At 65.6% G+C, this 56,262-nt stretch carries 58 protein-coding genes and 1 riboswitch; of the genes, 31 read left to right on the plus strand and 27 right to left on the minus strand.

Features of this window, described 5'->3' with window-relative positions:
* Positions 1–1,611 (plus strand): HNH endonuclease signature motif containing protein (locus FOS14_RS24840; protein WP_185981865.1); only part of this gene is annotated, 1,611 nt, incomplete at its 5' end.
* Here the strand turns inward: FOS14_RS24840 and FOS14_RS20490 are convergent.
* Together FOS14_RS20490 and pta are read right to left on the minus strand one after the other, a co-directional pair.
* Positions 1,608–2,807 (minus strand): acetate kinase, encoded by a 1,200-nt coding sequence (locus FOS14_RS20490; RefSeq protein ID WP_143772690.1) that lies wholly within the window; start codon positions 2,805–2,807, stop codon positions 1,608–1,610. The genes FOS14_RS24840 and FOS14_RS20490 overlap by 4 nt on opposite strands.
* Before the next feature lie 14 nt (positions 2,808–2,821).
* A complete protein-coding gene (pta, locus tag FOS14_RS20495; RefSeq protein WP_143772691.1) occupies positions 2,822–4,975 on the minus strand; it encodes a phosphate acetyltransferase in 2,154 nt (717 codons plus the stop codon).
* An 86-nt stretch (positions 4,976–5,061) separates the two neighbouring features.
* On the opposite strand from pta, the gene FOS14_RS20500 reads away from it, so the two are divergent.
* Positions 5,062–5,571 (plus strand): nitroreductase/quinone reductase family protein, encoded by a 510-nt coding sequence (locus FOS14_RS20500; protein ID WP_143772692.1) that lies wholly within the window; start codon positions 5,062–5,064, stop codon positions 5,569–5,571.
* A 3-nt stretch (positions 5,572–5,574) separates the two neighbouring features.
* Here FOS14_RS20500 and fgd read toward each other — a convergent pair whose 3' ends face one another.
* Positions 5,575–6,582, minus strand: a complete 1,008-nt coding sequence (gene fgd, locus FOS14_RS20505; RefSeq protein ID WP_143772693.1) for a glucose-6-phosphate dehydrogenase (coenzyme-F420) — start codon at positions 6,580–6,582, stop codon at positions 5,575–5,577.
* Between the two features lie 148 nt (positions 6,583–6,730).
* Here fgd and FOS14_RS20510 point away from each other — a divergent pair, with 148 nt between their 5' ends.
* Positions 6,731–7,498: a sulfite exporter TauE/SafE family protein gene (locus FOS14_RS20510; protein WP_143772694.1), complete on the plus strand. Its 768-nt coding sequence runs from the start codon at positions 6,731–6,733 to the stop codon at positions 7,496–7,498.
* Positions 7,499–7,558: 60 nt separating this feature from the next.
* Positions 7,559–8,320, plus strand: coding sequence for an HAD-IIA family hydrolase (locus FOS14_RS20515; protein ID WP_185981873.1), 762 nt, complete (start codon positions 7,559–7,561; stop codon positions 8,318–8,320).
* Between the two features lie 93 nt (positions 8,321–8,413).
* Here the strand turns inward: FOS14_RS20515 and FOS14_RS20520 are convergent, their stop codons facing one another.
* From FOS14_RS20520 to FOS14_RS20530, 3 genes are all read right to left on the minus strand, one after another.
* The gene (locus FOS14_RS20520) at positions 8,414–9,634 is read right to left on the minus strand and encodes an O-succinylhomoserine sulfhydrylase (RefSeq protein ID WP_143772696.1); all 1,221 of its coding nucleotides are present in this window, start codon (positions 9,632–9,634) and stop codon (positions 8,414–8,416) included.
* The gene (locus FOS14_RS20525) at positions 9,631–10,041 is read right to left on the minus strand and encodes a rhodanese-like domain-containing protein (protein WP_143772697.1); all 411 of its coding nucleotides are present in this window, start codon (positions 10,039–10,041) and stop codon (positions 9,631–9,633) included. Before FOS14_RS20525 ends, FOS14_RS20520 begins: the two co-directional genes overlap by 4 nt.
* Before the next feature lie 44 nt (positions 10,042–10,085).
* Positions 10,086–10,202, minus strand: a riboswitch (SAM riboswitch).
* A 76-nt stretch (positions 10,203–10,278) separates the two neighbouring features.
* Positions 10,279–10,704: a hypothetical protein gene (locus FOS14_RS20530; protein WP_143772698.1), complete on the minus strand. Its 426-nt coding sequence runs from the start codon at positions 10,702–10,704 to the stop codon at positions 10,279–10,281.
* Positions 10,705–10,873: 169 nt separating this feature from the next.
* Here FOS14_RS20530 and FOS14_RS20535 point away from each other — a divergent pair, with 169 nt between their 5' ends.
* Genes FOS14_RS20535 through FOS14_RS20545 form a run of 3 tightly spaced genes read left to right on the plus strand, consistent with a single transcriptional unit; the run spans position 10,874 to position 14,163 of the window.
* Positions 10,874–12,247 (plus strand): FAD-dependent oxidoreductase, encoded by a 1,374-nt coding sequence (locus FOS14_RS20535; RefSeq protein WP_143772699.1) that lies wholly within the window; start codon positions 10,874–10,876, stop codon positions 12,245–12,247.
* Between the two features lie 43 nt (positions 12,248–12,290).
* Complete coding sequence (locus FOS14_RS20540) at positions 12,291–13,055, plus strand: amidohydrolase family protein (RefSeq protein ID WP_143772700.1); 765 nt, start codon at positions 12,291–12,293, stop codon at positions 13,053–13,055.
* A 19-nt stretch (positions 13,056–13,074) separates the two neighbouring features.
* Positions 13,075–14,163, plus strand: coding sequence for a CaiB/BaiF CoA-transferase family protein (locus tag FOS14_RS20545; protein WP_143772701.1), 1,089 nt, complete (start codon positions 13,075–13,077; stop codon positions 14,161–14,163).
* Between the two features lie 76 nt (positions 14,164–14,239).
* On the opposite strand, the gene FOS14_RS20550 is transcribed toward FOS14_RS20545, so the two are convergent.
* Positions 14,240–16,036, minus strand: coding sequence for an FAD-dependent oxidoreductase (locus FOS14_RS20550; protein WP_143772702.1), 1,797 nt, complete (start codon positions 16,034–16,036; stop codon positions 14,240–14,242).
* The gene (locus tag FOS14_RS20555; RefSeq protein ID WP_143772703.1) at positions 16,036–17,130 is read right to left on the minus strand and encodes a hypothetical protein; all 1,095 of its coding nucleotides are present in this window, start codon (positions 17,128–17,130) and stop codon (positions 16,036–16,038) included. Before FOS14_RS20555 ends, FOS14_RS20550 begins: the two co-directional genes overlap by 1 nt.
* A gap of 117 nt (positions 17,131–17,247) precedes the next feature.
* Here FOS14_RS20555 and FOS14_RS20560 point away from each other — a divergent pair, with 117 nt between their 5' ends.
* From FOS14_RS20560 to FOS14_RS20575, 4 genes are all read left to right on the plus strand, one after another.
* Positions 17,248–19,092, plus strand: a complete 1,845-nt coding sequence (locus FOS14_RS20560) for a bifunctional diguanylate cyclase/phosphodiesterase (RefSeq protein ID WP_143772704.1) — start codon at positions 17,248–17,250, stop codon at positions 19,090–19,092.
* A gap of 42 nt (positions 19,093–19,134) precedes the next feature.
* Entirely contained in the window at positions 19,135–19,683 is a 549-nt protein-coding gene (locus FOS14_RS20565; RefSeq protein ID WP_143772705.1) for a methylated-DNA--[protein]-cysteine S-methyltransferase, read from the plus strand.
* A 103-nt stretch (positions 19,684–19,786) separates the two neighbouring features.
* Positions 19,787–21,151 (plus strand): hypothetical protein, encoded by a 1,365-nt coding sequence (locus FOS14_RS20570; protein WP_370512275.1) that lies wholly within the window; start codon positions 19,787–19,789, stop codon positions 21,149–21,151.
* Between the two features lie 69 nt (positions 21,152–21,220).
* Complete coding sequence (locus FOS14_RS20575) at positions 21,221–22,117, plus strand: Abi-alpha family protein (RefSeq protein WP_143772706.1); 897 nt, start codon at positions 21,221–21,223, stop codon at positions 22,115–22,117.
* A 59-nt stretch (positions 22,118–22,176) separates the two neighbouring features.
* Here the strand turns inward: FOS14_RS20575 and FOS14_RS20580 are convergent, their stop codons facing one another.
* Genes FOS14_RS20580 through FOS14_RS20590 form a run of 3 tightly spaced genes read right to left on the minus strand, consistent with a single transcriptional unit; the run spans position 22,177 to position 25,994 of the window.
* The gene (locus FOS14_RS20580) at positions 22,177–23,502 is read right to left on the minus strand and encodes a cytochrome P450 (protein WP_255450487.1); all 1,326 of its coding nucleotides are present in this window, start codon (positions 23,500–23,502) and stop codon (positions 22,177–22,179) included.
* A 1-nt stretch (position 23,503) separates the two neighbouring features.
* Positions 23,504–25,306, minus strand: coding sequence for a peroxidase family protein (locus tag FOS14_RS20585; RefSeq protein WP_143772707.1), 1,803 nt, complete (start codon positions 25,304–25,306; stop codon positions 23,504–23,506).
* A gap of 55 nt (positions 25,307–25,361) precedes the next feature.
* Positions 25,362–25,994 (minus strand): hypothetical protein, encoded by a 633-nt coding sequence (locus FOS14_RS20590; RefSeq protein ID WP_143772708.1) that lies wholly within the window; start codon positions 25,992–25,994, stop codon positions 25,362–25,364.
* Positions 25,995–26,159: 165 nt separating this feature from the next.
* Between FOS14_RS20590 and FOS14_RS20595 the strand changes: the two genes are divergently transcribed.
* Complete coding sequence (locus FOS14_RS20595; protein ID WP_255450488.1) at positions 26,160–27,350, plus strand: CdaR family transcriptional regulator; 1,191 nt, start codon at positions 26,160–26,162, stop codon at positions 27,348–27,350.
* A gap of 19 nt (positions 27,351–27,369) precedes the next feature.
* Here FOS14_RS20595 and FOS14_RS20600 read toward each other — a convergent pair whose 3' ends face one another.
* The 3 genes from FOS14_RS20600 to FOS14_RS20610 all read right to left on the minus strand — a co-directional run bounded on the left by FOS14_RS20600 (position 27,370) and on the right by FOS14_RS20610 (position 29,920).
* Complete coding sequence (locus tag FOS14_RS20600; protein WP_143772709.1) at positions 27,370–27,888, minus strand: hypothetical protein; 519 nt, start codon at positions 27,886–27,888, stop codon at positions 27,370–27,372.
* A 159-nt stretch (positions 27,889–28,047) separates the two neighbouring features.
* Positions 28,048–29,337, minus strand: coding sequence for an adenylosuccinate synthase (locus FOS14_RS20605; protein ID WP_143772710.1), 1,290 nt, complete (start codon positions 29,335–29,337; stop codon positions 28,048–28,050).
* A 124-nt stretch (positions 29,338–29,461) separates the two neighbouring features.
* A complete protein-coding gene (locus tag FOS14_RS20610) occupies positions 29,462–29,920 on the minus strand; it encodes a hypothetical protein (RefSeq protein WP_143772711.1) in 459 nt (152 codons plus the stop codon).
* A gap of 311 nt (positions 29,921–30,231) precedes the next feature.
* Here FOS14_RS20610 and FOS14_RS20615 point away from each other — a divergent pair, with 311 nt between their 5' ends.
* The 4 genes from FOS14_RS20615 (at position 30,232) to FOS14_RS20630 (ending at position 32,393) form a co-directional block, all read left to right on the plus strand.
* Positions 30,232–30,894, plus strand: coding sequence for a hypothetical protein (locus FOS14_RS20615; RefSeq protein WP_255450489.1), 663 nt, complete (start codon positions 30,232–30,234; stop codon positions 30,892–30,894).
* Complete coding sequence (locus FOS14_RS20620) at positions 30,876–31,637, plus strand: site-2 protease family protein (protein ID WP_143772712.1); 762 nt, start codon at positions 30,876–30,878, stop codon at positions 31,635–31,637. The genes FOS14_RS20615 and FOS14_RS20620 overlap by 19 nt, the downstream gene beginning before the upstream one ends.
* A 91-nt stretch (positions 31,638–31,728) precedes the next feature.
* Entirely contained in the window at positions 31,729–31,950 is a 222-nt protein-coding gene (locus tag FOS14_RS20625; protein WP_143772713.1) for a hypothetical protein, read from the plus strand.
* Between the two features lie 38 nt (positions 31,951–31,988).
* Entirely contained in the window at positions 31,989–32,393 is a 405-nt protein-coding gene (locus FOS14_RS20630) for a MarR family winged helix-turn-helix transcriptional regulator (protein WP_143772714.1), read from the plus strand.
* Here the strand turns inward: FOS14_RS20630 and FOS14_RS20635 are convergent, their stop codons facing one another.
* Together FOS14_RS20635 and FOS14_RS20640 are read right to left on the minus strand one after the other, a co-directional pair.
* Complete coding sequence (locus FOS14_RS20635) at positions 32,394–33,542, minus strand: aromatic acid exporter family protein (RefSeq protein ID WP_143772796.1); 1,149 nt, start codon at positions 33,540–33,542, stop codon at positions 32,394–32,396. It lies immediately after the preceding gene.
* Position 33,543: 1 nt separating this feature from the next.
* A complete protein-coding gene (locus FOS14_RS20640; protein ID WP_143772715.1) occupies positions 33,544–33,963 on the minus strand; it encodes a DUF3151 domain-containing protein in 420 nt (139 codons plus the stop codon).
* 83 nt (positions 33,964–34,046) lie between these two features.
* Between FOS14_RS20640 and FOS14_RS20645 the strand changes: the two genes are divergently transcribed.
* Positions 34,047–34,583 carry a hypothetical protein gene (locus FOS14_RS20645; protein ID WP_143772716.1) on the plus strand — a complete coding sequence of 179 codons (537 nt, stop codon included), beginning with the start codon at positions 34,047–34,049 and terminating at the stop codon, positions 34,581–34,583.
* On the opposite strand, the gene FOS14_RS20650 is transcribed toward FOS14_RS20645, so the two are convergent.
* From FOS14_RS20650 to FOS14_RS20665, 4 genes are all read right to left on the minus strand, one after another.
* Complete coding sequence (locus FOS14_RS20650; RefSeq protein WP_143772717.1) at positions 34,550–34,870, minus strand: hypothetical protein; 321 nt, start codon at positions 34,868–34,870, stop codon at positions 34,550–34,552. The genes FOS14_RS20645 and FOS14_RS20650 overlap by 34 nt on opposite strands.
* A 224-nt stretch (positions 34,871–35,094) precedes the next feature.
* A complete protein-coding gene (gene fbaA / locus FOS14_RS20655; protein ID WP_143772718.1) occupies positions 35,095–36,135 on the minus strand; it encodes a class II fructose-bisphosphate aldolase in 1,041 nt (346 codons plus the stop codon).
* Between the two features lie 92 nt (positions 36,136–36,227).
* A complete protein-coding gene (locus FOS14_RS20660; protein ID WP_143772719.1) occupies positions 36,228–36,863 on the minus strand; it encodes a class F sortase in 636 nt (211 codons plus the stop codon).
* The gene (locus tag FOS14_RS20665) at positions 36,856–37,971 is read right to left on the minus strand and encodes a hypothetical protein (RefSeq protein WP_143772720.1); all 1,116 of its coding nucleotides are present in this window, start codon (positions 37,969–37,971) and stop codon (positions 36,856–36,858) included. Before FOS14_RS20665 ends, FOS14_RS20660 begins: the two co-directional genes overlap by 8 nt.
* Before the next feature lie 250 nt (positions 37,972–38,221).
* On the opposite strand from FOS14_RS20665, the gene FOS14_RS20670 reads away from it, so the two are divergent.
* Positions 38,222–38,908 carry a VTT domain-containing protein gene (locus FOS14_RS20670; protein ID WP_143772797.1) on the plus strand — a complete coding sequence of 229 codons (687 nt, stop codon included), beginning with the start codon at positions 38,222–38,224 and terminating at the stop codon, positions 38,906–38,908.
* A 21-nt stretch (positions 38,909–38,929) separates the two neighbouring features.
* Positions 38,930–39,658 carry a DedA family protein gene (locus tag FOS14_RS20675; protein WP_143772721.1) on the plus strand — a complete coding sequence of 243 codons (729 nt, stop codon included), beginning with the start codon at positions 38,930–38,932 and terminating at the stop codon, positions 39,656–39,658.
* On the opposite strand, the gene FOS14_RS20680 is transcribed toward FOS14_RS20675, so the two are convergent.
* A complete protein-coding gene (locus FOS14_RS20680) occupies positions 39,596–40,288 on the minus strand; it encodes a hypothetical protein (protein ID WP_255450491.1) in 693 nt (230 codons plus the stop codon). The two genes, FOS14_RS20675 and FOS14_RS20680, sit on opposite strands and share 63 nt — an antisense overlap.
* 76 nt (positions 40,289–40,364) lie before the next feature.
* Here FOS14_RS20680 and FOS14_RS20685 point away from each other — a divergent pair, with 76 nt between their 5' ends.
* The 3 genes from FOS14_RS20685 to FOS14_RS20695 are packed head-to-tail and all read left to right on the plus strand — an operon-like array spanning position 40,365 to position 41,796.
* Positions 40,365–40,859 carry a DUF3558 family protein gene (locus tag FOS14_RS20685; protein WP_185981866.1) on the plus strand — a complete coding sequence of 165 codons (495 nt, stop codon included), beginning with the start codon at positions 40,365–40,367 and terminating at the stop codon, positions 40,857–40,859.
* Positions 40,856–41,341 carry a DUF3558 family protein gene (locus tag FOS14_RS20690; RefSeq protein WP_185981867.1) on the plus strand — a complete coding sequence of 162 codons (486 nt, stop codon included), beginning with the start codon at positions 40,856–40,858 and terminating at the stop codon, positions 41,339–41,341. The genes FOS14_RS20685 and FOS14_RS20690 overlap by 4 nt, the downstream gene beginning before the upstream one ends.
* Positions 41,338–41,796 carry a DUF2599 domain-containing protein gene (locus FOS14_RS20695; RefSeq protein WP_255450492.1) on the plus strand — a complete coding sequence of 153 codons (459 nt, stop codon included), beginning with the start codon at positions 41,338–41,340 and terminating at the stop codon, positions 41,794–41,796. The genes FOS14_RS20690 and FOS14_RS20695 overlap by 4 nt, the downstream gene beginning before the upstream one ends.
* A gap of 89 nt (positions 41,797–41,885) precedes the next feature.
* Here FOS14_RS20695 and FOS14_RS20700 read toward each other — a convergent pair whose 3' ends face one another.
* The gene (locus FOS14_RS20700) at positions 41,886–42,794 is read right to left on the minus strand and encodes a cytochrome c oxidase assembly protein (protein WP_143772724.1); all 909 of its coding nucleotides are present in this window, start codon (positions 42,792–42,794) and stop codon (positions 41,886–41,888) included.
* 170 nt (positions 42,795–42,964) lie between these two features.
* Between FOS14_RS20700 and FOS14_RS20705 the strand changes: the two genes are divergently transcribed.
* From FOS14_RS20705 to FOS14_RS20715, 3 genes are all read left to right on the plus strand, one after another.
* Positions 42,965–44,281 carry a DUF1800 family protein gene (locus tag FOS14_RS20705; protein WP_143772725.1) on the plus strand — a complete coding sequence of 439 codons (1,317 nt, stop codon included), beginning with the start codon at positions 42,965–42,967 and terminating at the stop codon, positions 44,279–44,281.
* Between the two features lie 11 nt (positions 44,282–44,292).
* The gene (locus FOS14_RS20710; RefSeq protein ID WP_143772726.1) at positions 44,293–45,489 is read left to right on the plus strand and encodes a DUF1501 domain-containing protein; all 1,197 of its coding nucleotides are present in this window, start codon (positions 44,293–44,295) and stop codon (positions 45,487–45,489) included.
* A 211-nt stretch (positions 45,490–45,700) separates the two neighbouring features.
* A complete protein-coding gene (locus FOS14_RS20715) occupies positions 45,701–46,654 on the plus strand; it encodes a hypothetical protein (RefSeq protein WP_143772727.1) in 954 nt (317 codons plus the stop codon).
* A gap of 66 nt (positions 46,655–46,720) precedes the next feature.
* Here FOS14_RS20715 and FOS14_RS20720 read toward each other — a convergent pair whose 3' ends face one another.
* The 3 genes from FOS14_RS20720 to FOS14_RS20730 are packed head-to-tail and all read right to left on the minus strand — an operon-like array spanning position 46,721 to position 49,282.
* Positions 46,721–47,824: a glycoside hydrolase family 76 protein gene (locus FOS14_RS20720; RefSeq protein WP_143772728.1), complete on the minus strand. Its 1,104-nt coding sequence runs from the start codon at positions 47,822–47,824 to the stop codon at positions 46,721–46,723.
* A gap of 13 nt (positions 47,825–47,837) precedes the next feature.
* Entirely contained in the window at positions 47,838–48,500 is a 663-nt protein-coding gene (locus tag FOS14_RS20725; RefSeq protein ID WP_143772729.1) for a TrmH family RNA methyltransferase, read from the minus strand.
* Complete coding sequence (locus FOS14_RS20730) at positions 48,497–49,282, minus strand: SDR family oxidoreductase (protein ID WP_143772730.1); 786 nt, start codon at positions 49,280–49,282, stop codon at positions 48,497–48,499. Before FOS14_RS20730 ends, FOS14_RS20725 begins: the two co-directional genes overlap by 4 nt.
* A 55-nt stretch (positions 49,283–49,337) precedes the next feature.
* Here FOS14_RS20730 and FOS14_RS20735 point away from each other — a divergent pair, with 55 nt between their 5' ends.
* Positions 49,338–50,588, plus strand: coding sequence for a M23 family metallopeptidase (locus tag FOS14_RS20735; protein WP_143772731.1), 1,251 nt, complete (start codon positions 49,338–49,340; stop codon positions 50,586–50,588).
* A 46-nt stretch (positions 50,589–50,634) separates the two neighbouring features.
* A complete protein-coding gene (locus tag FOS14_RS20740) occupies positions 50,635–51,081 on the plus strand; it encodes a hypothetical protein (RefSeq protein WP_143772732.1) in 447 nt (148 codons plus the stop codon).
* A 30-nt stretch (positions 51,082–51,111) separates the two neighbouring features.
* On the opposite strand, the gene FOS14_RS20745 is transcribed toward FOS14_RS20740, so the two are convergent.
* A complete protein-coding gene (locus FOS14_RS20745; protein ID WP_143772733.1) occupies positions 51,112–51,837 on the minus strand; it encodes a lysoplasmalogenase in 726 nt (241 codons plus the stop codon).
* The gene (locus FOS14_RS20750) at positions 51,827–52,465 is read right to left on the minus strand and encodes a TetR/AcrR family transcriptional regulator (RefSeq protein WP_143772735.1); all 639 of its coding nucleotides are present in this window, start codon (positions 52,463–52,465) and stop codon (positions 51,827–51,829) included. Before FOS14_RS20750 ends, FOS14_RS20745 begins: the two co-directional genes overlap by 11 nt.
* A gap of 97 nt (positions 52,466–52,562) precedes the next feature.
* Here FOS14_RS20750 and FOS14_RS20755 point away from each other — a divergent pair, with 97 nt between their 5' ends.
* The 4 genes from FOS14_RS20755 to FOS14_RS20770 all read left to right on the plus strand — a co-directional run bounded on the left by FOS14_RS20755 (position 52,563) and on the right by FOS14_RS20770 (position 56,125).
* Positions 52,563–53,993, plus strand: a complete 1,431-nt coding sequence (locus tag FOS14_RS20755) for a cytochrome P450 (protein WP_143772737.1) — start codon at positions 52,563–52,565, stop codon at positions 53,991–53,993.
* Positions 53,990–54,181, plus strand: coding sequence for a ferredoxin (locus FOS14_RS20760; RefSeq protein ID WP_143772739.1), 192 nt, complete (start codon positions 53,990–53,992; stop codon positions 54,179–54,181). The genes FOS14_RS20755 and FOS14_RS20760 overlap by 4 nt, the downstream gene beginning before the upstream one ends.
* Positions 54,182–54,321: 140 nt before the next feature.
* Entirely contained in the window at positions 54,322–54,789 is a 468-nt protein-coding gene (locus FOS14_RS20765; RefSeq protein WP_255450493.1) for a MarR family winged helix-turn-helix transcriptional regulator, read from the plus strand.
* A 76-nt stretch (positions 54,790–54,865) separates the two neighbouring features.
* Positions 54,866–56,125: an MFS transporter gene (locus FOS14_RS20770; protein ID WP_143772743.1), complete on the plus strand. Its 1,260-nt coding sequence runs from the start codon at positions 54,866–54,868 to the stop codon at positions 56,123–56,125.
* Positions 56,126–56,262: the final 137 nt, after the last annotated feature.

Here is a 56,262-nt window from a genome sequence, read left to right on the forward strand (position 1 = left end):
GCCGCCGCCCGCACCCTGTCGCCGGGGCCGTTGGGCAGCGAGATCGACGCCATCTTGATGCGCACCGCCCCCGACGAATACGCCGAACTGCGCGCCGACACGAAGATGTTCCGCAAGATCAGCAAACGCGCCCTCGGTGACATGGCCCGGTTGCAGGTGGATCTGGAACCCGACGAAGCCGAAGCCGCCTGGCAGCGGGTGTGCGAGGTCGCCGACACCGTGTGCCGGTATGACCGCCGCGCCCGCCAATACCGCCTCGCCGACGCGTTCACCGCCATCATGCACGGCGAAACCGCCCTCGAGTGCACCTGCGGACGCGACGACTGCGCGGTGGCCGGCCAACCCGTACCGAGCCTGCGACGTAAACCCCTGGTGCAGATCAGCATCGACGTGGCCACCCTGCTCGGGTTGCTGTCCAACCCCGCCTACCTACACGGGCACGGACCCATCGACGCCGAGTTGGCCCGCCAACTCGCCAGCGACGGCACCTGGCAGGCCATGCTCACCCAGGCCTACGACCTCGCCACCCAACTCGGCCTCATCACCACCGACACCGACGACACCGACACCGACGAGGACACAAACGCCGGCGCCGGGGAGGATCTCGAAGACGCTGCAGCACACTCCCGTTCGGATGACGAGGCGGACGCTGCGAACACCGAGGACCCACTCGCAGCGGCCGAGATCACAGACCAGGCCGCCGCGGCGGCCGGCACCAGCGAAGACGCCGACAACGATCGTGACGATTCCCAAGACGCCGCCCAGCACTCGGATTCGGGTGCGGAGCCGGGCTCGTCGAGGGCGGACGACCCGCTCGCCGCGACGGAGCTCGAGGCCGACGCCGGGCAAAGCGGTGCCGAGCAAGACGGTTCGGTCGACGCACCCGAGCGCCCGGCACCCGAGGACGCGGTCACCGACTCGGCGCCGCCCGACTCCGCCGACACCGACCTGCCCGATCACCCACCGACACCGTCGGCCCAGTTGGCCGCGGCGATCAACCGGTTGGCCGGCAGCATCTTCCACGCCCGCGGCACCCGCCACCGCGCCGGCTGGCTGCCCGAACCCGGCACCGTCACCGCGTTCACCACCCCCGCCGCGCCGGTGCTGGGCACCGCCGGGCTCACCGAGCTCATCACCCGCGCCCTGGCCGACAACCCCCACCTGCTCACCACCGCACCCGGCACCGGCGGCGGGCCACCACCCCCACGCGCGTTGATCTACCGGCCCGACGCCGACACCGCCGCCATCGTGCGCGCCCGCGACCGGCACTGCCGCTTCCCCGGCTGCCGCCGAGCCGCCGCGGCCTGCCAACTCGACCACGTCGAGCCCTTCCGCCACGACAACCCGCTGGCCGGTGGACTGACCACCGTGACCAACCTGCAAGCACTATGCCTGCAGCACCACATGCTCAAAACCATGAAACTCTGGCACGCCCGCATGCTGCCCGGCGCCGTCATCGCCTGGACCAACAGCTACGGCGACACCTACCTCACCCTGCCCGCCGGAGCCGGAATCACCGCTCCGCCACAACAACTCACCCCCACCATCGGCAACGGACCACTCAAACAGAAACCCCCACCCGAACCCGACGACGAACCACCACCGTTCTAGTCGGCGGCGATACATGCAATCGACGCACGGGCGATTGCGAGTTCCTCGTTGGTTGGCACGACGAGAACCTTTACCCTGGCGTCGTCGATCGAAATGACCCGTGCGGCACGGCTTTGCGAGTTGTTTCGGTCTTGGTCTATTGCGATCCCGAAACTCTCGAGGCCTGCGAGCGCGTCCGCCCGTACCGTCGGGCTGTTCTCTCCCACACCGGCAGTGAACGTAATGGCATCGACGCCGCCCAACTCGATCATGTAGGCACCGATATAGCGTCGCAACCGATGCACATACACGTCGTAGGCCAATTGTGCTGCGGAGTCCCCGGATTCGATCATCCGGCGCACCTCGCGGAAATCGTTGTCGCCGCACAAGCCCTTCAGACCCGACCGCCGATTCAGCAACTGGTCGATCTGATCGACGTCCATATCGGCGCTACGGCGCAAATGCATGATGATGCCCGGATCGATGTCCCCGCAACGGGTTCCCATCACCAGCCCCTCCAGCGGAGTCATACCCATGCTGGTGTCGATGGCGCGGCCGTACCGCACAGCCGACGCCGAGGCGCCATTGCCAAGGTGCAGCACAATCTGTTTGAGCTGGTCGAGCGGCCGACCCAGCACCTGCGCTACCTGACCAGAGACGTACTCGTGCGATGTGCCGTGGAATCCGTAGCGGCGAATGCCGTGTTCGCGAGCAACTTCCGAGTCGATCGCGTATGTGGCCGCGGCGTCGGGAAGCCCATGAAAGAACGCGGTGTCGAACACCGCCACGTGCGGCACCTGCGGCAGAAGCTCTCGCGCACTCTCGATCCCGATGATATTGGCGGGATTGTGCAGCGGCGCAAGCGCAGAAAGGCGGTCGATCTCCTTCATCACTTCGTCGGTGATGAGCGTCGGTCGATAGAAGACCTCACCGCCATGGACCACCCGGTGACCCACCGCGGCAATACTCGAACCGCTCAACGACATTCCGGTGCGCTCGAGCATGTCGAAAGCAAGTCGCAAACCGGCGGCATGGTCGGCGATCTTCACCTGCAGCTTGATCGGCTCGCCATCGACCGACCGATGCACCACATCACCGGTCTCCTCGCCGATGCGCTCCACCAATCCGGACGCGAGCGCCGTTCCGCTGTCCACATCGACCAGTTGGTATTTCAGCGACGAAGAACCGGAGTTGATGACGAGAACGCGGTCACTCATTCGAACACGCTCAGTCATTCGCCCTCACTCGCCCCAGTCGTATTACCCGTCGCTTCGCTCGCCCCGGCCGTTTCCCCCGTCGCTTCGCTCGCCCCGGCTTGAATCGCCGTAATCGCCACCGTGTTCACGATATCCGCAATCAACGCGCCCCTCGACAGATCATTGACCGGCTTGCGCAAACCCTGCAGCACCGGCCCCACCGCGACGGCACCGGCGCTGCGCTGCACAGCCTTGTAGGTGTTGTTGCCCGTATTCAGATCCGGGAAAATGAACACCGTTGCCCGCCCAGCCACCTCGGAACCGGGCAGCTTGGACTGCGCAACAGTCGGCTCGATGGCCGCGTCATACTGAATCGGACCTTCCACCAACAGGTCCGGCCGTCGCTCCCGGACCAACTTGGTGGCCGCGCGAACTTTGTCCACGTCGGCGCCCGAACCCGAATCGCCAGTGGAATAGGACAACATCGCGATCCGCGGCTCGATCTCGAACTGCGCCGCGGTCTGCGCAGACGAAATGGCAATGTCGGCAAGCTGTTCCGCCGTCGGATCCGGCACTACCGCGCAGTCGCCGTAGGCGAGCACGCGATCCGCCAGACACATTAGGAAGACGCTGGACACCGTCGATACGCCCGGCTGGGTCTTGATGATCTCGAACGCGGGCCGAATCGTGTGCGCGGTGGTGTGCGCCGCTCCGGAGACCATGCCGTCGGCAATTCCGCACTGCACCATCATCGTTCCGAAATAGGAGATGTCGGTGACGATCTCGCGCGCCCGGTCGACCGTCATGCCCTTATGCTTGCGGAGCCGCGCATATTCCTCGGCGAACTGGTCGATGTAGCGGGAGTCTTTCGGGTTCAACACGGTCGCGCGGCTGAGGTCCACCCCAAGCTCCGCCGCCCGACCGCGGACAAAAGACTCATCGCCAAGGATCGTGAGGTCGGCAATGCGTCGCTGCAGTACCCGACCGGCAGCGCGCAGAATACGGTCGTCGTCGCCCTCGGGAAGAACGATGTGTCGCTTGGCCTTTCGAGCCCTGTCAATGAGCTGATATTCGAACATCTGCGGCGTCACCACCGACGGAATCGGCACGTCGATGAGCTTCAACAGCTCGGCCGCGTCCACCCGCTGTTCCATCAGGCTCAACGCTGTGTCGACCTTGCGCGGCGAGCCGACCGCAACCCGACCGCGCGTGCGCGCGGCGGCGCTCGCCGTGTCGAAGGTGCCCAGGTCCGTGGTGAGAATCGGCAGCCGTGGCTTCAGCCCGGCAACGAGTTTCGCTATCGATGGGTGCGGCCGCATACCGCCATTCATGACGATCCCGGCCAGCGACGGAAAACCTTCCGCCTCATGAGCATTTACCAACCCCAGCAGCACATCCGTACGGTCACCCGGCGCAATGACCACCGCGCCGTCGCTGATGCGCTCCAAGATGTGCTCAGCGGTCATGCCGCCGACCATCACCCGCATTACCTCGCGCTGCAGCAGTTCCGGATCCCCGCTGTACAACTCGCCGCCGATCGCAACCCGCAATTCCTCCATGGTGGGCGCCATTAGCAGCGGTACCTCCGGCAGCGTCCAACTCGGCACTCCGACGACCGCGAGCGCATCCGACACCGCATCCAATTGGCCGGGGTCGCACCGGTTCGCCACCACACCGACGAGGTGCGCGTGCTCGATCTCGAGTTCCTGCTGACACACGCGGACAAGCTGCAGCACCTCGTCCGGCGTACGACCCGCGCCGCGCACCGTCAGCAACACCGGCGCGCCGAGGTTCACAGCAATACGCGCGTTGAAATGCAGTTCGCTCGGGCTGGCGACGTCGGTGTAGTCGCTACCGACGATCAGCACGGCGTCGCACTGCTCGGCCACCGCGTGGTACCGCATCACGATCTCGCTCAGCGCCGCCTCGGGATCGTCGTGCACCTGCTGGTAGGTAACGCCAAGGGCCTGCTCGTAGCTGACATCGGCGCTGGTGTGCTCGAGCAGCAATTCCAGGATGTAGTCATGCTTGTCCGCCGAACGCGCAATCGGCCGGAACACCCCCGCCCGCGCGGTGGTGGCACACAGCATCTGCAATACGCCGAGAGCGACGGTGGACTTACCGGTGTCGCCCTCGGGCGAGGCGATATAGACGCTGGAGGTACGCGAAGCCCCATTTCCGGTCGACATGGTGGCCAACATTAGACGGCGACTCCGCGGCGCTCAGCTTTGCGGTGTTTCGACCTACATGCGCGATCGCGGCGCATACTCGACCGGTGACCGATTCGCCATTTCCCGACGTCCGCTGGGGTTCGGAATCCAGCAAGCTACGCAAGCCCGCTACGGCTTTCGCCGGCACCAAGTTCGGTTCGTGGACCATCCGCACACTCACCCCACTGGATCGCCGGCTGCTGCGGCGCTCGCGCGGCAGGTACACGATGCTCGGGCCGATCGGCGCGCCGACCATGCTGCTGACGACGACAGGCCGCAAATCGGGGCAGCCAAGAACCACACCGCTGCTCTACGTCCGCGACGGCAACCGACTGATCGTGGTCGGCAGCAATTTCGGTCAGGATCAGCACCCCGCGTGGACGTCGAACCTGCTGGCTGACCCGAATGCGATCGTGACGATCGGCGGCAAGGACGTCGCCGTGACCGCGACGCAGCTGGCTGGTGACGAAAAGGCCGCGGCCTACAAAGCGTTCATCGACATGGTGTCGGTGTACGACACCTATCGAAACCGAACCGATCGCGACATCCGCGTGTTCGCCCTGAGCCCCGCGTAGCGCTTAGATCGCGCGCAACCGGGGTGCCAGGTCGCGCTCGAACAGGTCGAGGAATCGGCGCTGGTCATGACCAGGCGCGTGGAACACCAGATGGTTGAGACCGGCCTCGACGTACGGCTGGATGCGGGTGACCACGTCGTCCGGGTCGGAGCCGACAATCCAGCGCTTGGCCACCTGTTCGATCGGCAGCGCATCGGCCGCGGCTTCCATCTCGATCGGATCATCGATGTCGTGCTTCTGCTCGGCCGTCAGCGACAGTGGCGCCCAGAACCGGGTGTTCTCCAACGCGAGTTCGGGATCGGTGTCGTAGGAAATCTTGATCTCGATCATCTTGTCGATATCGGACAGGCTTCGGCCGGCTTTCTCGCAACCTTCGGCGACCGCCGGCATCAGCTTCTCGGTGTAGAGGTCCATCCCCTTGCCGGACGTGCAGATGAAGCCGTCACCCGCACGGCCGGCATAGCGCGCCACAACAGGTCCGCCGGCGGCGATGTAGATCGGGATGCCCCCTTCGGGAACGTCGTAGATGGACGCCCCTTTGGTTCGGTAATACTCGCCTTCGAAGTCGACCCGGTCGCCGGTCCAGAGTTCGCGCATCAACTGCACCGATTCCCGCAGGCGGGCAAAGCGCTCCTTGAACTCCGGCCACTCACCGGCATATCCAGTCGCGATCTCGTTCAGCGCCTCGCCGGTGCCTACACCGAGCATCACCCGGCCCGGGTAGAGGCAGCCCATCGTGGCAAAGGCCTGCGCCACCACCGCCGGGTTATACCGAAAGGTCGGCGTCATCACCGAGGTGCCGAGCAGAATCCGTTCGGTACGTTCGCCGACCGCCGTCATCCAGGCCAATGAAAACGGCGCGTGCCCACCTTGATGCCGCCATGGTTGAAAGTGGTCGCTGACGGTCGCGCTATCCATGCCGTGCTGCTCGGCCAGCACCGCAAGCTCCACCAGCTCCCGCGGGCCGAACTGCTCAGCCGAGGCTTTGTATCCGAGCTTCAGATCTGCCACGTCGCCTCCTGTGTTTTTGCGGGGCACCCGCACCCGGTCGGCGCCATTCGCGCCCGACCCCGGTCGCTCATGTCGCCTCCTGTGCTCTTGCGTCCGAGCGTAGTCACCGATCGCCTTTGCCCGCATTCCCACCACGTACTCTCGCCGGGTGACCCTGTGGCAAGCCATCGCGATCTTCGCCGCTGGCATCGGTGCCGGCGCGATCAACGCCCTCGTCGGCAGCGGCACCCTGATCACCTTTCCCACGCTGGTGGCCTTCGGCTTTCCGCCCGTGACCGCGACGATGTCGAACGCTGTCGGCCTGGTCGCGGGCGGCGTTTCCGGAACGTGGGGGTACCGGCGGGAACTCAGCGGTCAGGCACATCGGTTGCGGTGGCAGATACCGGCATCGCTTACCGGCGCGGTCCTCGGATCGTGGTTGCTGCTACATCTGCCCGCGAAGGTGTTCGAATCCGTCGTTCCGGTGCTGCTCGTGCTCGCGCTGGTTCTCGTTGTGCTGCAACCGCGCATCCAGCGATGGACGGCAGCGCGCGCCGATCATGAGACGGGTTTGCACCCCGGGCGTTTGGCGCTGCTGACTATTGGCACCTTCCTGGTCGGCGTGTACGGCGGGTATTTCACAGCCGCACAAGGCATTCTGCTGATGGGCGTGATGGGCGCAATCCTGCCCGAGAGCATGCAGCGCATGAACGCGGCCAAGAACCTGTTGTCGTTGATCGTGAATATTGTTGCCGCAGTTGCCTATACAATTTTCCGATTCGGTCAGATTAGCTGGGAATCGGCCGGTCTCATTGCTCTCGGGTCGCTGATTGGCGGCGTGCTCGGCGCAAAATTCGGTCGCAAGTTGTCCCCGACGGCACTACGCGGGGTGATTGTCGTGGTCGGCCTAATCGGACTGTGGCGGCTACTTGCCTGACGAAACCGGTGGGCAACCGGCAAGATGGGACGCGTGAGCGACGACAAGCTTTCCTATCTCATGGACATGGATGGTGTGCTCGTGCATGAGGAGCACCTGATTCCAGGTGTCGACGTGTTCCTGCAAGAGCTACGCGACAACGACATTCCGTTCCTCGTCCTCACCAACAACTCGATCCGGACACCGCGTGACCTGCACGCGCGGCTGAGCCGAACCGGTCTCGACATTCCGGAGACCTCGATCTGGACGTCCGCGCTGGCGACCGCCACCTTCCTGGGCAACCAGCGACCGGGCGGCAGCGCGTACGTCGTCGGCGAATCCGGGCTGACCACCGCGCTGCACGATATCGGTTACGTCCTCACCGACAGCGATCCCGACTACGTCGTGCTCGGCGAAACGCGCACCTACTCCTTCGAGGCGATCACCACAGCCATCCGACTCGTCGAGCGCGGTTCCCGATTCATCGCCACCAATCCGGACGCCACCGGACCGTCGCGGGACGGGTTGCTGCCCGCCACCGGATCCGTCGCGGCGCTGATCACCCGGGCGACCGGGCGCGAACCGTATTACGTGGGCAAGCCGAATCCGCTGATGATGCGTTCGGCGCTGCGGGCGATCGGCGCCCACTCGGAGAACACCCTCATGATCGGCGACCGGATGGACACCGATGTGGTGTCCGGACTCGAGGCCGGCCTGCGAACCATCCTGGTACTCAGTGGAATTTCGACCAAGGAAACCGTCGAGCTGTATCCGTATCGGCCGACCCTCGTGCTGGAATCCGTCGCCGACCTGATCGGGAAGACGACGGACCCGTTCGCATAGCGAAGACCATTGCACTGAGTGTCCATCCTCGCCACCTGGAGTGCACGATCGCGCGTCAGACCACCCAAGAGTGGACAACCAGTGCAGTGCTCGCTACTTCAGCGCCTGATCCAGATCCTCGAGCAGATCCTCGACATCCTCGAGGCCGACGGAAACGCGCACAACGGCGTCCGTGATCCCGATGGCCGCACGGCCTTCCGGGCCCATGGCGCGGTGCGTCGTGGTAGCGGGATGAGTGATCAGCGTCTTGGCGTCACCGAGGTTGTTCGAGATGTCGATGATGCGGAGCGCGTCGAGCACCTCGAAGGCCCGCTTCTTGCCCTCGCCCTCGGCGGCATTCAACTCGAAGGTGATCACGGTGCCGCCGCCGCTCATCTGCCGCCGTGCCAGTTCGTACTGCGGATGTGACTGCAGATACGGGTATTTCACCCAGCTGACCGCCGAATGGCCTTCGAGGAACTCGGCGATCCGCAAAGCCGACCGCACGCTGTGCTCAACACGCAGCGGCATGGTCTCGATGCCTTTGAGCAGCGTCCACGCATTGAACGGGCTCAGCGCCGGACCGGTATGGCGCATAAGGGTTTTCACCGGACCTTCGATGTACTCCTGCTCACCGAGGATCGCGCCGCCGAGCACCCGGCCCTGGCCGTCGATGTGCTTGGTGCCCGAGTACACCACCACATCGGCGCCGAGGTCGAAGCTGCGCTGTAGTAGCGGAGTGGCAAAGACGTTGTCCAGCACGACTTTTGCACCAGCGGCGTGGGCCAGTTCGCAGACTCTCGGCACGTCGACGAGGGTCTGCATGGGGTTCGAAGGCGTCTCGAAGAACACAGCTTTTGTCTCGACAGAGAGCGCCTGCTCCCACTGGTCCAGATCATCGCCGTCGACGAAAACGGTCTCGACACCCCACCGCGGCAGAATCTCGTTGCACACAACGAAACACGAGCCGAACAGGCTGCGCGCGGCCACCAATCGATCCCCGGCGCCCAGCAGCGCGCCGAGTGCGGTAAACACCGCGGACATGCCGCTCGCGGTCGCGAAACAGGCTTCCGCGCCATCGAGCAACCGCATGCGGTCCTCGAACATCGCCACCGTGGGGTTGCCGTAGCGGGAGTAGACGAAGTGGTCCACTTCACCGGTGAAGGCCGCCTCGGCAGCGCCTGCGCTCTCGTAGACGAAACCCGAAGTCAGGTACAGGGCCTCGGAAGTCTCCTCGAAGCCGGAGCGGCTCACACCGCCGCGCACGCTCAAAGTCGCGGGCCGGACGTTCTCTGGCAGCGGCCGGTCGAAGGCGCCGCCCGTTATCCGGCTCATGACTGCCGCCAGGGCAACCCGATGGCCCGCCAACCGGAACCGCCGCGATGGCCGTGCTCGTCGATCGGGCCTTCGAAACCCTCGAGCACGTTGTACGCCGGCTCGATGCCCGCCGCTGTCGCCGCCTTGGCCGCGCCGATCGACCGCTGGCCGGACCGGCACAGAAACACCACAGGCCCCGAGTCGACGCCCGCCTCGCGAAGCTGATCGACGAAGTTGTCGTTGCGGGTGCCGCCCGGATAGGTCACCCACTCGATGAGGTAGGTCGGGCGTCCGGTCGTCGACGTGTCGGGCACACCGACATAACGCCATTCCGCTTCGGTACGCACGTCCACGAGGACGGCGCCCGGCTCGGTACACAGCAGATCCCAGGCCTGCTGCGGAGTGATATCGCCTGCATAGGTCACGGTTCGAACAGCCTCTCTGGAGATGGACTCACCGGCCTGCAGGGAGTCCGCACTTGCCGCGTCCGGGTCGGTCGCGCGGCCAGGTCGTCACCCGGAGCACCCCACCGCGGAGGAGGGTTGCCGGCCAGCAAGCCGGGGCTTTGACACTGGCACTCATGACCTCTGCTGAGAATTACCGGCAGCGGCGGCGTTTTGTCAACTCACTTCCGGCTCACACGACCCCAAAGCGGACTGTGATTAGTCGCACACCAACCATTTGCCGTTCTGGCGGACCAACGACCAGTTGGCGCGCTGCTCCTTCTTGCCCTCCGGCGTGAACACCACGTCCGCCTTGGCGCGGTCGCCGGTGATCTTGATGTTCTCCACCGCGCCGAGATCGACCTTGGTGTCGATACCCTTCAACGGCGAGCGAGCCGTGTCGAATCCCGAGCACACCGCCGAGCGTTTCTGCTGGTCAGTGCCCGCATTTCGGAATCCGACGAAGTTGGTGACGGCCGTTCGGACGCGGTCGGCGTCGGTGATGTTCTCAGCCGCCGGTGAGATCAGCTCCGCCAGCACGACGCCGAGCACGATCACCACGATGACCGCTGCGGCAGCGAGGAATGGCCAAATGCTGCGATCGTCATGAGAGTTGTCGATCGGCGTCACGTCGGAGTCGGACATAAGCGCAGATCATTCCTGCCCGCCTCCGCGGGCGGCAAACCCGGGTCCGGGCCGCGATAGACTGGCCCTTTCCTGGTGGTACGCCCGCCGCCAGTCAGCATGGCTGACGACGCGCACGAGGCCCCGCCCCGGACCGTTTGCCCCCGTATCGAAAAGGTAATCGTCGAAGATGACTGAGCAGACTCGCGCTGACCGCCCGCTCCGCGTTGCCATCATTGGCGCCGGCCCCGCCGGTATCTACGCCGCCGACGCGTTGATGAAGTCGGACTGCGAAGTCAGCATCGACCTGTTCGAGCGCATGCCGGCACCGTTCGGTCTGATCCGCTACGGCGTCGCGCCCGACCACCCGCGCATCAAGGGCATCATCACCGCCCTGCACAAGGTGCTCGACAAGGACCACGTGCGGCTGCTCGGCAACATCGATTACGGCACCGACATCACCCTCGACGACCTTCGCCACTTCTACGACGCGGTGATCTTCTCCACCGGCGCCAACGCCGACCGCGCGCTCGAAATCCCCGGCATCGACCTCGACGGTTCGTTCGGCGCGGCCGACTTCGTGTCCTGGTACGACGGCCACCCCGATGTGCCGCGCACCTGGCCGTTGGACGCGGAGAAGGTCGCCGTGCTCGGCGTCGGCAACGTGGCCCTCGACGTCGCCCGCGTGCTGGCCAAGACCGGCGACGAACTGCTGCCCACGGAAATTCCCGCCAACGTGTACGAGGGCCTGAAGGCCAACAAGGCCGTCGAGGTGCACGTGTTCGGCCGCCGCGGACCGGCGCAGGCCAAGTTCACCCCACTCGAGCTGCGGGAGCTCGACCACTCGCCCAACATCGAAGTGATCGTCGACCCGGAAGACATCGACTACGACGAGGCGTCCGAGGTTGCCCGGCGCGAATCGAAGATCGTCGACATGGTGGCGAACACCCTGCAGGACTGGGCAATTCGTGACGTCGGCGACCGCCCGCACAAGCTGTACCTGCACTTCTTCGAGTCGCCCACCGAGATCCTCGGCTCCGACGGCAAGGTCGTGGGCCTGCGCACGGAGCGCACCGAACTCGATGGCACCGGCAACGTGCGCGGCACCGGCAAGACCCGGGACTGGGAAGTTCAGGCCGTCTATCGCGCCGTCGGCTACCTGTCCCAGAACATCACCGCGCTGCCGTTCGACGACCAGGCCGGCACCGTGCCGAACGAGGCCGGTCGCGTTGTCGACGAGCATGGCAAGCACATCGAAGCCACGTATGTCACCGGCTGGATCAAGCGCGGCCCGGTCGGCCTGATCGGCCACACGAAGGGCGACGCCAACGAGACGGTGGCCTGCCTGCTTGACGACGCACCGAACTTCGCCGGCGCCGCCGAACCGAGCGAGGACGCGGTCATCGCGTTCCTCGAGGGCAAGGGCATCCCCTTCACCACCTGGGACGGCTGGTACCGCCTGGACGCACACGAGCGTTCCCTCGGCGAGCCGGAGGGCCGCGAGCGCATCAAGGTGGTCGAGCGGGAGGACATGCTGCGCGCGAGCGAGCCGCACAAGGTCTGAAACTCAAGGTGTAACCACCACCCGCTGCGGCATGCTGATAGGCATGTTCGACGCCCTGGTGCACATCATCGATCCACGCTTCGAGCTGGTGGAGAACGAGGGGTTTCTTCCCGACTACTTCACCATCGCCGACTGTCGCGCGCGGATGGCCGGCTTCCACGTCACCGGCGGTGCGGTGGTTGCCGGGTCGTACCAGGGAACCAACCCGGCCTGTATCGCCGCCGCGCTGGATGAGCTCGGTCCGGGCTGGGTAGGTGTTGCGCAGCTCGATCCGGACGCCTCCGACGACGACATCGCCGAGATGGATCGAATGGGCGTGCGGGCGGTCCGCTTCAACCTCAAGCGCGGAGCGAGCGACATCGCGCTGCTCACTCATCAAGCGTTGCGTGCCAACGAGATTGCGGGCTGGCACGCCGAACTGTATGTCGACGGCTCGATGCTGGCCTCATTGGAGCCGGTGCTGGCCAAACTGCCAGCGGTGAGCATCGACCACCTCGGACTGTCCTCGGAGGCCGTGCCGTACTTGCTGGACCTGGTCGACCGCGGTGCCCGAGTGAAGACCACCGGCTTTGGCCGCCTCGATCCAGAGTTCGACGTCGTCGACACCATGCGGCGGCTGTATGCCGTCAATCCCGAAGCGCTGATGTTCGGCTCGGACCTGCCCGGCACGCGCGCCGAGCGACCCTTCGAGCCCGGCGACATCGACCTGATCGCTGGGGCCGTCGGCGACGACCTGCCGCTCGTGCTGGAGTCCAACGCGCGCAGCTACTACCGGGTAGCAGCGCCCGCGCCGCAACCAAAGCTGTAGTACCCGTTATCGTGACGCTGTGTCCAACGAAGCTCACCCCAAACAAGGCCCGCTGACCGGTGTTCGCGTAATCGAACTCGCCGGCATCGGCCCGGGCCCACACGCTGCTCTCCTGCTCGCCGATCTGGGTGCCGACGTGGTGCGCGTGCAGCGACCAGGGCTGATCGCCCCGCACGACCAGCAGTTGCGAAACCGTACGATCGTCGAGGCAAACCTCAAGGACCCGGCGGACATCGAAAAGATCTTGGGGCTGATCGAGAAGGCCGACGTGCTGATCGAGGGCTTCCGGCCAGGCGTCACCGAGCGGATGGGCCTGGGCCCGGACGTCGCGCTCGCGCGCAATCCGCGGCTGGTGTACGGCCGGATGACCGGGTGGGGCCAGTCCGGCCCGTTTGCCGACCGAGCCGGACACGACATCAACTACATCTCGCTCACCGGCGTGCTGCACGCGATCGGCCGCAAGGGTGAGCGGCCGGTGCCGCCGCTGAACATGGTCGGCGACTTCGGCGGCGGCTCGATGTTTTTGGTCTTCGGCATTCTCGCCGCGCTGGTGGAACGACAGAGCTCCGGCAAGGGTCAGGTGATCGACGCGGCGATGGTCGACGGCGCACTTGCGTTGTCGCACATGATCTGGAGCTTCCGCGGAATGGGCATGTGGACCGACGAGCGGGGCGTGAACTTCCTCGACGGTGGCCACCCCTACTACGACACCTACGAGACCGCCGATGGCAAGTACATGGCCGTCGGCGCGATCGAGCCGCAGTTCTACGCCGAGCTGTTGAAGGGCCTCGAGCTCGACCCGGCCGAGTTGCCGCAGCAGCTCGACGTCAGCCAGCACGACAAGCTGCGCGCCGTGTTCACCGAGCGCTTCAAGACCAAGACCCGCGACGAGTGGGCGAAGATCTTCGAGAACACCGACGCCTGCACCAGCCCGGTCCTGACGTTCGCGGAGGCGTCACAGCACCCGCACGTGGCGGCGCGTGGCTCGTTGATCGAGGTCGGCGGTGTCACCCAGCACGCGCCCGCGCCGCGCTTCGAGCGCACTCCGACCACCAAGCCGACCGATCCGCCCAGCGCAGCGACGCCGATCGACGAGGTGTGGCGGTAGCGCCCCGGTAGCGCCCTGACGGGCGCCTGTGCGTGAATTTCCACCGCCCGCGGTGGAAATTCACGCACAGGGGCTTTTAGCTCTCGAAGATGTTCGGCTGCCCCGCCGCCAACCGCTGAGCATCCAACGCCTTGAGCCCGTCGAGCTGCGGCGGCACGTAGTAGTCGTAGCGCACGACGGGTTCAGCGGCGACGCCGGCGGCGTCCAGCACCGCCTGGGCGACGATCCGCCCGCCCTCGTTGGCGCCCTCCATGCTGACCACGTTGGCGTTGGTCTGGATCCAGTCGCCCGCAACGAACAGGTTGCCGATCGCGGTCGGCCCCTTGGGCCGCTTCGACCAGGTGCCGACGGTCTGCACGGTCAGCGGCTCGGCATTGCGCACCACCCCGCCGTCGAAGGTGATGGCCGGGTCGAGAAACCATGAGTGCAGGTTCGCCGGCGCCAGGGACGGATCGTACGGGCCGAAGCGCTGCACCAACGTTGCCCACACCTCGGTGAAGATTTCCTCGCGGGTGCACTCCCGGGCCGGTTTGGTCGTGGTGGTCATGCCCGGCCGGTCCCAGGTGGAAATGTCCACGGACACAATCTCGTTCACCTGGCCGTTGCCGTATCCGGAAATCCCGCGACTCCACAGGTGGGCTTGGGATACCGCGCTCAGCGTCCATGGATGATCGAGCACCCCGAGCACTCCCCTGGCCACCTGCAGCGGCTGGCGCAGGTAGATCATCAGCCCGTTCATCCATTCGGTGCGCAGGTCACGAATGCCTTCCAGGCTGGGGTCGGCGCGCAGCACCGCGGGCGCCGTCAGGACACCGGTGGCACGGTCGACCGGGATCGCCGAGACGAAGTAGTCGGCGTCCACCGAACGTGCGGTCCCGGACCCGTCGACAACCCGCGCTCCGCGCACCCGCGCACCGTCGACCGACAGTGCGTCAAGGCGATAGTTCAGATGGAACCGCACGCCGAGGCGCCGCAGCTCACTAACCCACGGATCGATCCAGACCTGCGACGTCGGGCCGTTGAGAAACCGCGCGACGGGAGCGTCATCGGGACCGGGCAGCGGCAGCAGCACGTTCCACAGGAACGCCTCGACAATGTTGCCGGCCGAGGACACGCTGCAGATTTGCGGCTTGACCGCGACCAGTCCCATCGTCGTCATGTTCGCGATGGTCTGCTGAAAGTAGGTGCTCTTCTGGGCGGCGTGCAGAAAGTCCCACCAGCTGACGTTGTCCCACACCGCGCGTCGACGCTGGGTGCTGCTGGTCACGTAGACCGCGACGCACCGGGCGAAGTCCGCCATCTCGCCGGGCAGCCGGTCCATCGGGGTCACCGCGAACTGTGCCGCCGACTCTTTCAGCAATTCGCGCAGGTACGCGGGGTCGTCGAGGCGACCCGGATCGGCGTTGGGCGCGTCGGACGGCAGGAACCCCGCGATCGACCGGCCCGGCCCGGAACTGGCCGCACCGCCGAAGCCGTCCTGGTCGCCGATAGCGGAGATCCTGCGCAAGTTGTCCAGGACACCGTCCGGGTTGCCGGGGAACGGCACGCGGCGCATCGAGTCGGGCACGTTGCGATAGAAGCCGGGGAAGAAACGAAACCCGTGCTCGGCGGGCAGCTCCGGACGTCCCCCCGCGGCGGATCCGGGCACACCGAAACTGCGCGCCTTGCCGCCCAACACCGGGCGGGCATCGAAGACGTCGACGGAGAAACCCCGTTCGGCCAGCTCGTGGGCAACGACCAGGCCCGACATCCCGCCACCGAAGACCGCGACGCGCCGTGCACCCGACGCCCGCGCCCGCACGGTGGGCATCGAAGCGGCGAGCCCGAGCCCGGCGGTCCCGGCGATGAACGACCGGCGGGAGAACTGCCGCATCAGCGTTGCGCCTGCTCGATCCGCGCGAGCAGACTGCGGATGTGTTCGAACATTCCGTGCGAGTCCGGCACGGTCGTGTAAGGGGCTTCGAAGCTGGCGGCGAGCACGCCCTCATCGGCCACCACCGGCTCGGTCAGGTGGAACGTCTTGGTGAAGTGGTAACGCTCCCGCGGCCCGCAGGTAGCGGTGATGGTGCCGGGCAGCGCGAACGTGGAGCCGCTCAGCGGCGTCGGTCCGGATACCCAGTCGGTGAGGCTCAGCGTCGAACTCGTGCACACCCGGGTACCGCCCGGCCGCACGTCCACGACCGCACCGGTCCACTGACCGCCGCGACGCACCAGACCGCCGATGATCGACGCGCCGCCGTCAGGTTCGTGCGACAGACCCCACTCCCAGCCGTCTGCCGCCTGGTCGACCATCGTGAAGTTGCCCCAGTTGTGGTCGTGGTAGCCGCGCCAGCCGGTCACGTCGATGGGCTGACCATTAGGCATCTGCACCCAACCGGTCACGGTGCTGGTGGCCACCGGCGATGTCCAGCCCATCCACTGGCCCTGGTTGCGCAGGTCGATGATCCCGGTCGCGCCGGGCAGTTGCCCGCGGTCGAGCCAGACGTCGCCCCGGACCGAAGAGTTCAGCCGCACGTGGTAGGCGTGGCGCGCCCGGTCGTAGGAGATCTCGCCGCCGCTTGTGCGCACCCCTGGCTGGCCGTCGGCCACCGGCCCGCCGTGCGGGTCGCCGGCGAACGGCACCGGTACCTGCGCCGACCTCGACACCGGGCTGGTTCCATCGGCGTACATCATGGTCGCGGCGACCATGGGCACCGGTGCGGTGAAGATGGCCACCACGAACTGACGCAAGCTCGCCGGGTCCATGAAGCTCGCGTACCACCATTCGGTGGTGACTCCCGGGTGTGCCACGTCGTCGGCTGGCTCGGCGACCTTACCGGAGGGATTCGGCGTCAGATCGTCACTCACCACCGGGGTGGCCGCCGGAAACGGCGCCGCGGCACTCACGGATGTGGCGAGCGCGAGCGTCGCCAGCAGGGCCCCCGAGAGCATGCAGAACCGGCGGATGGCCTTAGGAGTCACAGACATCCGACGCAGCCTATCCAAGAAGGTCTGCGCTGCTCAGCGGGTTTGATATCAAACCTGAAGTCTGTAACCGCGCTAAGAAACTAGATGTGCATCCGCAACTGTCTATAGGCTGTTGCAATGACACGTTCCCGGCCGCTCGAGCCTGTGGTGGCCGGCTTTCATCCGACGGCGAATCTGGATGCAGACGTGAAACTGAAACCAAACGGCGCTAAACGGTCGCAGCCGGCCGTCGCGACGTCTGCGGTCATGGCGCGTACCACAGGCGCATTGTTCCTGATCGGCGGCCTCCTCGGTTTTGCCATCACGCTCCTGATGCCCCAGGAACTTGGCCGCCTGTTGCCTGTCTACGGCGCACTGATCGTCACCGTTGGCTGCGGCGCCGTCCTGCTCGCTCGCGGCGCCGAGATGCCACCGCGCTATCACCTCGCCTTCGTCGGCGTCGCCACCCTGCTGATCACCGTCGCCGTGGCCAGCCTGACCAGTCCCGTCGCCGCGCTCGCCGTGGCGACGTTCTACGTGTTCATCGCCTGCGACGCCGCGTTCTTCTTCACCATGTCCGGGGCCAGCGTGGAAATCGGACTCGCCGTGGTGTGCTGCCTGTTGGCGCTCGGCTTGCGCGGGGACCTGCCGTGGTGGTCGGGCATGATCACGGCCGGGGCCACGATCGCGGTCGGCATCGTGGTGGCCATCCTCGGCCGACTCGCCGCCGAGGCCGATATCGACCCGCTCACCGGGCTGCTCAACCGCCGTGGCTTCGACCGGATGGTGAACCTGGAGATCACCCGCGCCACCCGTACCGGCGCGCGACCGGCAGTTGCGCTGGTCAACGTCGACCGGTTCAGTGCCATCAATTCACAGCACGGCTACCGCACCGGGGACAGCGTGCTGGTGCAGATCGCCGATGCCTGGCGCCAGCTGGCCGGCCCCCGGGACACCATCGCGCGCCTCGGCGGCGACGAGTTCGCGTTCTTGCTTCCCAACCTCGGCGAGCAAGAGGCGATCGCGTTCACCGATCGTCTGCGGGCCGCAATCTCGATGGGCTGTTCGGCCGGTGTGACGTCCTGGCAGCCCGGGGAATCAGTGTCCTTCCTCGTGCACCGCGCGGATGCCGGTCTGTACCGCGCCAAGCAGGCGGGCCGCAACCGAACCGTCCTGGAATCCTCACTGCGACCACCACTGGCGGTCGAGTTGCGGGAAGCGCTGCAGCGTGAGGCCATCGACGTCTACTACCAACCGATCGTGAGCCTGGCCGACGGCAGCTACATCGGCGTCGAGGCACTGATGCGCTGGAAGCCCGCCACGTTTCCAGACGCGACCCCGCTCGAGGTTGTGCGGGCCGCCGAAGAGAACGACCTGATCGGCGAACTCGACCGGTTCGTTCTGCAGCGCGCCTGCACCGACCTGCGTCAGCTCCAGCGGCGGGTGCCGGACCGGCCGTTGCAGCTCAACGTCAACATCTCGGGCCTGGAGGTTGCCGACGCCGACTACGCGGCCAGGGTCGCCGAGCTGATCAGCGAAACGGGCTGGCCGGCCCGTCAGCTCGTGCTGGAGGTCACCGAAAGCGTCCTCGATGTCAACAGCCCCACCGCGGTTGCCAACTTGTCCCAACTGCGCAGCCACGGGGTGCGGATCGCCATCGACGATTTCGGAACCGGCTATTCGTCGCTGAGCCGCCTGCAGACCCTGCCGTCGGACTTCCTCAAGCTCGATCGCTCGTTCACCGCCGAGATCACCTCGGCGACGTGCGCGCCACCGATTCTCGAGGCCATCGCCCAATTGAGTTCCGCCCTGCAACTGCCCGTGATCGTCGAGGGCGTGGAAACCACCGATCAGGCCAGCGCGCTCACCCGGCTCGGCTATGCGCTCGCCCAGGGCTACCTGTACGGCCGGCCACTGCCCGTAGACGAGGTCGCCCCCGCTTTCACCGGCACCGCTGCGGTGCGCGGCGCCAGCACCGCATAGTTCGCGCCGTTCTTGTCGGTGGCCGCGCGCATACTGGCCCCGATGGCTCATTACACGCTGTTCGACTCGGCGATCGGGACGTGCGGGCTCGCGTGGCACGACCACGACAGCTCGCCGCGGATCCTCGCTGTTGGGCTGCCCGAGCGCCGGCCCGACGCGGTGGCACGCCGCCTCGCCCGGGTTTACGGAGCCACCCCCGCCGCGTCCGGCCCGGTGGCAGACGTCGTAGCGGGCATCTGCGGGCACGTCAGCGGAACCATCGATGACCTGCGCTGGGTCGACGTGGATCTCGACAGTGTCACCGACTTCGACCGCGCCGTGTATCACGTGACCCGCCGCATCGATCCGGGCCGAACTCTCAGCTATGGCGAGGTGGCGCGGCAGATCGGTCACCCCGGTGCCGCCCAGGCTGTCGGACAAGCTTTGGGGCGCAACCCGATTCCGCTTATCATTCCGTGCCACCGGGGGCTGGGCGCGGGAAACAGCATCGGCGGATTTTCGGCATTTCGCGGGACCGCGACCAAGCGCGCACTACTGGAAATAGAAGGCGTTGCGGGATTTACGCACCAAGCGTTATTCGGTCTTGACTGAATTGAATCGGTTTTGCGTTGCTACGGTTGCGATTTCCTTACCGGCAAGCGACCTCGAGACCTAGAATGAGCCGAGCTGCGACTCAGCGCCGAGGAGGCGGTCGATGGGAATGGACGTCCTAGCCGCGGGAACTTTTATCGACTGGGAGGAGCTGACCGGACAGTCGAAGTTTGTCGTCGACATCGTCAGCATTCCGATCTTCAGTGCAATCGCGGGACTCATTACCAACTGGACCGGCGTCATCATGCTGTTCGCGCCGGTCCGGTTCACTGGCTTTTACGTGCCGGGACTGAAATCGCTTTTTCCTTATCTGCCCCGCAAGGTGCAAATTCTGCCGATCTTCGCGCCGGAGGGAATCTTGGGTTTCCAGGGTTTCATCCCCTGCCGCGCGGAAAAAATGTCGAGCCTGATCGTCGACAAATCCATCGCCCGCATCGGCAGCATCCAGGACTTTTACCATGAGCTGGATCCCGACCGGTTAGCGCAAACGCTCGCCGACGCCGCCCGGCCGGAAATCCGCCAACTCGCCACGGATGTCATCGAAGCCGAGCATCCGCAGTTGTGGAATTCCCTGCCGGGTCCAGTTCGGGAAACCGCTCTGCGCACCATCGACGCGGAATTGCCGCAGATTTCCCGGCGCGCTTTCGCCAAGATCGGCGAAAATATCGACGAGCTCCTCGACGTGAAGTTGATGACCGTCAATCACCTCCGCAAAAATCCCGAAGTGCTGCGCGACATCATCCAGGGCATGGCTGTCCCGGAATTGCGCTTCATGGTGCGCATCGGCGCGCTCGGGTTCCTCTTCGGAATTCCGCTGGCGCTGTACCTGACGTGGTTGCACGCCGCGCACCCGCCGGTGCTCAGTGCGATACCGGCGTGGCTCTGGGTGCTCATCGGTGCGGCGATCATCGGTGTGGTCGTCAACATCATCGCCATCAAGGTGGTGTTCGAACCGGGTGAACCGGCGCCTCGCTATAAGTATCTGTGGAAGCAAGGACTGTTTCCGCGACGGCAATACGAGGCCGCCGCACAATTATCGAAGATGCTTTCCGTCGAGGTGCTCACCGTCGAAAACTTCTCGCACGAACTGCTTCATGGCGCGAGCGCAGACAAAACACTCGCGTTTATCGAGGAGGCGGTGTCGGAGGAAGTGAACCGCATTTTGACTCCGGTCGCCGTGACCGCCGGAAGGTCGCTGGGACTCGTCGATGTGGCGGCGCTCGAGCATCGCGCCGGTACCGCGGTGGTCGAATTTGCCCCGACGGTGTTCTCCGATCCGAAGTTCAACAAGAAGCAGGCGAAACGAATCAACAAGTTCGCGACCAAGAAGTTTCGGGCGCTGCCCGCCGACGAGTTCGGCGAGATGCTGTACGCGGCCATCGAGCAAGATGCATGGTTGCTTTACGTCCACGGCGGTCTGCTCGGCATTCTCGTGGGTGCCGTGCACATCCTGATCTTCGGGACCTGAAATGAGGCGCGAGATGTCCCAGCCGAGAAAAAGCGCAGTTCGTCACATTCGAACCTACAATCACACACTATGACGGAGTCACGCGCGTCAGGGCCGTCGCCGGAACCGCCGTCCGACGAGGAGGTCGCGGATGCCGCCCGCCTCGCCAAAGACGCGACCGCGAGCGCCATGGCGGCCGCCGAGCTTGCGCGGTCGGCCGGAAGCGGATTCTGGAAGGCGCTGTCGGCGCTGACCAGCCCCGTCGACACGGCGACGACCATCGCGAAACAGGCAGCGGCCAGCACCGGCTTCGTCGACGAAGGTTTGCAACGCGTCCGGCAAGCAGCCGCACCGGTCTTCGGGTCGCGCGACAGCGTCGATGCCCTGGTGGACGAAGAGAGTCCGCACACCGCGGCTCAGCTGCGCAGGCGCGGCGACAAGCTACTGGGCGTCTCGCACAAGGCCCAATATCAGCCGCGCGACGTGCATCCGTCCTTCTCCGGTATCCTCAACGAACTCACCCCGGACGAGGCGCGCATCCTGCGCTTCCTCGCCGTCGCCGGCCCACAACCGGTGATCGACATTCGCACCAAATCGCTGTTCCAAGTCGGATCCAAGCGTCTGGCCGGCGGGATCAGCATGATCGCGGAAATGGCCGGTTGTCGCTACCAGGACCGAGATCATCACTACTTCGCCAACCTGAACCGGCTCGGTCTACTGAACTTCTCGAAGGAACCGGTCGATGATTTCCGCCGCTACGCGCTGATCGAGGCGCAACCGGTCGCGATGGCCATCACCGAACACATCAAGAAGACGATCTCGATCTATCGCAGCATCGAACTGACGCCGTTCGGCTCGCAGTTCGTAACCACCTGCTTCGACCTCACCGGCTACAACGCTGGCGGCTGGGACGACAACGATCGCGGCGACAAGACCATCGGCAAAGGCCCGCCGTCGCGGCGCAAGCCCAAGCCGGGCAAGCACTAGCGCTTTTCCCGCAGCCGCCCGGGGTACGGCGTGCGCAACCCCGGGCGGTTCGTCGCGTGCTAGACGAACTCGAACTCCAACGGGTACAGGTCCATGCCGTACGGCAGCTTCCGTCCGGCCTTTGCCGTGGTGCCAGATACCTTCGGCGTGGCCGAATTCAACACCTGAGCCAGAAACGCGGTGCCGAGGAAGATCGCCATTCCGGCACCCGGGCAGCCCTGCGGGCCGTGGCTGAAGAAGTTGAACGACCAGTTGGACCCGGCATCCCCGGAAGCCCATTCCTCGGGAGCGAAGCGGTCCGCATAGCTGACAATGTCGGCGTTGCGGTGAGCGAACATATTCGGGATCAGCACCTGTGTGCCTTCCGGTATGACTTTGCCGCTGGGCAGCATGACATCCCGGATGGCCACCCGGCCGAACAGACCGGTGGTCGGGTACAGCCGCATCGCCTCGAGCAGGCAACCCGAGAGATACGACAACGACGCCACCGCGGCGGGGCTGTCCAAGTCGCACACCTGCACCTCGGACACCGCCTTCGCGCGCTGGTCGGGGTGCGTGGCGAGTAGCGCGAGCGCGCGAGTGACGTTGGCGGCCAAGGTGTCTCCCATGGCGAACAACCAGTGCACCACCTGCCCGGCGGGATCCACGCCGTCCACCGCGGTGTCGGCGATCAGCCCGGCCAGGCTGCCCGACTCCGCGCGATCGAGGTAGTGCTGGACCCGCTTGATGAACGCCGGGTAGTCGTCACTGGTCTTGCCGGGCGTGTTGTTCGCCTGTCCCATCAGGTCTTTCAGCGCGGCGGTGATCGCCGTGTCGTCGGCGGCGGACTTGCCGAACACGACGATGCGCGTGAGCCGCTGGAAGGCCTCGTTGATGTCGGACCACTTGACCTTTCGCTGCTGCGAGAGGTCGAGGATGTGGTTCGCTTCCTCTTTCGCGGCCGCGAGCATGGGCTCGGCGAGGCGGTGCAACGGCTTGCCGGTGTCCAGGATCGCCTCGGCGAAGCGCCGACGCTGCTCCCAGACGGGCATCCGCGACAGCGTCAGCGCCTCGGGCTGAAACGCCACCATGCCTTTACGTTTGCTGCCGAAGTCGGACGCGAAGGGATCCGGAGATCCTTCGAGCACGAACTTGATGTCGTCTGGGTGATGAGCGAGCACAACCTCGTCGGTGGCCATCCGAATGAAGAACGGTTCGGGCCCGTACTTGTTGACGAGCCCGCGAACCGTCCGGAAGGTGTGCTGGTCACCACCCACCAATCCCGCTAGCCGGGTGGGCTTTTCACGCTTGGTGAACAATCCCTGCACAACGCTGGGCACCCCGACCACGGCGGTGAAGAGCACGCCATCCACGGTGGAGGCGTGCCGCAACTCCGTTCCGGACACCTCAGCTCCCGAACGGCATGTAGGCCTTGACCGTGTCCGCAGCCCGCATGATGATGTGCTTCTTGTCCGGAGACGGCGAACCGAGCGCCGGCCACGGCGCAAAGACCCGCTCCACGTCGCCGATCACCGGTTGCAGTTCCGGGTAGTGGCGCAGCAGAACGTCTTTCATCCCGTTGTTGTTCACCCAGTCGTAGCCGGTCTTGGTGTAGACCTCGGGCCGGAAGTCCTTGGTGAAGAAGCGGTCACTCTTGAGCCGGCGCGACGCCATCAGGATGAAGATCCGGAATGCGGTGTCGGAGAAGCCGAATCCCTTCGGCGGCTGCTCGGCCTGCATACCGATCTGCAGGTCCACCGCGTCCACGTCGCCGTTGTAGATCTCGTTGATCTCCTTGGCCCACTGCTTGTTCGGCGTGATGTCCTCGATCCGCTTGCGGCGCGGCATGCGCAGGGCTTCGCGGAAGTCGTTGTACCGCGGGACCCCTCGCTCGCGGTCTCGAACGATGTCGAGGGTGGCCAGGTCGGTGATCTGCCCGTCGAGGCGGTGCAGACTGCGCAGCGCGTTGGGGTAGTTGTGCAGACAGACGGCACCCGCACTGGCCAGGCCGAACGAATACCACATGTCGCCCATGCCCATGCTGTCCATGACCTCACGGGTGGCGGCACCTTGGATTTCGGTGAACGTCTTTTCCTGCAGCAGTTCGCCGGACTCCAACGAGTAGAACGACCAGTCGTCGGGGATCAACGGGTGCATGCGGTAGACCGAGACGAACTCCTCGGTGAGCGAGAACGGCGCGGCGTGGTGGTCGGTTGGCGAACCGATGATGCCGGAGAGCACCTCGCTGTCGCCGACGCGGCCGATTCGGTCGCGGAACGTCTCACCGAGCGCGCCGTACCAGTTGGCGTTCATGCCGATCTGCAAGGCCGGGTGACGTAGGATACACGTGGTCCACTCGACCGTGTGGATCTTGGCGATCAGGGCCGAAACCACCAGCACACCGAGCTCGAACAGGCGCTGGTCGGTAAGGCTTGGGTCGGCCTTCTTCAGCGCGTCGCAAACGGCGTTGTGTTCCCGGGAGAACAGGGTGTGCAGCAGCCCCGGGCCCACCCACCAGTTCTCCTGGAAGCCGGTGATGTCGATGCCGGGGATCTCGCTCTCGTGCAGCCGGCCCTTCTCGTCGACCTTGATCTTGCCGTCGACGAAGGTGCGCACGTACTTCTGCTTCTCAGCGCCGCTGCCGTACACCTGCGACCCGTCCCACCAGTGCGACTCGGTGTTGGCGAACACCGGTGCCGGGCACCCGTCGCGGATCTCCCCCTTCATCGGGATGGTTTCCCGGATCCGCATCGGGTTTTCGGGGAAATCGTCGCCGTCTTGCAGCGGGATCTCGATGTTGCGGCCCGGCACGCCGTTGCCGTGGAAGAACCAGTTGTGGTTTTCGAACTGCAACCATGCCGCCGCGAGCGCGTTGATGATGCCGGCGGGCTTGAAGGTGTCGCGAGCCATGAGCTTGCGGCTGATCTCGCGCGGGTCCGGGGTGAGCAGGCGCTTCTTGTCCACGATGGTCTGCTCGATCGGGACGTTGCGACCGAAGCCGGTGCCGCGTGCGCCCATCATGGGGCAGGACAGGTCGTTCCAGTCGCCGTCTGGCGTCCGGGCGCGCTCGGCCTCGGGCGTCAGCGGGTGGATGGGCTCGTCGGGCCGAATGCCCTCGCCCTCGAAGAGGTTCTTTTCGCGCAGGTCGACGCGCAGCTTGGACAGGTTGGCCAGTTGCAGAACGAGGGAGGGGTGCTCATACCACTGCATGTCGGAAAGCTCTTTCGGTGTGGGCTGAATAGGGAAGACGGACAAACGGGCGCGCTCAGGTGCGTAGCGCGAAGTAACCGATCTTGGAGTAGTTGCCGTTGGGCAGGCGGAACAGGATCTTGCCCAGGTAGGCACCCGGCACGATCTCGACAAGCTCGTCGCGGATGCTGCGGATGATCAGCGTCGGGTTGGATTCGATGTCGGCATAGTCGATCACCATGACCTCGCGGTCCGGGTCGTCCTTGCCCGCTTCGACGTAGGTCTTGAAATCGAACGCCAGCTTGCCCTTGTCCGCCTTCTTCATCGAATACAGCGGCCAGATCAGCTTGGACACCACCGCTGAACTGTCGGTCATCCGGTTGTCGCCAGTACCGGTGGCGGCGTCGAAGCGCTTGCCGTCCCACGGCATCCACATGCTGGTGAGTAGCTTGACCGCCGCATCGGTCGCGGTGTTGGTCGTCGTCATGACGAGGATGCCGTCGGTCGGTCCGTCGAGATCGCGCACCGGGCCGCCGAGACGGAACAGTTCGTTGAGCCGCTCGTCGGCCGTGTCTTTGTCGGTTTTGGCCAGCTCTTGCAATTCGACGATCTGAGCCCACGCGGCCTCTTGGGCGCCGGATCTGTCGTCGGAACTACGCGTGCGCAATGCCGAAACCGTGTCGGCGATTGATTCGGATGCTGCGGACATGGAAAACCCCCATCACATGTGAAGGTGCTGCGTTTGTGAACTTACGACCAACTGCCTGTCGCCCGTCGAGGAATCACGTTGTGGGTTCGAACAAAACTGCGGGTTGTCGCTGTGGGCGGCAACAACGGGGCATTTGGGCCTTGCCAGGGCTCGTAGTCTGACCGCGTGGAGGATGCGCTAGCGACACTGGCCAAGACGCTGCTTGCCCGGGTTACCGAACACGGCAGCGGCATGGCTGACGTGGTTCGGGAGCGGATCCCGTTCTACCGCGACGCCACCGCCGTCTCCATCGCCGAGTTGCGCGACAGTTGCACTGCCAACCTGCGTTACGTGTTCACCGCGCTCGCCGAGCACACTCCACCCGATCCGACGGCCGCTGCCGAGACCGGCACCCAGCGCGCGCAGTCGGGCGTGCCGCTGGCGACCGTCATGGCGGCCTACCGGGTGGGCTTTCGGTACATGTGGGAGAAGGTCGTTTCCGAGGCACGCCGGCTGGACGTGCCCAACGAGACGGTGCTCGAAGCGACGGCCCAGGCGATGGTCGCCCAGGATCTGTTCACCCACGAGATGGCCACTGCCTACAACCGCAGGATGACGGCCCAGATCGTGCGCCAGGAGACCGAACGCGCGGCGCTGGCGGAGGCAGTGCTGACCGGGTCGATCACCGACCGCAAGACCCTCTGGGAGGCCGCCGACCTGCTCGGTCTTCCGACGACGGGCAGATACGTGGTGGTCGCCGCCGAGTTGCCCGCGGCCGGGCGGCTGGCCCTCGACGACATCGCCGCGGTCCTCGGCGAGCATGGCATCCGATCAGCGTGGCGGCTGCTGCCCGAGCTGCAGGTCGGCATCGTCGCACTCGACAGTGAAGATGCATCCGGCGAGTCCTATGAATCGCTGATCAAGCTCTTGCAGCAGCACGCCGACAGCCGAATCGGCGTCAGCCCGATTTTCGACGACCTGACGCAGACGGGTCAGTCGCTCGAGTTGGCGCGGTTGACGGTGGCCAGTGGCCTGCCCGGCCGAACCGTGTCGCTGTTCGAGGAGAACCCGGTGGGTATCGCCGCGGTGAGTGCGCCCGCCGTGATGCAGCGCGTCGCGGCCAACGTGCTGGCACCGCTGAATGCGTTACCCGACGACGAGCGCCAAATGCTGCTGCAAACGCTTCGGGTATGGATCGACGCGGGCGGCTCGACCACCAAGGCCGCCTCGCGATTGTTCTGCCACCCCAACACCATTCGGTATCGGCTGCGCCGCATCGAGGAACAGACCGGCCGGCAGTTGAACCGGCCCGCCGACGCCGCGGCAGTGTGCCTGGCACTGCAGGTGGAGTCGAGCAAGCAGCACGGTCGTGGGTAAGCGGCGGTTGAGCAGTCCTCTAGTCGCCGCCGTCATGTTTGTCGCCGCCGTCATGACGTGACCGGACCGATCGGCCGACGCGCCCGGATCGGGCGTCGCGGTAGGCCCACGTACCCAAGATGAAGACGGACAGCGCTACAAGCCCGACTCCTAGGTAGCCCTTACCGCGGTGCAAGTCACGCATCTGTGCAGGTGTGTAGACATCTATGCGGATATCACCCAAGTACGAAGGAGACGTGAACGGAAGTGCCACGCCCGTTGGCAAGCCACGCTGCGGGTTCAACTTTTCGATCACCCGGCTCGTGCCCACGGTGAAAACGGTGCACCTGTCGGCAGAGTCCATTGGTTGTCCATCACAGAACGTACCGATCAGATACTTGTAGGCGAGGCCCCAGCCAACCAAAAACGCAATAAGTAGACCCACGAAGAGGCCGGCAACGACGAGGCGGCCCAGAACCCTCCTCACCTCGGCCCACGAATGCGCCAGGTCAGCGGGCGAGTCGGTCCGGCGAAATCGGTCACCGCTCCACGGTTGCACACCGCGCTCGTGCAATCCACCGCGCGGCAGTTCGCATCTCTAGTAAGCGCTTCGCTCCCCTCGGACAGAACGCGAACCGTGTGGTGCAGACGCGAAGTCGCCCGCTCCCCGCTGTGCGTGTTTTTTCACCGCGGGCGGTGAAAAAACACGCACAAGCGATTACTCCAGGATGTCGTGCCGCACGATGGTCTGGTCCCGGCCGGGGCCAACGCCGATGCACGAAATGCGCGCCCCGGAAAGCTCCTCGAGGCGAAGGACGTAGTTTTGCGCATTGCGCGGCAGATCCTCGAACACCCGCGCGTGCGAGATGTCCTCCCACCAACCAGGCATCTCCTCGAAGATCGGGCGGGCGTGGTGGAAGTCGCTCTGCGTCATCGGCATCTCGTCGAGGCGCTGGCCGTCCACGTCGTAGCCGACGCAGATCGGCACGGTGTCCAGCGTCGACAGCACGTCGAGCTTGGTGAGGAAGTAGTCGGTGATGCCGTTGACCCGGGTGGCGTAGCGCGCGATCACCGCGTCGAACCACCCGCAGCGCCGCGCCCGGCCGGTGGTGACGCCGACCTCGCCGCCCTGCTTGGCCAGGTACTCGCCGTGCTCGTCGAACAGTTCGGTCGGGAATGGGCCCGAGCCGACGCGGGTGGTGTAGGCCTTCAAGATGCCCATGACCGCGGTGATCCGGTTGGGCCCGATGCCGGAGCCGACGGCCGCCCCGCCCGCGGTCGGGTTGGACGACGTCACGTACGGGTAGGTGCCGTGGTCGACGTCGAGCAGCGTGCCCTGCGACCCTTCCAGCAACACGGTGTCACCCCGCTCGAGCGCCAGGTTCAGCGCGAGCCGGGTGTCACAAATGCGGTGCTTGAATCCCTCTGCTTTTTCCAACACCTCGTCGACGACGTGCTGCGGATCGAGCGCGCGGCGATTGTAGATTTTCGCCAACACTTGATTCTTGTATTCGAGTGCGGCCTCGACTTTTTGGGTAAGAATCTTTTCGTCGAGAACGTCTGCCGCGCGCACTCCGACCCGGGCAATCTTGTCCTGGTAGCACGGACCGATACCGCGGCCGGTCGTGCCGATTTTGGCGTTGCCGAGAAATCGCTCGGTGACCTTATCGATGGCGACGTGGTACGGCATGATCAGGTGCGCGTCCGCCGAGAGCAGCAGGCCGGTGGTGTCCACGCCGCGGTTTTCCAGGCCCGCGAGTTCATCGAGTAGCACGCCCGGGTCGACCACCACGCCGTTGCCGATCACGTTGGTGACCCCCGGCGTCAGGATGCCCGACGGAATCAGGTGCAGCGCGAAGTTGTCGCCGTTGGGCAATACCACCGTGTGGCCGGCGTTGTTGCCGCCCTGGTAGCGCACCACCCACTGCACGCGCCCGCCGAGCAGGTCGGTTGCCTTGCCTTTGCCTTCGTCGCCCCATTGCGCGCCGATCAGCACAATTGCCGGCATCAACTTCTCCTACTGTCGGCGGGTTGGCACGCGGGTGGACTGGCATCCAACGCGCTCTCAACGCGCAGCACGGTATGAAACTGCAGGTTCCTGCCGATTCTCGGGCAGTGGCCGGAAGAACAGTCTAGTGCAGGTGCGGCCAGTGGCCCCAATGCCGGCGCCCGGCGGTCGATGCGGTGTGGTGGATCGCGGCGCGCGTGAGCCGGCACAACTTGACCTCGACGTCCGCTCCGCCGCGTGCGGATCCGCCGCGGATCCTCGCGATCGAGGCCCGACACGTCGGCGGTGACCACACCTCGACGGGCACGGCCATGGGAGATGGCGGGGCGTCCAGGATGTGCAAATAGACAACACGATCCGGGTCACCACCGATGCGGTAGGCGACGCTGGCGTCCAGTCGGCTCCTCGTTGCCTTCGATTCGCTTCCGGATTGCGGCACGGCGTGCACGGTGGCGGCCGCGTGGGCGGCAATGCGCACAGGTAGCTGAGATTCCTTCGGCCACAACTCCGGCATTAACGATGAATCATCGAGCTGCAATTCTTCGTCGGTATTGTTAACCAATCGAACGTCTAATCCGACCATCGCTATTCACCTCTAGCCACCGCTAATCCCAATTTTCTCGTCGCCGTAAAGCTTTGATTTGCGCTTCGCGGCGACGTCCGGCGAGACCTTTATGCAATTGTGTCGCTCATCTGCTGCCCGCTGGCCTTCTGCAGGTGCCGCTGAGGTCTATGGTGGCACCGGGGTACGACACATCCGCCCGTCCCACGTGACCTCGTCGACTCCATGCATCGGACGCTGATGAAGGACTACCCGGGGCGAACGTGGCTAACCCCGCGGCGCCAGCGGCCACCGTGCACCCAGTCGTACCCAGAGCGAGGAAGGAGCGGGGAGTGAATTCGATCGTGCTGCGGTGCGGCGACGTTCCCCTGCCTATCGCGCTGGCGCCGCTCATGTGCATGCCGGCCGAAGCGATTCCGACCGACGCCGACCTGGAAGACGTTTGGCCGCAACTGTCTACCCAGACCGAACAGCGACTGATCGTCGTGGGCAGCGATGCCGCGTTCGCCGCTGTGCTGACCCGCTTGCTGCGCACCGAGCGACTGCAGATAGCCCTCGCGCTCGTCCCGGACGAGGACTCCATCGCGGCGAAGGTGTACAGAATCGGCACCGGCGCGGCCGCCGCGACTCGCGCGCTGCAGGGAAAACCCAAGGAGCATCCGCTGATTCGCGACGACACCGGCGTGGCGCTCGTCGGTACGGCGACGATCACCGGACCGCAAGGCGGCGCCGTCGAGGGCGAGGCGTACGTCGACGACACCAAACTGTTCACCGGCACCGTTGCCGCCCTGCATGTTTCGCCGTGCGCGGACATGCCAGGCGTGCGCGCGCGCGTCGAGCGCGGGCCATTGCGCCGCGGGCGCTGGGTGAGCGGACGGGCGGTCCAGTTGGGTAGCAGCGCCGCCGTCGTTGAACGCGACGGCATACCCAGCGAGCGACCGGTGCGCAGGTCGGCGTTCTACCGCCACCACGAACCGTGGCTGCTCGTGCGTTGATACGGCCGAGCCCGGTCTTTCTCGGAGTCCTCGTGCTCGCGGTCGCCGGCGGCGTGATCGCCTGGCGCAGCGACGTCGGGTCCACTGCGGCACGGATCGGCGTGGTGCTGCTCGTGGTGTTCGGTTGGATTGTCACGGTCTGCCTGCACGAGTTCGCCCACGCGTATCTGGCCTGGCGGGCCGGCGATCAAGACGTGCAGGTGCGTGGCTACCTGACGCTCAACCCGCTGCGGTACAGCCATCCCCTGCTGTCGATCGTGCTGCCCGTGGCCTTCATCGCGCTCGGTGGGATCGGCCTGCCCGGCGGTGCCGTGTATGTGCACTCGGACCGGTTCAGCCCGCGGGTGCAGCGGCTGATCAGTCTGGCCGGGCCGGCGGTGAACGCGCTCGCCGCAGTCGTCTTGCTGGGCGCCGCGGCGACCGTGGGTAGTTCGACGTCGCACCCGGCGTTCTGGTTCGGCGTGAGCTTCCTCGGTTTCCTGCAGGTGACGGCGACCATCCTCAACCTGCTCCCGGTTCCGGGACTCGACGGCTACACCGCGTTGGAGCCGTCGCTGGACCCGAAGCTGAAGCGCTCGCTGGATCAGTACAAGGGCATCGGCCTGCTCGCGGTGATGGCGCTGTTGTTCGTGCCGAGAATCAACGCCGCATTTTTCAGTGCGATTTTTTGGCTGTTCGGGCTCTCCGGCGTCCCGGTGTGGTGGCTGATCTACGGCGCCGACATGGTCCGGATCGGCCACTAGCCATAAGTGTGCGACCAGTCACTGTTGCGGAATAAATATCGCGTCACGATGTATTCTATTAGTACAGGGCACTAACGGAAAGGTGGCAGCAATGAGCGCAGTCGACGTTGTGACAATCATCCTCGTGGCAGGTTTGGCAATCGTGACCGTCGCAATGGCGTTCCTTGGACTCCTCGGCCTCATGGGCACAACTCGGATCGAGCGCTGCCCGGACTGTGACCATCTCGCTTTCAGGCACGCCGACAACACCTCCTCTTGCCTGGTCTGCAGCCATCCGCGGGTCGTGCATCCGTTCCACCCGAGCGCGGCATAGCGGCGACCGTCGCCGCGACGGGGCGATATCGTGGCGCCGTGGGACTTTCGGACGGCTCGTATGCGCAGCTACTCAGGCTGCGCACCGGGTTACGCCGTTTCGAGCGGTGGAGCGCGCAGCAAGCACAAGCCGCGGGCCTCACCGCGACCCAGCATCAGTTGTTGTTGGCCATCCGCGGTCACAGTGATCCCCGGGGGCCCACTATCAGCGACATCGCCGATTACCTACTGCTGCAACACCACAGCGCCGTCGGGCTCATCGACCGGGCCGAAGCCGCCGGGCTCGTGCACCGGGCCCGCACCGACACCGACCAGCGGGTGGTGCGGCTTCGGCTGTCCGAACTCGGCGCGCAGTGTCTGGAAGGGCTCACGGCGTTGCATGTCGAAGAACTGCGCCGGCTGGGCCCACAGCTCACCGCGCTGTGGCCACCCGCCGACGATTAGCTACTGATCGGCCGGCGGGATCGCCGGATGCGGAACGGTGGGCGGCAGCAGCGCCATCGCGGAAGTTCGTTTGAGACCCGCAACTTGCATCAAGTCCACGGTGGCCGAGCGGATTTGCGCGAAAACCACATGAGCCGACAGCCCGGCGTCGGCGACCAGTTCCGGACGCGCACCGTAGGCAACCTCCCGCAGCACGCGCGCGGCCTCAGCCTGGTCGGGCATCTGCCCGGGGTCCGCCATGACCATTCGCCGCAGCACATCGGCGGCCTGGGACAGCTTCTCCACTTCGTCGATCAATCGCGGGTCGAGGATTTCGTCGTCACGCACCAGTGTCAGCGCCCGTCGCAACAGGACGCGAACGTTGCGCACGGCGTTGTCGAGCGGATCGGCGATCTGAGTGAGGCGCTCGAGTCGGTTGCGGCTGCTCCAGTACATCGGCGAGATCACGCTGATCTCGCGTCCGCCCTTGAGGAACGTTCGCATGGCGTCGAGTTGCGCCTGCGTCGCCCGGGCCCGGCGCAGCGCGACGACGATCTCGTCGGCATTCTGCTCGAGCAGCCCGTCGGCACACTGGGCCAGCGCCGAACTCATGACGCCGAGAATGCTGGCGGCTTCGCGCCGTGCCCGGCGCACCGGGTGAGTGGGCAGCAGCGCCACCACGGCGATGCCCACCAGACCACCGATCAGCGCGTCGGTCATCCGGTCGAACCCGCCGCGGTTCCCTGGTGGAATGAGCGTGGCCACCAGAACTGCCGAGCCGGCCGCCTGGGTGGCGATCACCGGGCCGCCGTCGAGCAGCACGGCGGTGCTCATCGCGAGCGCGACCACGAGAATGATCTGCCACACGCCGGTGCCGACAGCGGAGATGAACAGGTCACCGACGCCGATCCCGACCGCGACGCCCACCACCAACTCCACCGAGCGCCGCAGCCGCGCACCCAACGACACACCCAGCGACACGACCGCGGCGATCGGCGCAAAGAACGGGCGCGGGTGGTTGGCCAGATCGTGCGCTATCCACCACGCGAGTCCCGCGGCGAGCGAGCACTGCAGGATCGGCGCCGCCGAGCGTTCCACCCGACGCAGCGACGTTCGCAGTCGCGCTTTGCCCCGCAGGCTCGCCGGGACGAATTGGCCGATCGCGGCCAAACTATTCGATACCGAGCGCTTCCGCGGCACGAGGGTCGCAGTCCTCCAGCAGATCCAGGCAACGGGCGTGTTCGTCGGTTTCGCCGATACGTTGGGCCGCGACAGCGAGTGCCGCAACGCAGCGGAGGAAACCGCGGTTGGGCTCGTGGCTGTAGGGAACCGGGCCGAAGCCCTTCCACCCGTTTCGGCGCAGCTGATCCAGGCCACGGTGATAGCCGGTGCGGGCGTAGGCATACGCGGTGATGGTCTGGTCGGCTTTCAGCGCGGCCTCGGCCAGGTACGCCCAGGCGATGGACGCGGTCGGATGATCGGCGGCGACCTGCGCCGGGTCGGTGCCGTTGAGGAGCGCTACCTCCGCATCATCGTGGTCGTCTGGCAGCAAGATTGGCTGGGGTCCGAGCAGATCACCGAAGGACGTCATGGGCTACATTGTGCCCGCGGCCGCATCTGCTCGATACGCTGTGCCTTGCGGATAGCCGCGGTTGGAAAGGTGAGGGGTAACTTGTGACGGATCCAGGCAAGCCGGAAGAGTCGCGCGAACCACTCCCCCCGCCGATGGCGATGCCGCAGCGAGTCGACCCCGTCGAGCCACCGAAGGTGCGCAAGAAGCGCGGTAAGTGGCTGGCCGCGGCCGCCGCAGCCATCGTGGTCATTTGTGGTGCTGGCGCGGCAATCGGATATGCCATCCAGCAGCACAACGCGGCGAATGCACCCGAAAAGCAGATTCGCGCGCAGATCGAGGTCTTCGCGGAAGCGTTGAGCAGCGGGAACATTCAGCAGCTGCGGCAGAATTCGTGCGGCCCGCTCGCGGACTACTACAACCACATTTCCGACGCCGACTTCGCGGCCGTGTACAAGACCGCGGTGGCGCAGAAGAACATTCCGGTGGTCTCCAGCATCAATGCCGTGCAGGTCACCGACAAGACCGCCATCGCGCAGGTGACCGCCTACACGAAAGCGGAGCCCCAGACGAAGTCAGCACGGACGTTCAGCCTCGAGGAGACCGATCAGGGCTGGAAGGTCTGCGACCCGCCGACGTAAAGGTCTTCCTCGGCGGCGCTGCGCAAGGCCGCCACCCGATCCCGGATTCGCGCGGCGGTCTGGCGCGGCATATAGGCGGGTCCGTAGTTGCTGCGGCCGAGTCGGCGGACGCGCGATCGACGGATTTCCCACCGTAGGGCGTCCGACACGGCTTTCGAGGCTCTGCCGGGGAATTGAAAACCCTGTTCTTCCAGAGCCTTGACGAGCTCAGCGACCGTTTGTGGCCCTTCGTCGAACAGTTGCTGAGTAAGCGCGTAGCGCAGGTTTATCCCCCGAATTGGCTGCATGGTTGCGAGGATGCCGGAGCCCTCCGACAGGTTTCGGGGGCCGGGTTTCTCGCGAGCGGCATCCGCCGACTGTCTCGGGGTACATGCGATCGCCCGCCTACGAGCAACAATCCGTCGCGCGCGATCCGCACTACCGAGATCCCGACGCGACCGACACCACTTTGTCGCTCATAGTCGGGCGAGCGCATATACCCCTGGGACCGCGGCCGCGGACCGCCGAACCCTTACTTCCCGGTCAGCGACTTCCCCGCCGACTTCAGGTCGTTGCACGCCTCGACCACGCGTTCGGACATCGACGCCTCGGCCTTCTTCAAGTAGCTGCGCGGGTCATAGACCTTCTTGTTGCCCACCTCGCCGTCGATCTTCAGCACGCCGTCGTAGTTTGCGAACATGTGCCCGGCAATCGGCCGGGTGAACGCGTACTGGGTGTCGGTGTCGACGTTCATCTTCACCACGCCGTACTTCAACGAGTCATCGATCTCGCTCTTCAGCGACCCCGACCCACCGTGGAACACGAAATCGAAAGGCTTTGCATCCGAAGGCAAGCCGAGACGCTCCGCCGCCACCCGCTGCCCCTCGGCGAGCACCTCCGGGCGCAACTTCACGTTGCCCGGCTTGTACACGCCGTGCACATTGCCGAAGGTCGCCGCGAGCAGGTACTGCGCACCCTGGTCGCTGGCGCCGAGCGCATCGATAGTCTTCGCAAAGTCCTGCGGCGAGGTGTACAGCTTCTCGTTGATCTCGGCCTCGACACCGTCTTCTTCACCGCCGACGACACCGATCTCGATCTCGAGAATGATCTTCGCGGCGGCAGCCTTTTCCAGGAGGTCCTTGGCGATGACCAGGTTCTCGTCGATCGGCACCGCGGAGCCGTCCCACATGTGCGACTGGAACAGCGGGTTGTTGCCGGCGTTCACCCGCTCCTGCGACAACGCGATCAGCGGACGGACGTACGTATCGAGCTTGTCCTTGGGGCAGTGGTCGGTGTGCAGCGCGATGGTCACGTCGTACTTTGCGGCCACCACGTGCGCGAACTCGGCCAACGCCACCGCGCCGGTGACCATGTCCTTGACTCCGAGGCCGGAACCGAACTCGGCGCCACCGGTGGAGAACTGAATGATGCCGTCACTGCCAGCGTCGGCAAAGCCCTTGATGGCGGCGTTGATGGTTTCCGACGACGTGCAGTTGATCGCCGGGAACGCGTAGGACCCCGCTTTGGCCTTGTCGAGCATCTCGGCGTAGATCTCGGGGGTTGCGATGGGCACGGCGGCAGACCTCCATGATTCAGACGTTTATTGCCAATACCCTAGGCCAGCGTGATTTCGCGGCGTCAGAAGATAGGCCCAATCGCGCGCCGCTACGACGCCAAAGCGGTGATGACCACCAGATTGTCGTAGGTGTCGTGTCCCTGCGGGGTGGTGTCACACGTTTCCAGGATCAGCCGACCCGGCACGTTCTTCAGCAGGTCCGTGCGCGACGCCAACTGCGCCTTGGGCACCCGAAGCACCTGCGTCACCGTGTAATTCAAGACGCCGTTGGCGGTGCCCACCGTGACCGTGTTGCCCGGCCGCACCTTCTCCAGCCGCGAGAACGGCACGAAAACACCGGATGCGTCGACGTAGTTGTGGCCGACGATGAACGACGTGCCCGCTGAATCGGTGCCGGGCTGGTTGCTGTCCTTGCGAAACACCGGCCGGTTGTCGACGGGAACCACCTTGCCGTCGATGGCCTTGATGCCGTGCGGATTCATCATCGTCTTGTCGAGAATCCCCGGTTCGATGGAGATCCAGATCGGGTCGGCCTGCGGAATCCGGTCGCTGAGGACGGCCGGGTGTGGCGGGTCGAGCACCTGCGAGGCCGCCTGTTGAGTTGTTGGGTGCTGGACCGGCGAAACGGTGGGGGCGCCGCCGTTGTCGGTGCTCGCACTCCGAGCTCCAACCAACAGCGCCGCCCCCACCAGGATTGCCGCAGTCGCCCCGAGGGGTCTAATCACGCGGCGCACCGAACCAACGACGCACCTTCTCCCGCACTACGAAACCGGCGTCGTACAGCTTCTCGCGCGCCACATAGCCGGCGTCGTACAGCCGGTCGGCGACATCAGTGGTCCACGACGGATCCGCCGAACTGTCCTCGCCCGCAGTGTCCGACGAACCGGCCACCGACGAACCCGCGCCCACACGTGCCTTGGTACGGCGACGCATGGCGAGCAGCAACAGTCCGCCCAGGATCAGGACCAGACCGAGGCCGTTCATCACCCAGTGCACGATCGTGTTGGCGCCATTCAGGATCGTCTGACCCGGGTTGCGACCGGTGACGACGCCGGCACCCGGCGTGTTGGCCGCACCGGCACCTGCACAGGTTGGCGCACCACCCGGTCCGCTGGCGGGAGCCCCGCCCGCGCCCGGTGCCATGTTTTCCGTGCACGGCGCGCAGCCGGGACCGCTACCGGGAGCAGCACCGCCGCCACCCGGCGTCATGCCGGTGCACGGCGCACTAGCCGGCGAGGCTCCCAGTCCACCCGGCGCGGCACCGCCACCACCGGGGGCTGCTCCACCACCGCCGACCGGCGGGACAATTGGCGGCGGCGCGGCCGCGGGCGGGGGCGGAAGCAGCGGCAGCGCCGCGGGAACGCCCGGCGGGATGGCCATACCGGAGAGCTGGCAGTTACCCACCGCGGTCACCTGCTGGTCGGCCGCGAGCTTGGTGTTGGTGGCCGCGGTGTCGGCAGCCTGCGACGCCTGCTGGGTCTGCACGGCCGCGGCCGCCTTGGCCTGCAGGTCGCGCTGGACGTCCAAAGCCGCACCCGAGTTGACGGCTGCCTGGTACGCGGCCTGCGCGTCGTTCGCGGCCTTCGTGTCCGCGGCAAGTTTGGCGTCGGCAGCGTTCTTGGCGTCATTCGCGGCCTGGGCCTGGTTGGCGGCCTGCTCGGCGGCGCCACAGGCATAGGTCTTGGGCGGCGGTGGCGGGGGCGGCGCCGGTGTGCCTGTGACATCACCGGAGGCAAATGCGACGCCGCCGCCCAGCACGACGGAGGCGGCAAGCATGACCGCCACCGTGCACTGGCGAGCCAACGCCCGGGGACGCTGATCGATGCTGGTCATTCGGGGTTCCTTCTCGACTCGGTGTTCTCGAACTGCGGCAGCTGTTGGTCTAACTGGACAAAACTCTCGACCATGGACTCGTCAACGACACGTAGCGACTTTCGGCGTCAACAACTCCGATATGGACTCTTAATCACTTTGATACCTTCCGCCACAGCAGTTGACTGATGAAACATACGCCACACGATCGGGCGAGCCGGGTAACCGCGCCGGTACTCTGGGCGGCGTGATTTCGCTGGCAGCATCCGAAGTGACCACCAACCTGGCGTTGATGCCGAAGTGGTTCGACCCCATGTACCTGTTGACCAATGGGGGCCCCTTCGCGCACGCAGTGCTGCCGGCGATCTTGGTCATCGTCTTCATCGAGACCGGGCTGCTGTTTCCGCTGCTCCCGGGCGATTCTCTGCTCTTCACGGGCGGGCTGCTGAGCGCGCAACCGCATCCGCCGGTGTCCATCTGGGTGCTGCTGCCGGCCGTGGCGATCACGGCGATCCTCGGCGATCAGTGCGCATACTGGATCGGGCGCGCCATCGGCCCGGCGCTGTTCCAGAAGGAAGACACGCGGTTGTTCAAGAAGCACTATGTGACCGAGTCGCACGCGTTCTTCGAAAAGTACGGTCCCAAGACGATCATCCTGGCCAGATTCGTGCCGATCGTGCGCACGTTCACGCCCGTGCTGGCCGGCGTGTCGAAGATGACCTACCCGAAGTTCCTCGGCTTCGACATCGTTGGCGGCATCCTGTGGGGTGGCGGTGTCACGCTGGCCGGCTACTTCCTCGGCAACGTCGCGTTCATCCGCAACCACGTCGAGGCGATCTTCATCCTGATCGTGCTCGTGTCGATCCTGCCCGGCATCTTCGAGATCGGTAAGCGAACGGTCGCGTCGCGCCGCGCCCCCACCGATCCGGAGCCAGTGGGCTCCGACTCCAACGCCTGAGTCGATAAAAGCATGTGAGATATGTTTTTCGCCTCGGGCGGATTTGATCCGCTAGCGTCCGCTGGACCAGCCATGGTCTGGGCCGTTGTGCTCGTCTTCGTTTTTCTTGAGTGCGCCCTCATCATCGGACTCTTCCTGCCCGGCGACTCCATGCTGATCACGGCCGGCATCGCGCTCGCCGCGACATCGGCGGGTCCGGTACATATCTGGGGCTTGGCGATCGGCGCCATGGTCGCCGCGGTCGCCGGTAACCAAGTGGGTTACCTGATCGGGCACCGGGCGCGCGGAACAGTGTTGGCGCGCCGCAACGGCAAATACATCAACGCCCGAAATCTGCATCGCGTGAACGTGCTGCTGGACAAACACGGCTTCTGGGCCGTGTGCGTGTCCCGCTGGGTGCCCTGGGTGCGGACGCTGTGCCCGCTCGTCGCCGGGTCGGCCCGGATGAATCACCGCAAGTACACGATCGCCAGCGCCCTGGGTGCGGTGGTGTGGGCGCCGGTGTTGCTGATGATCGGCTACTACGCCGGGGAATGGATCAACGGCGTCCCGTGGCTCATGCCCGCGGTCCTCGCGACCATGGGAGCCGGGCTGGTCGTCGGCACCGTGCTCGGCATCCGCCACTACACGCAGGAGATGTCGCGGCCCAGCGAGCCGCTGGCGGTCGAAAGCGTGGAGCACCACCACTCATCCGAGAATGTTCACCGCTCGCGCGAGCACCATCGCCACGGTGGTCAGCGCGACGGCTGACTGCACCATCATCGCCAGCTTCGCCCAGCGCGAGAGCGGCATCGTGTCGGTCGGGCTGAACGCCGTCGCATTGGTGAAGGAGACGTACAAGTAGTCGGCGAATGCCGGCTCCCAGTCCGGCGGGCTGAGGTTCTGCGGCGAGCTCATCTGCGGGAACAGAAAGTCGGGATACTTGGCGATGCCGTAGGTTCGGGCCGCCGGCCCACCCCGGTCCAGCTCCCAGTACCAGAGCCCGAACACGATGATGTTTGTCAGGTAGATCGCCCCGCCGCTGGCCAACAACTGTGCGGCGCCCGCATGGCTGTGATTGGTCACGACGTCACGGACGAGCGCAGCCGCCGAGTACGTGTTGGCCACGCTGACGATCGCGATCAAGGTCAGCCCGGCCGCGCGCAATGCCGTCGAGCGCTTGTCCATACGCAGCGGATTGAACGCCACCAGACCCACCAGGACGACCGCCTCGAGAGCCGGCAGCAGGTATCGGGAGTAGAGCATCAGCCGCTCGGGCAGCGCCAACTGAAGCACAATCGCCAGGACGATGGCGCTGGTAGCGGCCCATCGCGACTCGCCCTCGGTGCGGCGGCGCCAGGCGGGAACTGCGGCGGCTGCCGGTTTGGTCTGCTCGATCACGGACACTATGCTGCCTTGGATTGCGGCTGCGGGCACTATGATCAACGGTCGAGATCAACTCTCGTTGGGACTGGACATGATTCGCATATGCGCGGCGTCGCTGTTGGTCGCGACTTTCGCCGTTGCAGGCTGCGGCGCCAGTCCAAATCAGTCGACATTGCCGGATAAACCGGTACGCGGCTTGTCGTTTGGGCTGTGCAACACGCTTTCGGATCAGGATGTGACCGCTGACGCCGGGATGGCCAGTCTCACCCGGGTGCTGACCACCTCGATGGGTTGCCAATGGGAACAAGGCAATTCACCCAATTCCACCATCGTGAGCACGTGGTGGTACCGCGGCAGCCCGATCGCCGACGCGCGGGCAGACTCCGTGGTGGCCCACGACACCGACGCCGATGTCCACGTCGGCGACCTGTCCGGATTCACCGCGCGTACCCCGGGCGGCTGCTCGGTGTCGTTGAGCAGCGGACTCGATTACGCCACGTGGTCGGTGCAACATCTAGCGGCTCCCGACCCCTGTGCTGCCGTCGAATCCCTGGCCCGGTCGAGCCTGACCCGGAGCCATCAGTGAAGCGCGTCGTCCTGCTTCTCGCGCTCGCGGCGTCCGCTTGCACAGCAACCGATTCCGGCGTCGCCACCACGGCGCACCGGCCATCCGACTCCAGCTATCCGTGCGGCCTCGTGAACGTTTCCGACGTCGTCGCCGCGGTGGGTGCGGCCGGCGGCGAACGCGTTGGGTCGGGCGCGATTTGCCAATGGCGGCTCGACGCGCAATCGGGTGTCGTCGATGCGACGTTCGGTTGGTTCGTCAACGGTTCACTGGACCGCGAGCAGACGGTGAATTCCAGCCTCGGCTATTCCGTTGCGCCTGCGAAGGTTTCCTATCACCGGGCGATCAGCATCAGCCGCAGCGACGATCCCGGCACATGTGCGATGGCCGCCGACACCGACTCCGGCGTGGTCGAGTGGTGGATTCATTTCCGCGGGGATGCCAATAACCCGTGTGCAGCGGCACAAACGTTGACCGCCAAGACGTTGGACCTCGAACCGTGAAGCCCGCCCGGATTGCCTTGAGCGCCTTGATTGCCGCAATGGCTGTTGGTTGCGCGTCGGCACCGCAGGCATCGCCGCCACCGGCTCCCACCACGACCACCACTACTGCCACTCGGCCGGCGTACCCCACCAGCGACCCCTACGTTGGGCAACCGCTGATCGACCATGTGCAGTGGACGACCACGCGCCAAGGCAAGCGGCTGATGATCTTCCCTACCGAAGCCGGGCGAAAGGACCAGTTCCCGAGCGCCGTCGACCGGGCGTGGGCCGAGGTGGTGCGCCTGGCACCGGGTGCTGACACCCCCGGCATGTTCGACCAGTTTCGCTGCCACTGGAATTGGGCGCGAGCGGTCGCACCGGACAAGCCGAGCTGGAACCTGGAGCCGTGGCGGCCGGCGGTGGGTTACGACGCGACCGTGCAGGCATTCTGCAATCCGGGCGGGCCGGAGGAGTAACCCGTGCCCGTGCCCGCCGCCCCCTGTGCGTGATTTTTCACCGCGGGCGGTGAAAAATCACGCACAGGGAGGGGCCACTGGGTCACCGTTCAGCGCCGGAACCGGTCCCGCAACTGCGGATCGTTCTCCCACCACAAACCGCTGGCCGGCGCGGCGTCGAACTCCTCATCGAGTTCCTGATCCACCACGACCTCTTTGCGACGCTCATCGGAACTGAATGCCTGCAACAACATCAGCAACAGCGGCAGCCCGATCACATCGCCGAGGATCCACAGGATCCCCGCGCCGATGGTCTGGTCAGTACGCGGACTCGGCCCCCAGCCGCGTCCCGCGTAGTACGACGCGATCAGCACCGAGCCTTGCCAAAGCACCACACCGAGAATGCCGTCACCGAGGGTCTCGACCGTCGTGATGATCAGCGAAATCGCTTGCGAATAGCGGTGCGGCACCGGGTCGGCCTGCAACCTGGCGTAGTAGTAGCCGAAGCCGATGACCACGAGAAGTAACCGCGTCACCGCATCGACCACGCCGTTCTCCAGCAGCGTGCGATACCAACCCGTCATGTACAGCAGCCAGGGCGTGAGCAGCATGGCCGCCGACGTGGTGATCGGGTGGACGAGACCGCGCGCGAACCCGGTGTCGAGCAATGCGTCCATCCGCGCTCGCGCCGGTTCGTCGAGCGCGTCGCGAAGCACGGTCAGCGGCTTGCCGAACGCCAGACACAGCGGGGCCAGCGACAGCAACAGCAGCACCTGCAGCGCCCGCACCCAGAACAGCGTGTCTGAGTACACCCCGAGGAAGCCCGAGCCCGCATAAAACCAGCACAGCAACCCGAATGCGAACACCGTCACGCGGATCCACGGGACGGTGCGGGCGCGACGCACCACCCCGAGCGCATAGGCCGCGCCGACACCGACGACGGCGACGGCAGTCGTCGGCTCGAATCGCCACGCCGTGAGCACGGCACTCAAGGTGAGCGGGTCGGTCACTAATGCCACGCCGTAAGTATGCGCTTAGGCATTCAAACATATTGATCCCGAGTCTGTTTCGCCCGAATTGTTGTCCGGCTTGCCCGATCTGCACCGGTCTGATGTTTGATACCTGACGGTTTACTGAAGATCTCCGCCGATGGATTTTCCGACGCCCGATCGTCGGGATACTTGAACCTATGGCACACCAATCCGCGCAGTGGTTGGCGGCGGCACGAGTGCTGCGCTGCGCCGGGTTTGGCGCTCGCGGCAGCGAGGTCGATGCCGCGGTGGGGAGTGATGTCGGAGCCCTGATTTCCGCGGCCCTGCAGACCGACCCGGAAAGCGATCCCGGCGCCCGGCGCACCCCGGTACCCACCTTTCCTGCGTTGCAGGCACCCGGCAAGGCCGCCGACATCGTTGCCCGCAAGCAACACAACAAGCAGGTGCAGTCGCAGCTCAGCACACTCACGGCGTGGTGGCTGCAGCGAATGGTCGCGGTGCAGCAACCGTTGCATGAGAAGCTGACCATGACCTGGCACAACCACTTTGCGACGTCGGTGCAGAAGGTCCGCGCGGCCGGATACATGGCCGCGCAGAATGCGAAGTTGCGTGCCGGCGCGCGTGGCGATTTCCGATCGCTGGCGTACGCAATGCTGACCGACGCGGCCATGCTGCGCTGGCTCGACGGCAATCAGAACACGGCCAAGGCGCCCAACGAGAACCTTGCCCGTGAGTTCATGGAGCTGTTCAGCCTCGGCCATGGCAACGGCTACACCGAAACCGATGTGCGGCAAGGGGCGCGGGCGCTCACCGGCTGGACCATCCGGCCCGACGGGACGTCCGTGTTCAATCCGCGCCGGCACGACGGCGGCATCAAAACAGTGCTGGGCGTGACCGGTCCCCTGGATGCGCGCGGCTTCTGCGACGCCGTTCTCGACCACCCGAAGTCCGCCGGATACGTCGCCGGTTCGTTGTGGCAGCGGTTGGTGTCGGACACTCCGCCGTCGCCGGAAGCGCTGTCCCGACTGTTGGCTGCCTACGGCCCGAACCGAAATCTCGCGGCGCTGACCACGGCCGTTCTGACCGATCCAGATGTGCAGGCGGGGCGGACCTCGATCGTGCTGGGCCCGGTCGACTGGCTGGTCGGGGCTGTGCGCGGACTGCAGGTGCCGATCGATACCGAGGCCGAAGCGCTCACCCTGGCGAGTGTGCTGCGCAACCTTGGGCAGTTGCCGTTCTACCCGCCGAGTGTCGGCGGGTGGCCGCGCGGGCAGGCCTGGTTGTCCACCGCGGCGGCCGAGTTGCGGTTGCGCACGGCACAGCAGTTGACCGCACGGGCAGACCTCAGCGCCGTGTCGCAAGCAGCACGCAGCGACCGGGTGGACGCCGTGGGGCACCTGCTCGGGATCGGCGCCTGGAGTGATCGCAGTGCGGCGGTTCTCGCGCCGCACGTGTCAAACCCGGCGCAGCTCACCGCCATTGCGCTCAACACGCCCGAATACTTGACCGTCTGAAGGGGGCTGGTGTGGCGGATTTCGATCGACGCAAGTTCCTGCTCGGGGCTGGTGTGGCGAGTGCGCTCGGCCTGCTCGCCGGGGCGTCGGGCATCACCTGGGAGGAGTTGCACCGCAGCGCGGCCGGTCGTCCGCTGGCGGCGGGGACGTCAATCCTGGTGCTGCTGACCATGTATGGCGGCAATGATGGAATCAATACGGTTATTCCCTACGCCGACAATGCCTATCACGACGCGCGGCCGGATCTTGCGTACAAGCCCGAGGAGGTCTTGCACCTCGATTCGCAACTGGGACTGAATCCGGCGATGAAGGGCATGGCGCAGCTGTGGCAGGACAAGTCGCTGGCGATCGTGCGTGGTGTCGGCTATCCCAAGCCTGACCACAGCCATTTTCGGTCGATGGACATCTGGCAGACCGCCTCTCCTGATGAACCGGTGAACACCGGTTGGATCGGGCGCTGGCTCGACGCGACCGGTGACGATCCGCTGCGCGCGGTGAACATCGGTTCGGTGTTGCCGCCGTTGGCGGTCGGGTCGAAGGCGACGGCTGCCGCGCTGGACGTCGGCGCGAAGGCGCTGCCCGCGGAATTGGCCACGGCGGCACGGGGGCTCGGGACCAGTTCGAGCGAGGACGGCACTGCCGAAGCGATGGTGTGTGCGTCGTACCGGGCCGAGCAGCAGGTGGCACACGCGCTGTCGTCAGTGCAGGTTGGTGCCAAGCCGGCGAAGGGCCGCAACGCGCTGACGGCGCAACTCGATGCGGTGGGCAAGTGTGTCAAGGCGGGGGTGCCGACGCGGGTGTACACGGTGAGCCTCAACGGGTTCGACACCCATGCCGACGAACGGTCCACCCAGCAGACGCTACTGGGCACGATGGACAGCGCGGTCTCTGGTTTTCTGCGAGACATGGCGGGTGACGAGCGCGGTAAGCACGTTGTGCTGGTGGCATATTCGGAGTTCGGGCGCCGGGTGCGCGCGAACGCATCGCACGGGACCGATCACGGCACCGCGGGGCCGGTGTTCATCGCGGGCGCGCCGGTGCGCGGGGGTTTCTATGGTGACGAGCCGAGCCTGACCAACCTCGACAACGGCGACCTCTACAGCACCGTCGACTTCCGTGACATCTACCACGAACTGGTCGGCAAAGTGCTCGGTGGTGACCCGGAGCCGGTGGTCGGTAGTGGCAGGAAGGATCTCGGGTTCCTGTAATTGCGGAAGTCACCCGCCAGTTGTCGTCGTGCTGCAGTCGATCGACTGCAGCACGACGACAACTGGCGGGTGACCTCAGGGGAACGGAGACGACAAACGGCGGCGGCGGCGGTTAACACCGTTATCCACAGCACCGACGCAATCCCCAGATGGACTGAACACGCTGGTCGGCGCCGTTGAGTGCACTGTGCGATTCCGCACCATTGGGGGCATGGACGAAGACCTGCCCGAATTGATCAGCCGCCGGGAGGCGCTGCAACGCGGTCTCACCGACCACGAATTGCGTACGTTGTGCAGTCAGCGCAACCTGATTCGGCTTCGGTCAGGCCTCTATGTGCGCTCCGATACTGACCTCGGCTGCGAAGCCCAGCACCTCGCCCGCGCGCGATGCGTGCTGGCCAAGATGCCCGTCGACGCGGCCTTGAGTCACACATCGGCAGCGCTCGCGTTCGGCCTGCCGGTGTGGGGCGTTGACCTCTCGCTCGTACACGTCACTCGGCCTGGCGCAACCGGCCGCAAGACCAAGCAGACGTACATCCACAGTGCGGCGCTCGCGCCGGAACGGACCTGCGTTGTCGAAGGTATGCGGGTAACTGATCCCGCCAGAACCGTCGTCGACGTTTGCCGGACGTTGCCGCTGCAGGCCGCTGTCGTAATCGGTGACGCCGCCAAACGTCAACTGCTGGTGACGGACGGGACGCTGGCAGCATTGTTGGAGGAAAGCAGGGGCCGCTACGGGAATCCGGCCGCGCGTCGAGCGATCAAGTTTCTCGACGCCCGTAGCGAAAGCGTGGGCGAGTCCCGCAGCCGTGTGCTGATGCACCGTGCCGGAGTTCCGCCGCCACAGTTACAGGCCGAGGTGTTCAACGCGAGTGGGCATTGGCTCGCGAGAGTGGACTTTCTGTGGGAGAAGTTCGGTGTGATCGGCGAATTCGACGGCAAGGCCAAGTATCTGCGTGACCTGCCACCGGATGCAGCACCCGGCGACGTGGTAGTCGCCGAGAAACTGCGCGAAGACCGGTTGCGCGAGGCAGGCTGGAACGTCGTCCGCTGGACCTGGTCGGATCTCGAAAAACCAAGTGCGTTAGCGCGCCGTCTGGAACGCGGTTTCGCGCGCGGCAAACCTTTCCCGTCACGGGTGCGCCTGTGCGAAGTCGCCCGCTAAGTTGCGTCGTGCTGCAGTCGATCGACTGCAGCACGACGACAACTGGCGGGTGACCTCGAGAAAGATCTAGTACCCGGCCGCACTCAAGTACGCCGCCGCCTCCATCAGCATCCAGCCGCTTAACTGCACCGACAGATCACGCTCGGGCACCACACTGCTTTGCACGGTCCCGCCGCTGAACTGCGCCGCACCCGAATCCGCCGTAGGCATTCGTGCGGGAGTCGACCAATCAGCGCTGAACAACGGCAGACCATCCACCTGCTCACGATTGCGCCACGCAGATTCCGCGGACACCAGCACAATTCGCGCGGCGGCCGCGCGGGTGGACGGATCATCGGGCAGCATCACCGCCACGAACGCCAGGTAGCGCGCAAGAATGCCGTTGAACAGCCCCCCGTCACCGCCTCCGCCGCCGACGATCACCCTGTCCCGGGTCAGCCGGCTCCCCACCGCACCGACCAGCCTGGCCACCCGCATCGGGTGCTCCCCGTTCGGAATCCGCAGTGCCAGCTCGGTTTCGAGCCCGAGCACCACACCCTGACAGTAGGTGTACACCGCACGCTCGAGCGCATCGGCGCGATCGGGCCGGATTCCGTCGAGGATCACATTCGTAGCTGGATCGCGCAACGTCGCGTCAATCCAGTCCGCCATCTCGACAGCGCGCGCCACATTCCCTGTGCGTGCCAACAGTATTCCGGCCGGACCATTAGCTGGCGCGTTGTAGAAGTCGGACCCCCGACACCACGGGATTCCCCCGCCACGCTCGGGCGCCCACGCCCGATACATCTGCTCCGACAGCGTCCGCACCGGACGATCGAACGACAGTCGGGTAACCCGCTGGGCACGTTCGAGCGCGAGGCCCAACCACGCCATGTCGTCGTAGAAACTGCTGGTCCACCCGCTGACATTGCGCAGCCGCTGGCCATGGGCCAGCCACTTGATCCGCTCCGTCCGTGCGGCAGTGGGTGCACGATATGCCGCGTCGACGGCGCAATCGATGAGATGCGCCTGCCACCAATAGTTCCAGGGCCCGAACCACCGCTCGTCTCGCGTGGCCGGCCACCCGCACACGCCTAGCCTCGTCGACGGCACCGACCACACGCGTCGTAGATGGCGAGCCAGGATTGCGGCCTCGGCGGCGTCAGCACGGGCGGCCCATTCGGATGTCATGTCGGCGATTGTGTCACCAAGCCTTTCCTAGATCGGCGTGCTGGCGCACCCACGTGTGCATCGCGATCCCCGCGGCCACCCCCGCATTGATACTGCGGGTCGAGCCGAACTGTGCGATCGAAACGGTCAGCGCAGCAGCCTCTTTGGCATGATCGGTCACCCCTGGGCCCTCCTGCCCGAACAGCAGTATGCACTCCCGCGGCAACTGCGCCGTCTCAATAGGCACCGATCCGGGCACGTTGTCCACCGCGACGATCGTCAGACCTTGCAGCGCAGCGAATTCCGCCAATGCGGCGGTGTCGGGATGGTGCACGATCCGTTGATACCGATCGGTCACCATGGCACCGCGCCGATTCCACCGGCGCCGGCCCACAATGTGCACCGCGGCGGCCGCAAACGCGTTGGCCGTGCGCACCACCGTCCCGATGTTCGCGTCGTGCCCGAAGTTCTCGATCGCGACATGCAGCGGGTGCCGCCGCCGATCAATGTCGGCGATGATGGCCTCGCGCGTCCAATACCGGTAGGCGTCAACGACATTGCGGCGGTCACCGTGTGCGAGGAGCTCGGGGTCCAGGCGCGGGTCGTCGGGCGGCGGTTCGTCGTGCTCGACGCTCCACGGGCCAACCCCATGAGTTTCGGTCCCCCACTCGGTGGGTCCGGGTAATTCGTCGCTCACGCCAGGCTCAGCACCTGATTGATTGCTCGGGTGACAAACGGCGGCGAGAACTGGGCCGCCAGCGCAAACAGCTTGGCGGGCAGGCCGACTCGATAGTGCACGGTCGGCAGCAGCGACCGTTTCGGGTGGGTGGCGTCCCAGATCGACTTCGCCACATCTTCCGGCGTCAAATGCACCCCGAGCGAGCGGGTGCTGGCCGTGTCCACCCCGTTCAGCATCCCGGTCTGCACGAACAGCGGCCACATGGCGATCACGCGAATGTCATGCGGGCGCCACTCCAGGTTCAACGCCTCGGTCAGGCCGCGCAGCGCGAACTTGGTGGCGCTGTAGGTGGCCAACTCGGGCTGGCCGTAGATGGCCGAGGCAGAACAGAGGTTGACCACCTGCGCGCCGCCCGTCTCCTTCAAGTAGGGGAACGCGGCCCGCGCGCCATAGACAGCCCCCGCGAAGTTGACGTCGATCATTCGCTTGTGGGTCGCCACGCTCATTTCGGCGAACTGCCCGGCGCTCAAGACGCCGGCATTGTTGATGAGGATGTCCAGTCGACCAGCCTCGACGGCGAATTCCCTGAGCACCCGGTCCCAGTGCGCCGGATCCGCCACGTTGAGCACCCCGAGCAGAGCGCTACCGCCGACTGCCTCGATGTCGGTACGCAGCTTCTCGAGCCCGGCGACATCCACGTCGAACCCACCGACCAGATAGCCGCGGCGGGCATATTCTAAGGCTGTCGCTTTGCCGATGCCGGCCGCAGCGCCGGTGATGAACACGGTCGGTTTTGTCATACCGGCAAGCGTATGTGCAGCACCGAATGGCTCGATCGACCAGTAGGAGCGTCACATGTCTCGCGCCTCGATTGTGCGCCCACTCGCTGTCCTAGCTGCCGCGTTCACGATTGCGGCGTGCGGCGGGACGGAATCGCCGCCGGTCTCGACCAAAACCCCTGCTTCCTCGTCCGCTCCGGCCACCGCGTCCCCCGATGTGTTCACCCCGGTGACGGCCCGCCCGCTCGATCTGCATCCCGTCGCGTTTCCCGGCACCGACGGTCACTTCCACCTCGTTTATGAGCTCGAGCTCACAAACACCAAGCTCGCGCCCGCGACTATCGACAGCGTCGCAATCATCGATCCCAGCAAGCCGACGCAGCCCATCGCCCAGTTCGCCGGCCAGGATCTGGTCTCTCGGCTGCGCACCTTGATGCCGGCGCCGGCCGACAACGCCGCCATCGAAGCGAACGGCAGCCGATTCCTGTACATCGAGCTTTCGTTCCCGGACAGCGCGAGCGTGCCGAAGGAAATCGCGCACCGGTTCACCTTGCACGCGGCGTCGAACCCGGCCGGCACCACGCCTGACCCCATGACCTACACCATTGCGTCCCTCATCATTTCGCAGCGCGCACTACCCAAGCTCAGCCCACCGCTGCGGGGCAACCACTGGGTCGCCACGAACGGCTGTTGCAACAGCGAGATCGTGCACCGCGGCTCACTTTCGTCGGTCAACGGCTCCGAGTACGACTCGCAGCGTTTCGCCATCGACTGGATGTTGCTCGGCGACGACGGGCAGTTCGTCCACGGCGATCCCAAGGTGGCGACCAACTATGCCGATTACGGCCAGGACGTGCTCGCCGTGGCCGACGGCACCGTCGTCAGCACCATCAACGACCTGCCCGACCAGGTGCCCGGCACGCTGCCGAATCCAGCGTCGATCACGATGGAGACGGTCGACGGCAACGGCGTGGTGCTCGATCTCGGCAACGGGGTCTACGCGTCGTACGCGCACCTGCAGAAGGGCTCGGTGACGGTTCACCCGGGTGACAAGGTCCACGTCGGGCAGGTGCTGGGCAAGTTGGGCAACTCCGGCAACACTTCGGCGCCGCACCTGCACGTGCACCTCATGGACGGCCCGTCGCCGTTGGGCTCCAACGGGGTGCCGTATGTGATCGACAAATTCGAGCTCGCCGGTCAGGTGGATCCAGTGGCATTCGCGGCCGCGCCGGGCGTCGAGGGCGTGTGGGCGCGGAATCTCCCGGCGAACCCGCCGCAGCGCACCGACCAGTTCCCGCTGAACCTCAACATCGTGAACTTCCGCTGAGCCCCTGCGGCGTTGGGGCGCATACGCGCCTACGCTGGAAAGTGCAATGGCCCACGAGCGATTCCTTCGCGCGGTGCTCGGCGCCAGCGCCGGGTACCTGGTGCTCTTTGCGGTTTGGGCCGCCTGGTTGCGGCCGCTCACCATCCCGGCGACCGTTCCGTATCAGGCGGTGTGCCTGGTGGGGTGCTACGGCTCGGTGGTCGGCTTAGCGATGATGTGGGCGAACCGGCCGAGTCGCGCCGATCGACAGTTGCGCAAGCATGGGCTCGAAGGCTGGGCACGGATCGAGGACATGCACCGGATCTGCCGCACCGATCACGCGACGGAATTAACCGAACTCGATTTAGAGCTCACCGTCCCGGGCTCGGAAACCTACAACGGCCGAGTGCTGTACGACGTCGCCCCGATCGACAAACCGCACTTCGCCATCGGCGAATACATCTCGATTCGTGTCGACCCGCACGATCGGGATCGAATCATGCTGTGCCCGTGACGGCTGTGGTTACGGGCGGGACATCAGGTCTCATTCTTCGACCAAATTTGACACCTGGTGTCCCGCGCGAACGGGTGGCACCCGCTCGTCGACGGCCTGGGCCAGCATCCCTTCCACCAACAAGCCTTGCGCCGCAGCGTAGGTGGCCAGGATGACGCCCTCCGCGTACCGCTTCGCTCGCGATGAGCGCAACAGCACCCGTCGCACCACGATCAACGCGTCGGAGACGGTGAACAGCAACGCCCCCAGTCCCAGCCAGCTACGGCGATCAGCGCCGGGCACGGCCAGTCCGCCAACCACGCTGGACTCCGGCGCCAACGTAGGGTCGGACGCCAAAGTCGTTGCCACTGCGAGGGTTACGCCGTAGCCGGTCAAAGTCGGCGCGACCGCGCGCGCCCGAGCACGCAACAACACCGAAGCCCCGAGCCACCCCACGATCCGGGGCGCGAGCGCAGGGGTAGTCGGCCGAGCACCCCGGCGCCACAGCGCAATCGCGTATCCGCTCTGCATTCCGGCGAACGACAACGCGCCGCGGGTGAGCCGTCGATCGTCGTCGGGTTCGATCAGCAAGATGTCCCCGACGGTCGCCGCCGCCAAAGACCCGACCAACAGCCAATCACCAGAGCGCACGGCACGCACCGCAAGGCTCGGCCCGATCAGTGGCTTGGCCACCTGCTGTACCCATTCCCGGTCGGAGAGTGCGCCATACACCGTCGCGACGGAAGCCGCCGCATAGACCGCATGCTCAGCGCGCATCATTACCCTCCGGAAGAAACGGTGTGCCCAAGGTGGTGCCAACCCAGGCTGCGTGCTCGATGATCTGCGCGGCGTCGGCGGTCACCACACCCGCGCGCCAGGCGGTGATCAGCTCGAGAAATCCGCCGATGAACATGAACGACGCTGACTCGAAGGCGCTCAAGTCCGCATCGGGTCGCAAGTATGGCCGCCCGGCAGCCATAAACACGGCCGTCATCGATTGCAGCATCTGCTGGCGCCGTTCCTCGAGAACCGCACTGCCGGCATGGTTTCCGAACAGAATGTGCGCGCGTCGCGGATCCTCGGCGACCTGCTCCACCAGCACGGCCACCCCGCGCCGCAGCAGCGTGAACGGCTCCTCGCCGGCGCCGTGCTCGAGCAGATCATCGAGCATCTGCGTGGTCTCGTCGCGAATCTGGTCCCACACGACGGCCAGCAGTTCGTCGCGATCGGCGAAGCTCTCGTAGAAGTACCGGTCGATGAGTTGGGCCTTGGCGCACACACCGCGCATGGTGACCGCCGCCCACCCGGACTCGGTCCAGATGGCCAGGGCGGCCTCGATCAACCGCGCTCGCCGGTCGGCCTTTCGCTCCGCCGACGTGCGTCCCCCCCAGGTCTTGCTTGGCATGCGTACATCTTGACAAGTTTGGATGCGTCGGTCCTAATTGATGGCGACCGCCCTCAATTGTGACAGTCTCCGCAACGACGCGAGAAGGACTCCCGCGATGAACCTGACCCGGTCGATCCAGGCGAAAGCCGCCGCGCTCACCGAACTGTATCCCGCCAAGGTCAAGCCGCTGGCCGATCCGCCGCCCGACAGCGGCCTCCTGCCGGTCATGGGCGACGGCGGCGCGCCGCTGGTCGGGCACACTTTTGAGGGTCTGCGTGACGTGCTTGCCTTGGGCCGGCAGTTGTACGGGCGCTACGGCGAAGTTTCGTGGACGAGCAGCTTCGGCCACACGATGGTCGCCGCTATCGGGCCGGCCGCGGTCGAGGAAGTCTGGGCAAACCGGAACAAGGCCTTCTCCAGCGAACTCGGCTGGGAGTACTTCCTCGGTCCGTTCTTCCGGCGCGGACTGATGCTGCTCGACTTCGACGAGCATCTCTATCACCGGCGGATCATGCAGCAGGCGTTCACCCGCCCACGCCTGATCGGCTACCTCGACATGATGACGCCGTTGATCTCGCGCGAACTCGACGACTGGCGTCCGAGCGGGCATTTTCACGTCTACCACCACGCCAAGCAGATGCTGCTGAACCTGGCCACGGAGGTTTTTGTCGGCGAGCACCTCGGGCCCGAGGCGCGCAAGCTCGAGCGAGCGTTCGAGGACACCGTGCGCGGTGGGCAGGCGTTCGTTCGTGCCAGCATCCCGGGCGGCACCTGGTCCCGAGGGCTCAGCGGCCGCAAGTACCTGCAGCGCTACTTCCGCTCGCACATCGCCGCCAAGCGCGCCGGCGACGGCCAAGACCTGTTCAGCGTGCTCTCCCGTGCGCAGACCACCGAAGGTCACCGGTTCACCGACGAGGACGTGGTCAACCACATGATCTTCGTGCTGATGGCCGCACACGACACTTCGACACTTGCGCTGTCGATGTTGACCTATCTGCTGGGCCGCAACCGCGAGTGGCAGGACCGGCTGCGCGCGGAATCGGTGGCGCTCGGGAAGCCGACGCTGACCTACGACGACCTCGACAAGCTGCCCGCGCTGGACATGGCGTTCAAGGAGACGCTGCGCATGTATGCACCGGCCGGTGTGCTGTTCCGCCAGGCGGTGAAGGACACCGACATCCTCGGCCACTATGTGCCCGCCGGCACCGACGTGATGATCTCGGCGTACGCGTCGATGCGGATGGAGCCATGGTGGGAGCGCCCGAACGAGTTCGATCCGGAAAGGTTCAGCGAGGAACGGCGCGAGGACAAATCACACCGCTACGCCTGGTCGCCGTTCGGCGGCGGCGCGCACAAGTGCATCGGGTTGTACTTCGGCGGCATGACAGTGAAGGCGGCCATGCACCAAATGCTGCTGCGCTACACCTGGAGCGTGCCGAGCGACTATGAGGTGCCGCTCACCTGGGGTACCGGCCCGACGCCCGCCGACGGGTTGCCGGTCGATCTGCAGCGGTTGCCCGCGCGTAATTTTGCGGTGTCGCGGTGACGCGCGCCGAGGTCGATCGCGACCGCTGCGAGGGCCACGGCTTCTGCGAATCGCTGGTGCCCGATCTCTTTGCGGTCGATTCCGACGGCAAATCTTCGGTGCTGCAGGATTCGGTTTCCGACGTTGCCGGAGCCGAGTTGGCGGCGGAGTCGTGTCCGGTGGCGGCGATCCGCCTCCTTAACGGCTGACCATATGCGCACACATATACACACCGCTGCCGTCTCGAGCTCGCTTTGAGCTATACACACATCGATACACACACCGGTCTATGAGGAACGCCACAAGTACATAGGTTCTCTATATAGTTAGCTTATGCAACAATATAGAGGTGACCGAATCCCAACCAGCTGAGCTCCACGACGTGGCCGTCGGACTGGTGACCACCTCCGCCAGGATCAGCCGGCTCGCCGCCGCGCTGGCTCCCGAGAGCGGACCGCGCGCCATCACCCGGGCGCTGTCGCTGCTCGACGAGTACGGCGCCATGCGGATCAGCGATTTCGCTCATATCGACCGCTGCTCGCAGCCGTCGGCGACCGCGCTGGTCAGCAAGCTCATTCAGCAGGGGTTCGCCACCCGGCGCCGTGATCCCAACGACTCCAGAGCCGTGGTCGTTGAGATCACTTCCGCCGGCCACGAGCAGTTGACCCGCTCGCGGGAAGCAATCGGCAAGGCCCTCACGCCGCGGCTGTCGCAGATCGATCCCGACCTCATCACCCGCCTGCACCAAGACCTCGCCGAGTTGTATCAGGCACTCAAAGAACAGAATCCGCAAGCACATTCGAGGAAAGCCTCATGACCGTGTTACCCGTTACGGACCTTTCGTCCGCTCCTCGCTCGTTCCTCGCTGCGATGCTCGGAAAGGCCCTCCACTCATGACCACGACAGTAGACAGAGCCCCTGCGGAAACCGGCTCGACAAAATCACCCAGCTTCTTCGACCAGCCCCGCGCCGTGTGGGCAGTGGCGTTCGCCAGTGTCATCGCGTTCATGGGCATCGGTTTGGTCGACCCGATCCTCAAGCCCATCGGCGATCAGCTGCATGCCAGCCCGTCGCAGGTGTCGCTGCTGTTCACCAGCTACATGCTGGTCACCGGCGTCGCCATGCTGATCACCGGCGTTGTCTCCAGCCGATTCGGCGCCAAGAAGACGCTGCTCGCAGGTTTGGCCATCATCGTGGTGTTCTCGGCGCTGGCGGGTATGTCGAACACGATCAATGGCATCGTCGGCTTCCGTGCCGGATGGGGCCTGGGTAACGCGCTGTTCATCGCGACCGCACTGGCCACCATCGTCGGCGCTGCCAGCGGCGGTGTCTCCCGCGCGATCATCCTGTACGAAGCCGCTTTGGGCGTCGGCATCGCCGCCGGTCCCCTGGTCGGTGGACTGCTTGGCGGAATCAGCTGGCGGGGACCATTCTTCGGCGTTGCGGCACTGATGGCCGTGGCGTTCATCCTGATCACCGTGATGCTGCCCGAGGGGCCGAAGCCAGCCAACCCAACGTCTTTGGCAGCACCGTTCCAGGCACTGCGGCACCGGGGACTGCTGACCGTCGGAATCACCGCGCTGCTGTACAACTTTGGCTTCTTCACCTTGCTGGCCTACACCCCGTTCCCGTTGAACATGGGTACGTACGCAATCGGTTTCATCTTTTTCGGCTGGGGTTTGGCGCTGGCTGTCGCGTCGGTGTTCTTCGCGCCACGGTTGCAGCGTCGGTTCGGCACCTTGCCGATGATGGTGGCCTCGCTGCTGCTCTTCGCGCTGGATTTGGCTGCCATGGCAGCGTTTACGGAGGACAAGGCCGTCCTGATGATCGGCGTGGTGCTGGCCGGCTTCTTCCTCGGCGTGAACAACACGCTGATCACCGAGACCGTGATGATCGCGGCGCCCGTCGAGCGGGCCACCGCCTCGGCCGCCTACAGCTTCGTTCGGTTCGTCGGTGGCGCGATCGCACCGTGGGTGGCCGGCAAGCTCGGTGAACAGAACATGCACGTGCCGTTCTGGTTGGGTGCGGCGTGCACCGTCGCCGCCGTGGGCGTGCTCATGACCGGCCGAAAGGTGCTGGCGCACGTGGACGATCACGATCCCGCGCCGCACAGCGTCGAGGAGGCGCAGGCGATCACCGTCGGCGACGACTAACCTTTCGCCACTCCGGAAGCAGGGGTCCCCTACTAGCGTTCACACGCAGTAGGGGACCCCTGCTTTTATGGTTGGTGCGACGCTCGGCAACTCAGCCTTGTGTATGCGTGTGTGTATACGCCGACGAGGCAGACGTT

The sequence above is a fragment of the Skermania sp. ID1734 genome (assembly GCF_007489285.1).
GTDB lineage: Bacteria > Actinomycetota > Actinomycetes > Mycobacteriales > Mycobacteriaceae > ID1734.

Bases quoted from the DNA above. Each gene is read 5' to 3' on its own strand.
- FOS14_RS20490 (WP_143772690.1), bottom strand. From the start codon at position 2,807: ATGAGTGACCGCGTTCTCGTCATCAACTCCGGTTCTTCGTCGCTGAAA.
- pta (WP_143772691.1), bottom strand. From the start codon at position 4,975: ATGTCGACCGGAAATGGGGCTTCGCGTACCTCCAGCGTCTATATCGCC.
- FOS14_RS20515 (WP_185981873.1), top strand. From the start codon at position 7,559: ATGGACATGGATGGTGTGCTCGTGCATGAGGAGCACCTGATTCCAGGT.
- FOS14_RS20520 (WP_143772696.1), bottom strand. From the start codon at position 9,634: ATGAGCCGGATAACGGGCGGCGCCTTCGACCGGCCGCTGCCAGAGAAC.
- FOS14_RS20530 (WP_143772698.1), bottom strand. From the start codon at position 10,704: ATGTCCGACTCCGACGTGACGCCGATCGACAACTCTCATGACGATCGC.
- FOS14_RS20535 (WP_143772699.1), top strand. From the start codon at position 10,874: ATGACTGAGCAGACTCGCGCTGACCGCCCGCTCCGCGTTGCCATCATT.
- FOS14_RS20540 (WP_143772700.1), top strand. From the start codon at position 12,291: ATGTTCGACGCCCTGGTGCACATCATCGATCCACGCTTCGAGCTGGTG.
- FOS14_RS20550 (WP_143772702.1), bottom strand. From the start codon at position 16,036: ATGCGGCAGTTCTCCCGCCGGTCGTTCATCGCCGGGACCGCCGGGCTC.
- FOS14_RS20555 (WP_143772703.1), bottom strand. From the start codon at position 17,130: ATGTCTGTGACTCCTAAGGCCATCCGCCGGTTCTGCATGCTCTCGGGG.
- FOS14_RS20560 (WP_143772704.1), top strand. From the start codon at position 17,248: ATGACACGTTCCCGGCCGCTCGAGCCTGTGGTGGCCGGCTTTCATCCG.
- FOS14_RS20565 (WP_143772705.1), top strand. From the start codon at position 19,135: ATGGCTCATTACACGCTGTTCGACTCGGCGATCGGGACGTGCGGGCTC.
- FOS14_RS20570 (WP_370512275.1), top strand. From the start codon at position 19,787: ATGGGAATGGACGTCCTAGCCGCGGGAACTTTTATCGACTGGGAGGAG.
- FOS14_RS20575 (WP_143772706.1), top strand. From the start codon at position 21,221: ATGACGGAGTCACGCGCGTCAGGGCCGTCGCCGGAACCGCCGTCCGAC.
- FOS14_RS20585 (WP_143772707.1), bottom strand. From the start codon at position 25,306: ATGCAGTGGTATGAGCACCCCTCCCTCGTTCTGCAACTGGCCAACCTG.
- FOS14_RS20590 (WP_143772708.1), bottom strand. From the start codon at position 25,994: ATGTCCGCAGCATCCGAATCAATCGCCGACACGGTTTCGGCATTGCGC.
- FOS14_RS20605 (WP_143772710.1), bottom strand. From the start codon at position 29,337: ATGCCGGCAATTGTGCTGATCGGCGCGCAATGGGGCGACGAAGGCAAA.
- FOS14_RS20610 (WP_143772711.1), bottom strand. From the start codon at position 29,920: ATGGTCGGATTAGACGTTCGATTGGTTAACAATACCGACGAAGAATTG.
- FOS14_RS20625 (WP_143772713.1), top strand. From the start codon at position 31,729: ATGAGCGCAGTCGACGTTGTGACAATCATCCTCGTGGCAGGTTTGGCA.
- FOS14_RS20640 (WP_143772715.1), bottom strand. From the start codon at position 33,963: ATGACGTCCTTCGGTGATCTGCTCGGACCCCAGCCAATCTTGCTGCCA.
- FOS14_RS20650 (WP_143772717.1), bottom strand. From the start codon at position 34,870: ATGCAGCCAATTCGGGGGATAAACCTGCGCTACGCGCTTACTCAGCAA.
- FOS14_RS20665 (WP_143772720.1), bottom strand. From the start codon at position 37,971: ATGACCAGCATCGATCAGCGTCCCCGGGCGTTGGCTCGCCAGTGCACG.
- FOS14_RS20675 (WP_143772721.1), top strand. From the start codon at position 38,930: ATGTTTTTCGCCTCGGGCGGATTTGATCCGCTAGCGTCCGCTGGACCA.
- FOS14_RS20685 (WP_185981866.1), top strand. From the start codon at position 40,365: ATGATTCGCATATGCGCGGCGTCGCTGTTGGTCGCGACTTTCGCCGTT.
- FOS14_RS20705 (WP_143772725.1), top strand. From the start codon at position 42,965: ATGGCACACCAATCCGCGCAGTGGTTGGCGGCGGCACGAGTGCTGCGC.
- FOS14_RS20715 (WP_143772727.1), top strand. From the start codon at position 45,701: ATGGACGAAGACCTGCCCGAATTGATCAGCCGCCGGGAGGCGCTGCAA.
- FOS14_RS20720 (WP_143772728.1), bottom strand. From the start codon at position 47,824: ATGACATCCGAATGGGCCGCCCGTGCTGACGCCGCCGAGGCCGCAATC.
- FOS14_RS20730 (WP_143772730.1), bottom strand. From the start codon at position 49,282: ATGACAAAACCGACCGTGTTCATCACCGGCGCTGCGGCCGGCATCGGC.
- FOS14_RS20735 (WP_143772731.1), top strand. From the start codon at position 49,338: ATGTCTCGCGCCTCGATTGTGCGCCCACTCGCTGTCCTAGCTGCCGCG.
- FOS14_RS20740 (WP_143772732.1), top strand. From the start codon at position 50,635: ATGGCCCACGAGCGATTCCTTCGCGCGGTGCTCGGCGCCAGCGCCGGG.
- FOS14_RS20745 (WP_143772733.1), bottom strand. From the start codon at position 51,837: ATGCGCGCTGAGCATGCGGTCTATGCGGCGGCTTCCGTCGCGACGGTG.
- FOS14_RS20750 (WP_143772735.1), bottom strand. From the start codon at position 52,465: ATGCCAAGCAAGACCTGGGGGGGACGCACGTCGGCGGAGCGAAAGGCC.
- FOS14_RS20755 (WP_143772737.1), top strand. From the start codon at position 52,563: ATGAACCTGACCCGGTCGATCCAGGCGAAAGCCGCCGCGCTCACCGAA.
- FOS14_RS20770 (WP_143772743.1), top strand. From the start codon at position 54,866: ATGACCACGACAGTAGACAGAGCCCCTGCGGAAACCGGCTCGACAAAA.